Consider the following 55013-nt stretch of genomic DNA (forward strand, 5'->3'; position numbering starts at 1 on the left):
TATTTTTTTGGTGCCCGGGGGGGTGTGGTGGGGGGGGGGGGGGCGGCGGGGGGGGGGGGGGGGGGGCCCCCCCCCCCCCCCGCCGCCCGACTACTGCTCCTGCTGTCCGGCCGCCGTGACCGCTTCGGCGGCCCGGACGATCCACGGGAGTTCGACCGACACGGTCTTGCCGCCCTCACGCGTGGGGCGGATCCTGAGCCTGCCGCCGCATTCCGCGGTCAGCCAGCGGATGATGACCAGCCCGCGGCCGTTGTCCTGCTGGACCGCCGCGGGCAGCCGCTTGGGGAGCCGCGGGTGGCTGTCCGTGACACCGATGTGCACCCGTTCGTCCCGGACCAGTACGACGTCCACGGTGAACGTGGGCGACTGCCCGCACGTGTGCTGCACCGCGTTGGTGGCGAGTTCGGAGACGATCAGCCGGACGGTGTCGCACAGTTCCGCGTCCGCCGGCATACCCCATTCCTCCAGCGTGCCCACCACATGGGCGCGGGCGGCCGCGACCGAGGCGGGATCGCTCGGCAGAGTGACGGATGCTTCCAGATGGTCTGCCATGGCGACGTCGTCCCTTTCCCACGGGACCGCGGTCCGACACGGAGCGGATGGTTCGAGTACGGTCCCGCACTGGTGCTTCACCGCCAGACTGCCATCACCGCACGGCACAGGACGGCGATCCACCAAGATATGCATATATCTGTCGCTCAAAGCGGTGAACTCTGCGACGGGAGACCGTATCCGGGCGACTCGGAAGGAGTAAGGAGAAGCCCATGCAGCACGGCCCCGCGGTGCGCCGCCGGAAACTGGGCGCCGAACTGCGCGCGCTGCGCGCCTCGGCGGGACTCACCAGCGGCGAGGCGGCCCGGCTGGCGGGCTGGCACCAGTCGAAGGTGAGCCGGATCGAGACGGGCACGAGCGGGGTGAAACCGCCCGACGTGCGGTTACTGCTCGACGTCTACGGCGTGGCCGACCCGCAGCTGCGGGAGTTGCTGCTGGTGCTGTCGGGCTCCGGTGACGGCGGCGGACGGCACCACTGGTGGCACGCCTACCGCGGGGTACTTCCGCCGACCTACCGGGACTTCATCAGCCTGGAGTCGCAGGCGAGCGCGATGCGCACCCTGGAGACCACGGTGATCCCGGGGCTGCTGCAGACGCCGGAGTACGCGCGCGCCGTGACGGAGGCGGCCCTGGAGGGCGTGTCGGAGGAGCGCCTGGACACGCTGGTGGAGGTGCGGCTGGCCCGGCAGGACGTGCTGCGGGCGACGCCGCCGCTGGAGCTGAGCGCGGTCCTGGACGAGGCGGTGCTGCGCCGGGAGGTCGGCGGTCCCGGCGTGATGGCCCGTCAGCTGACCCGGCTGGTCGAGGCGGCCCGTCTTCCCCAAGTGCGGTTGCAGGTCCTGCCGTTCGGTGCCGGCGCACATATCGGCATGACCGGCCCCTTCGTAATCTTTTCATTTTTGCGCACTTCTGATCTGGACGTGGTTGTTCTCGACCACTTGACGAGTAGCCTCCATCTGGAGCGGAAAGAAGACCTCCGGGTGTACTCGGAGGCCTTCGAGGCCCTCTCGATCCACGCCCTTTCACCCGAGGACTCGTTGGATTTCATCGCCGGTGCAGCCACCGGCGCGTAAGGAGGCACGATGCCCGCACCGCCTCGGACCATCCCTTCCAGCCTCGCACTGCACGATGTGAGGTGGCTGCGCAGCAGCTACAGCACGGGGGCGAACAACTGCGTGGAGACGGCCCGGCCGGCCGCCGGCCCCCTGGCCGGACTGCTCGCCGTGCGCGACTCCAAGGCCCCGGACGGGCCCGCGCTGCTCTTCTCCCCCGCCGGCTGGACGGAGTTCGTGACCGCGGTCGGCTGACGACCCGACCGGTCAGCCCGTCATCGGGCGACGCACGGCCGTGTCCCGCCGACTCATGGCCGCGTTTCGCCGATCACCCGTACAGCGCATTCGATCTCCGCCCCGGACAGGTCCGCGCGGGCGGTCAGTCTGAGCCGTGAGACGCCGTCGGGCACGGAAGGAGGACGGAAGCAGCCCACGGACAGGCCGGCCGCCCGGCAGTCGGCCGCCCATCGCACGGCCTGCTCCGGGGAAGGGGCACGCACGGAGACGACCGCGGCGTCCGGACGCACCGCTTCCAGACCCGCGGCCGTCAGCCGGGAGTGCAGTTCCCGCGCCACCTCGCCCGCCCGTGCCGCGCGCCCGGGTTCGCGGCGCAGCAGCCGCAGGGCCGCCAGGGCCGCACCCGCCGCCGCCGGGGCGAGCCCCGTGTCGAAGATGAACGTCCGTGCCACGTTGACCAGATGCTCGATCACCCGGGTCGGGCCGAGCACCGCTCCGCCCTGGCTGCCGAGCGACTTGGACAGCGTCACCGTCACGACGACGTCGTCGGCGCCCGCCAGTCCCGCCGCGTGCGGGGCCCCGCGCCCGCCGTCGCCGAGCACACCGAGACCGTGCGCGTCGTCGAGCACCAGACCCGCGCCGTGCTCCCGGCACGCCTCGGCGAGCCCGGTGAGCGGGGCGGCGTCGCCGTCCACCGAGAAGACCGTGTCGGACACCGCGACCGCGGGTCCGTCGTGTCCGTCCAGCGCCTTGCGCACGGCGTCGGGATCGGAGTGCGCCGCGACCTGTGTCGTACCTCGGGCCAGTCGGCAGCCGTCGATCAGCGAGGCGTGGTTGCCCGCGTCGGAGACGATCCTGGAGCCGTGCGGGGCCAGCGCGGTGACGGCGGCGAGGTTGGCCGCGTAGCCGGAGGAGAAGACCAGGGCCGCCTCGAAGCCGCAGAACCCGGCCAGTTCGCGTTCCAGTTCGGTGTGGAGTCCGGTGGTGCCGGTGACGAGCCGGGAGCCGGTCGACCCGCCGCCCCAGGTCCGCGCGGCCCGTGCGGCGCCCTCGGTGACCTCCGGGTGCCGGGCCAGGCCCAGGTAGTCGTTGCTCGCCAGATCGAGCAGGGGCGTGTCGGCGGCCCGGGGGCGCAGGGCGCGTACGAGTCCGGCCCGGCGGCGCAGTTCCGCCTGCTCGTCGATCCAGCCGAACGCCATGGGTCCTCCGGGGTTTTTGTAGGCAGTGCACAGACATTAGCGGGAGGCCGGACGGACCACTGTGTGGCGATACCCACACCTCGAAGTGCCCCTGTTGTACGAACCCTCCTTGGCCCGGACGGGTCGGGTAGGACAGGATCGGCTCTCATGAACCTGCTGAACACGCTGGTGGACAAGGGGCTTCGGCGCGAGACGCCGACCCGCGGGGAAGCCCTGGCCGTCCTCGCGACGTCCGACGACGACCTGCTCGATGTGGTGGCCGCGGCCGGGAAGGTGCGGCGGCACTGGTTCGGCCGACGGGTGAAACTCAACTATCTCGTCAACCTCAAGTCCGGCCTCTGCCCGGAGGACTGCTCCTACTGTTCCCAGCGGCTCGGCTCCAAGGCCGACATCCTGAAGTACACCTGGCTCAAGCCCGACCAGGCGTCGCAGGCGGCCGCCGCCGGTCTCGCGGGCGGCGCCAAGCGGGTGTGCCTGGTGGCCAGCGGCCGGGGTCCCACCGACCGTGACGTGGACCGGGTCTCCGACACCATCAAGGCCATCAAGGAACAGAACGAGGGCGTCGAGGTGTGCGCCTGTCTCGGTCTGCTCTCCGACGGCCAGGCGGAGCGGCTGCGCGAGGCGGGCGCGGACGCCTACAACCACAACCTCAACACGTCCGAGTCGACGTACGGGGACATCACGACCACGCACACGTACGCCGACCGGGTGGACACGGTGCACAAGGCGCACGCGGCGGGGCTGTCGGCCTGCTCCGGTCTGATCGCCGGCATGGGCGAGAGCGACGAGGACCTGGTCGACGTGGTCTTCGCGCTGCGCGAGCTGGACCCGGACTCGGTGCCGGTCAACTTCCTGATCCCGTTCGAGGGGACGCCGCTCGCCGAGGAGTGGAACCTCACCCCGCAGCGGTGTCTGCGCATCCTGGCGATGACGCGGTTCGTCTGCCCGGACGCCGAGGTGCGGATCGCCGGCGGCCGCGAGGTGCACCTGCGCACGATGCAGCCGCTCGCGCTGCACCTGGCCAACTCGATCTTCCTCGGCGACTACCTCACCAGCGAGGGCCAGGCCGGCAAGGCGGACCTGGAGATGATCGCGGACGCCGGGTTCGAGGTGGAGGGCGCCGGCGAGGTGACACTGCCCGAGCACCGCGCGGGCGGCGGCTGCGGCTCCCACGAGGGCGGCAAAGCGTGCGGTTCGGCGGTCTCGGAGTCCTGCGGGAGTGCGGCCGAGGAGCCGCGTCCCGATCTGGTCGCCGTCCGCCGCAGGGGAGCCGGAACGGATCTCGCGCCCAATGCCTGAGCGGTCCGTCACCGAACTGCTGGAGCTGGACCGGCGGCATGTCTGGCACCCCTACGGGCCCATGCCGGGCCGTCAGGAACCGCTCGTCGTGGAGTCGGCGAGCGGGGTGCGGCTGAAGCTCGCCGACGGCTCGGGCGAACTGGTCGACGGGATGTCGTCCTGGTGGTCGGCGATCCACGGCTACAACCACCCGGTGCTCAACGCGGCCGCGCGCGGGCAGCTGGAGCGGATGAGCCATGTGATGTTCGGCGGGCTCACCCACGAGCCCGCCGTGCGGCTGGCGAAGCTCCTTGTCGATATGTCTCCGGAGGGTCTGGAGCATGTGTTCCTCGCCGACTCCGGATCGGTGTCGGTCGAGGTCGCGGTCAAGATGTGCCTGCAGTACTGGCGTTCGCTGGGCCGGCCGGGGAAGCGGCGGCTGCTGACCTGGCGGGGCGGCTACCACGGCGACACCTGGCAGCCGATGTCGGTGTGCGATCCCGAGGGCGGGATGCACGAGCTGTGGTCCGGGGCGCTGCCGCGCCAGGTCTTCGCGGACGCGCCGCCGGCCGGGTACGAGGAGGGGTACGCGCAGCACCTGCGGTCGGTGGTCGAGCGGCACGCCGACGAGCTGGCCGCGGTGATCGTGGAGCCGGTGGTGCAGGGGGCGGGCGGGATGCGGTTCCACTCCCCCGCGTATCTGCGGGTGCTGCGCGAGGCGTGCGACGCGCACGACGTGCTGCTGGTGTTCGACGAGATCGCGACCGGATTCGGGCGCACGGGCGCGTTGTTCGCGGCGGAGCACGCGGCGGTGACGCCGGATGCGATGTGTGTGGGCAAGGCACTGACCGGCGGTTACCTGACCATGGCGGCGACGCTGTGCACCGCGCGGGTGGCCGAGGGCATCTCGCGCGGCGAGGTGCCGGTGCTGGCGCACGGTCCGACGTTCATGGGCAATCCGCTGGCGGCGGCCGTGGCCTGCGCCTCCGTCGAGCTGCTGCTCGGCCAGGACTGGCTCGCGGAGGTCGAGCGGATCGAGGCGGGCCTGCGGGCAGGGCTGGCGCCGGCGGCCGGGCTGCCCGGTGTGCGGGACGTGCGGGTGCTCGGTGCCATCGGGGTCGTCCAGCTCGATCACTCCGTCGACATGCGGGCGGCCACAAGGGCCGCCGTGCGTGAGGGCGTGTGGCTGCGGCCGTTCCGCGATCTGATCTACACCATGCCGCCGTACGTCACGGGTGACGCGGACGTGGCGCGCATCGCCCGCGCGGTCTGCGCGGCGGCGAAGGAGGGATGACATGCCGGTGTTGGTGATCACGGGCACAGGCACCGAGGTCGGCAAGACGGTGGTGACGGCCGCCCTCGCCGCGACGGCGCTGGCGGCGGGCCGGTCGGTGGCCGTGCTGAAGGCGGCGCAGACGGGTGTGCGGCCGGACGAGGCCGGGGACGCCGAGGAGGTCGCGCGGCTCGCCGGTGCGGTGACGACGGCCGAACTGGCCCGGTACCCGGATCCGCTGGCACCGGCCACGGCGGCCCGTCGGGCCGGCCGGGCGCCCGTGCATCCGCACGAGGTCGCGGAGCGGGCCGCCAAGCTGGCCACGGAGCACGATCTGGTGCTGGTGGAGGGCGCGGGCGGGCTGCTCGTACGGTTCGACGCGGCCGGCGGGACGCTGGCGGACGCGGCGGCCCTGCTGTCCGCACCGGTGCTGGTGGTGGCGTCGGCCGGGCTCGGCACCCTGAACGTCACGGAACTGACGGCCCGTGAACTGCGTGGCCGGGGGCTGGACCTGGCGGGTGTGGTGATCGGCAGCTGGCCCGCCGAGCCCGACCTGGCCTCGCGGTGCAATCTGCTGGACCTGCCGGACGTGACCGGTGTCCCGCTGCTGGGCGCCGTACCGGCCGGGGCGGGCGCGCTGCCCCCCGCCGGGTTCCGGGCCTCGGCACCGCACTGGCTGGCGCCCCGGCTGGAGGGAACCTGGGACGCGGAGACGTTCCGGGTGCGCGAGGCGCCCCGACGGTGAGCGGGGGTGCGGATCGCCCGTTCGGGGGAGAATCGGCGTAGGCCCGTCCTGGGGGAGGTCCTCATGCAGCTGTCGTCCGGCCGGTCCGCGAAGGTGGAGCGGGATGCCGTGCACCATCCGCTGTTCGCGCGGTACTACGCCCGGCTCAGTGTCGCCGCCGAGACCCGCGCGGGGATGGCCGAGGTGCGGCGCAGACTGCTCGGCGGGCTGTCCGGCCGGGTGATCGAGGTCGGTGCGGGCAACGGTCTGAACTTCGCGCACTATCCGGGCACCGTGTCGGAGGTCGTCGCCATCGAACCGGAGCGGGGGCTGCGGGCGCTGGCCGTGGAGGCCGCTCTGCACGCCCGGCTGCCGGTGGATGTCGCGCCGGGTGCGGCGGAGGCGCTGCCGGTCAAGAGCGAGGCGTTCGACGCGGCGGTGCTCTCCCTGGTGCTGTGCAGCGTCCGGGACGCGCCGCGGGCGCTCGCGGAGCTGAGGCGGGTGCTGCGGCCGGGCGGCGAGGTGCGGTTCTTCGAGCACGGCCGGGGCGGCGGCCGGGTCATGCGCCTCACCCAGCGGGCGCTGGACCGGACGGTGTGGCCGCTGCTGGCCGGTGGCTGCCACGTGGCGCGTGACCCGGTCGGCGCGCTGCGCGAAGCGGGGTTCGAACTCGGTCCCTACCGGCGGATGCTGATGCCGGAGAAGGGGCCGGCGCTGCCCACCTCGTACTGCGTCATGGGCACCGCGTGGCGGCCGATGGACGACGCGGCGGCCACCGGGAGCTGATCACTCGCTCCAGCGGCGCAGCTCGGCCGCGATGTCGTCCACGGTCGCCTCGCCGGTCTTGACGAGCCGGGCCAGATCGCGCACCTGTTCCGGCGAGGTGACGACCTTCAGACCGCTGGCGACGAGGTAGGCGTACGCGACGGCGGAGGCGAAGAGGGCGTTGGACCGCTCCAGCGCGGGGATGTGGATCAGCAGCTGGAGCAGCGAGGCGGCGCGGGCGTGCGGGCCGTCGTAGACGGGGACGTCGAAGATCTCGGCCTCGTGGCGTGCGACGGCGGCGACGAGGGCGCCCCAGTCGGTGACCTGGGGGTCTCCCGGGGTCTGCCGCTCGGCGAGCATGAGCAGCCACGCGAGGTCGATGCGCAGGTGGTTCAACGGCTCAGCGGCGACCTTCGCGCTCTTTGCCGAACTCCTCGGCGAAGACGCTCTCGTACTGCTTCATGAAGTCGGCGGCGGCCTCGACGAAGGCGCGGCCCGCCTCGCCGGTGTCCTGCCGGACCAGTTCCTCGATGTAGCGGTTCACGCTCATCCCGCGCGCCAGGGCACGGTCCCGCGCCGCGCGGGCGGTGCCCTCGTCCACGCGCACGTTCAGCTGGGTCTTCGCCATACCTCGAAGCTAGCGCCAGGACGCTAGCAGCGGCAAGTGCCGCGGCGGGGTCGAAGAGCGCGAAGAGAGTGCCCCTTACATCGACGTCAGGGGCCAGACCTGGGATGGAGACGGACCCGCACCCACGGGGGATACCCCCTGTGGGCCGGATCACCTTACCCTCGGCGCGACGAGCACGACCTGACGTCCACTCGGAGGAGGCGGCCTTGTCCACACCTGCTGCGGAGCGCGCACCCGGCCTCGCGCCGGCCGACGGGATCGCGGCCCGCGCCCGCGGTCTGACCAAGGCGTACGGCTCGGGCGAGACGACCGTGCTCGCCCTGGACTCGGTGGACGTGGACATCGTGCGCGGACGGTTCACCGCGGTGATGGGCCCGTCGGGGTCCGGGAAATCCACGCTGATGCACTGCCTGGCGGGGCTCGACACCGTGTCCGCCGGGCAGGTGTGGCTGGGAGACACCGGGATAACCGGTCTGAAGGACCGTGAGCTGACCCGGCTGCGGCGGGACCGGGTCGGGTTCATGTTTCAGTCGTTCAACCTCATCCCGACGCTGAACGCGCGGGAGAACATCACCCTGCCCATGGACATCGCGGGCAGGGAGCCCGACGAGAAGTGGCTGGACCGGGTCATCGACACACTGGGGCTGCGGGACCGGCTCGGGCACCGGCCCGCGCAGCTGTCCGGCGGACAGCAGCAGCGGGTGGCCTGTGCCCGGGCGCTGGCCTCGCGGCCCGAGCTGATCTTCGCGGACGAACCGACCGGCAACCTCGACTCCCGCGCGGGTCTCGAAGTGCTCGGCTTTCTGCGTGAGGCCGTGGACGCGCTCGGTCAGACCGTCGTGATGGTCACGCACGACCCGGGCGCCGCCGCCCACTCCGATCTCGTGCTCTTCCTCGCGGACGGCCGGATCGTGGACGAGATGCGGCGGCCCACGGCGGAGTCGGTGCTGGAACGGATGAAGCGCTTCGACGTGCTCCGCGTCCCCGCGGACGACGCCGGCGGCGCGACTCCGGGCGCTGTCCCGGCGGACGAGCAGAGCTCCGGCAAGGACTGACGCCGCACCGGGGGCGACGCTGCGGAACCTCCTCGCGCACGGGGGGAGGCGGCTGCCGCTGTCCGCCGGCCGTCGTCCTGCCGGGGCGTTCGCCGCGGCAGGACGGTCCTCCCTGCGCCGGCCTTCGGGCCCCGGGTGAGAGGCCGGCCGATGCGAGGAAACCCGGGCGGGGTCCGGATCGTGGAATGCCGTGTCGTGCGGAATCCCGCGTGCTGTGATCACCGCATGACCGAACTGCGTATACGGGCCGCGACGCCCGAGGATCTCGACACCGTGCTGGCCTTCTGGAAGGTGGCCGCCGAGGGCACGAGCATCAGTGACGACCGGGACGGCGTGGAGCGGCTGGTCGCCCGCGATCCCGCGGCGCTGATCCTCGCGGAGAGCGGCGGTGAGCTGGCCGGCACGGTGATCGCGGGCTTCGACGGCTGGCGGTGCCACCTGTACCGGCTGGCGGTGCACCCGGACCTCCGCCGCCAGGGCATCGCCTCCGCGCTGCTGACCGCCGCGGAGGAGCGGTTCGTACGGCTCGGCGGGCGCCGCGCGGACGCGATGGTGCTCCAGGACAACGAGACGGCCCACCATGCATGGGGCGCCGCGGGGTACGCGCGGGAGGAACGCCGGCGGCGCTGGGTGAAGCCCCTCACCGGGTGATCCACAGCCCGACGGCGCACCTTTGCCGATCCTTTACCCTTGTGGGGCCACTCGGTCCTCCATGAAAGGTTGTGTGCGTCCGCCCATGGGCGAGCCCTCCGGTCCGCGACATCGCGCATCTGTTCCCGTCCTGTCCGACCATGGGACAGAGGTGACCCGATGACCGAAGCGCTCCTCCTTCTGGCGGCGATCCTGCTGTCGCTCGCCTGCGGCGCCTTCGTCGCGGCCGAGTTCTCCCTCACCACGGTCGAGCGGGCCGAGCTGGAGCGGGCCGCCGAGCGCGGCGAGCGGGGGGCCGCGGGTGCCCTCAAGGCCGTACGGAACCTGACCTTCCAGCTCTCCGGCGCGCAACTCGGCATCACGGTCACCAACCTGGTGGTCGGCATGCTGGCGGAGCCGTCCATCGCCGCGCTGATCGCGGGCCCGCTGGAGGACATCGGCGTCTCCGGTTCGGTGGCACGCTCCCTCGCCCTGGTGATCGGCACGGCCCTGTCGACGGTGTTCCTGATGGTGGTCGGCGAGCTGGTGCCCAAGAACTGGGCGATCTCCTCGCCGCTCGCCGTCGCCAGACGGGTGGGCAACGCGCAACGCTGGTTCAGCGCCGCCTTCCGCCCGTTCATCACGCACCTGAACAACACGGCCAACCGCATAGTGCGCCGTATCGGTGTGGAGCCCGCCGAGGAACTGGAGTCCGCGCGCGGGCCGCAGGAGCTCGCGGCGCTCGCCCGGCACTCCGCCCGGGAAGGCGCCCTGGAGCCGGACACCGCCGAGCTCTTCGTCCGCACGCTGAATCTCGCCGACCTCACCGCCGAGAACGTGATGACACCGCGCGTCCAGGTCATCGCGCTGGAGGTGCGGGCGACCTGTGAGGACGTGGCCAACGTGACCCGGGCGACCGGGCTGTCCCGGTTCCCCGTCTACCGCGACACCCTCGACGCGGTCGTCGGCACCGCGCACGTCAAGGACGTACTGGCGCTGCCCGCGGAGCGCCGCGCCCGGGTGCCCGTGTCGGAGCTGATGCGCGAACCGCTGCTGGTCCCCGGAACACTCACCGTCGACCGTCTCCTCGACCGGCTCTCCGGGCGGCGCACCATGGCCGTGGTGATCGACGAGTACGGCGGCACGGCCGGTGTGGCCACGCTGGAGGACATCGTCGAGGAGGTCGTCGGCGAGGTCCGCGACGAGCACGACCCGCACGAGATCCCCGACCTGGCCCGCGCCGGCACCGATGGGAGCGGGCGCTCCCTGTTCTCCGCCGACGGCTCCGCGCGGGTGGACCAGCTCGCCCGGGTCGGCCTGCGCGCGCCGGAAGGGCCGTACGAGACTCTCGCCGGACTCGTGGCGGCCGAGCTGGGCCGCATCCCGGCCGTCGGCGACACCTTCGAGGTCGCCGGCTGGCGCCTGGACGTGCTGGACGCCACCGGCCGCCGCGCGGCACGCGTCCTGCTGCACGCGCCCCTCGACGACCGGCTCACGACGGACCGGCGGACGGCCGGGACCACGGATGACAGGGGGGCGCGGCGATGACCGCCGTACAGCTGCTGATCGGTCTGGCGACGCTGGTCGTCAACGCCTTCTTCGTCGGCGCCGAGTTCGCGCTGATCTCGGTCCGTCGCAGCCAGATCGAGCCGTACGCCGACCGGGGCGACCGGCGCGCCAAGAGCGTGCTGTGGGGTCTGGAGCACGTGTCCGCGCTGATGGCGGCCGCACAGCTCGGCATCACCCTGTGCACCCTGATCCTCGGTGTCGTCGCCGAGCCGGCCATCGAGCACCTGCTCGAACCGGTGTTCCACGCGGTGGGTGTCCCGGAGGGCGCGGGGCACGCGGTGTCGTTCGTGATCGCGCTGGCGCTCGCGACGTATCTGCACATGCTGCTCGGCGAGATGGTGCCGAAGAACATCGCGCTCGCCGAGCCGGTGCGCAGCGCCCTGGTGCTGGGTCCGCCGCTGGTGGCACTGTCCCGCGCGCTGCGCCCGGTGATCTTCACGATCAACGCGTTCGCCAACGCGCTGCTGAAGCTGATGCGGGTCGAGACACGGAACGAGGTCGTCGCGTCCTTCTCGGACGCCGAGCTGGCCCAGATCGTGAAGGACTCCGGTGAGGCGGGCCTCATCGACGAGCGTGCGCGTGAACGGCTGCACGACGCACTGGAGCTGGGCCGGCGGCCCGTGCGGGACGTGGTGATGCCGCTGGAGCGCGTGGTCTACGCGAGCGTGGGGGTCACCCCGGAGGGGCTGGAGCGGCTGTCGGCGGAGTCCGGGTTCTCCCGCTTCCCCGTGGTGGACGAACAGCGGCGGATCGTCGGCTACCTGCATGTGAAGGACGCCCTCGACGCCTCGCCGCGGGACCTCCCGTTCCGGCTGGGTGACATGCGGTCCATCGCGCGCGTGCGGGAGAGCACGCCGATGGACGACGTCCTCACCGCCATGCGGGGCAGCCGTACGCATCTGGCGGCCGTCCTCGGGACCGACGGGCGGCTGGCCGGGCTGGTGACCATGGAGGACGTGCTGCAGGAGCTGTTCGGGCAGCGGACCTGAGCACGGGCGGGGGCGACCGACCGGCGGGTATGTGCCACGGGATACCATCCGTGTCGCCATGCAGACTGATCCCACTCCCGCCTACAGCAGCCTCGTCGCCCTCGGCGACTCCTTCACCGAGGGCATGTCGGACCTCCTTCCCGACGGCACCTACCGGGGCTGGGCCGACCTCCTCGCCGCGCGGATGGCGGCCACCGGTCCCGGTTTCCGGTACGCCAACCTCGCGGTGCGCGGCAAGCTGATCCAGCAGATCGTCGACGAGCAGGTCGAGGTCGCCGCCGCCATGCGGGCCGACGTCGTCACCCTGGTCGGCGGGCTCAACGACACCCTGCGGCCCAAGTGCGACATGGGGCGGGTGCGGGATCTGCTGACGGAGGCCGTGGAGCGGCTGGCGCCGCACTGCAAGCAACTGGTGCTGATGCGCAGCCCCGGCCGCCAGGGGCCGGTCCTGGAGCGCTTCCGCCCGCGCATGGAGGCGCTGTTCGAGTGCGTCGACGAGCTCGCCGGACGGCACGGCGCGCTGGTCGTCGACCTGTACGGGGCGCCGTCGCTCGCCGACCCCCGGCTGTGGGACGTGGACCGGCTGCATCTGACCGCGGACGGGCACCGCAGGGTCGCGGACGCGGTCTGGCAGACGCTGGGCCACGCGCCGGAGGACCCCGAGTGGCATCTGCCCCCGGAGGCGACCCTCCCGCCGCGCTGGGCGGCGCGGCGGGTCGAGGACGCCCGGTTCGCCCGGCAGCACCTGCTGCCGTGGATCGGCCGCCGGCTCACCGGCCGTTCCTCGGGCGACGGTCTGCCGCCGAAGCGGCCCGAGCTGCTGCCGTACGAGGGCCTGTAGCGCCGCCTTGTGGTTTCCTCCAGGTCACCCGGTGGCGCCGGCCTGCAGGAATCGCCAGTAGACTCCCTGTACGTGACTGCTGCGCCCGCCAAGCCCCGTATCCCGAACGTCCTCGCCGGACGCTACGCCTCCGCCGAGCTCGCCACGCTCTGGTCGCCCGAGCAGAAGGTGAGGCTGGAGCGGCAGCTCTGGCTCGCCGTGCTGCGGGCCCAGAAGGACCTCGGGATCGAGGTGCCCGACGCGGCGATCGCCGACTACGAGCGTGTCCTCGACACCGTCGACCTGGTCTCGATCGCCGAGCGCGAGAAGGTCACCCGACACGATGTGAAGGCGCGGATCGAGGAGTTCAACGACCTCGCCGGGCACGAGCACGTGCACAAGGGAATGACCTCCCGCGACCTCACCGAGAACGTCGAGCAGCTGCAGATCCGGCTCTCGCTGGAGCTGATGCGCGACCGTACGGTGGCCGTGCTGGCGCGCCTCGGCAAGCTGGCCGGTGAGTACGGCGAGCTGGTCATGGCCGGCCGCTCGCACAACGTGGCCGCGCAGGCCACCACCCTGGGCAAGCGGTTCGCCACCGCCGCCGACGAGCTGCTCGTCGCGTACGGCCGGGTGGAGGAACTGCTGGGCCGCTACCCGCTGCGCGGCATCAAGGGCCCGGTCGGCACCGCGCAGGACATGCTGGACCTGCTCGGCGGCGACACGGGCAGGCTCGCGGAGCTGGAGCGGCGGATCGCCGGGCACCTGGGCTTCTCGCAGGCGTTCACGAGCGTCGGTCAGGTCTACCCGCGCTCGCTCGACTACGAGGTCGTCACCGCGCTGGTGCAGCTGGCCGCCGCGCCGTCGTCGCTGGCGAAGACGGTCCGGCTGATGGCCGGGCACGAGCTCGTGACCGAGGGTTTCAAGCCGGGTCAGGTCGGGTCGTCCGCGATGCCCCACAAGATGAACACCCGCTCCTGCGAGCGCGTCAACGGCCTGATGGTGATCCTGCGCGGCTACGCCTCGATGACCGGCGAGCTGGCCGGCGACCAGTGGAACGAGGGCGACGTGTCCTGCTCGGTGGTGCGCCGGGTCGCGCTGCCGGACGCGTTCTTCGCGCTCGACGGCCTGCTGGAGACGTTCCTGACGGTGCTCGACGAGTTCGGCGCCTTCCCGGCGGTCGTGGCCCGGGAGCTGGACCGCTACCTGCCGTTCCTCGCCACCACCAAGGTGCTGATGGGCGCCGTGCGCGCGGGCGTCGGCCGCGAGGTCGCGCACGAGGCGATCAAGGAGAACGCCGTCGCCACCGCCCTCGCCATGCGGGAGCGGGGCGCCGAGCGCAACGACCTCCTCGACAAGCTCGCCGGCGACGAACGCCTGCCGCTCGGCCGGGCCGAGCTGGAGGCGCTGATGGCGGACAAGCTGTCCTTCACCGGTGCCGCGAGCGACCAGGTCGCCACCGTGGTCGGCCGCATCGACGAGATCGTCAAGCAGCGCCCGGAGGCCGCCGGGTACACCCCCGGGGCGATCCTCTGACGCGCTTTACCCAGGCGGAGCTGGAGGCCGCCCGCGACCGGTTGGTTCCGGATGTGGTCGCGGACGGCCTGCGCGTGCTGTTCTGCGGCATCAACCCCGGTCTGATGACGGCCGCGACCGGCCACCACTTCGCCCGCCCCGGCAACCGCTTCTGGCCGGCCCTGCACCGCTCCGGTTTCACGCCCCGGCTGCTGCGGCCGTCGGAGCAGCGGGAGCTGCTGTCGTGCGGGCTCGGGATCACCAATGTCGTGGCGCGGGCGACCGCACGGGCCGACGAGCTCAGCGCCGAGGAGTACCGGGAGGGCGGGCGGCTGCTCACCCTGAAGGTGGCCCGGCTGCGGCCGCGGTGGCTGGCCGTGGTGGGGGTCACCGCGTACCGCGCGGCGTTCGACGACCGGAAGGCGCAGGTCGGACCGCAGGCGCGGACCATCGGCGACACCCGTGTGTGGGTGCTGCCCAATCCGAGCGGGCTGAACGCGCACTGGACGCCGGCGACGCTGGCGGAGGAGTTCGGACGGCTGCGGGAGGCCGCGGCCGGGCAGTGACGGCCGGTGGCCGGTGCGGAGCGGTTCCCGTGACCACCGCCGGCAACCGGAGCGCGCCGCCCGGGTCCCGGTCGGCGACCGCCGCGGCGCCCCGCGCTTCCCGCAGCCGGGCCCCACCGGCGCGGGCGCCGAGCGGGCCCACGGCCCGGGTGTCTCCTCCCGCTCCGTGCCCGGCAGGACCGTCCGCGGGTCCCAGGGACCGACGTCGCCCCAGCGGGAGACCGGCACCTCGTACACGGCGGCGCGGTCCTTCTCGAACCGGTCCGCCGTGACCGCCCGCCGCGCGGAATCCCCGTCCGGGCCGTCACCGGTCTCCGGCACGGCGACATGGTGGCCCGGCTCCTCCGAAACCGACGTCCGGCGGGCCGCGCTCCGCCGGAAAGGGGCGCGAGCGCGGCGCGTCGATGAGGGCGATGTCCATGGGCCCGGTGAGCCCGTCGGCACGGGCGGTCGGCGGGGCGTCGGCCGACTTCCGGTCAGGCGTCCCGGCGGCGCAGGCTCCACGCCCCGGCCCCCAGGGCGGCGGCCGTCCACAGCGCGGTCACCGCGAGTCCCGGCCAGGGACCGAGGGTTCCGTCGTGGGTCTCGTGGATGACGACCTGTCCGGCACGGTCGGGCATGAAGTCGACGGCGGTGCCGGCCGCGTCGCCGATCACGAAGGACACGATCAGGATGAACGGGATCAGCACGGACAGTGTGGCCACTCCGCTGCGCAGCAGGGTCGCGAGGCCGGCGGCGAACAGGGCCATCAGCGTGAGGTAGAGGCCGCAGCCCACGACACCCCGGACCTGCTCGGCCGGGGTGAGTCCGCTCGCCGCCGGGCCGAGCCCCGCCCTCGCCACGAGGAGAGCGGCCAGGGAGGTCAGCAGGCTCACGGCCAGCGTGGGGACGGCGATGGCCGTGGCCTTCGCGGCGAACCAGCGTCCGCGCCGCGGGACCGCGGCCAGGGAGAGCCGCAGGGCGCCGTTGTGGTACTCCGCCGATACGGCCATGGCGCCGAAGGAGATGGCGGCGATCTGGCCCGGAGCGACACCGGACAGGGCCATGAACAGGGGGTCGAACTCGGGGTCCGACGTGTCCGAGACCCCGGCGATCCCGGAGAACGCCGTGGTCACGGCGAACAGCGCGAACAGCGCGAACAGGGCGCCGGGGAGCGAGCGGACGGTGCGGATCTTCAGCCACTCGGCATGGAGCACGGGTGCGAACTGCATGGTCAGGCCTCCTGGGGCTGCGCGGCGAACTCGGTCTCGGCGGCGGTCAGGTCCAGATAGGCCTGTTCCAGCGTGCCCTCGTCCGCCGTGAGTTCGAGGATCGGCACCCCGGCGGCGGAGACGAGGCGGCCGATGTCGTCCACGCGCGCGTCCGGCACGGTCCAGTGGCCGTCCGGGTGTTCCACGACGTCGTGACCGTGCCCGGCGAGAGCGCTCTTGAGGGCGGTGGGGTCAAAGGTGCGGATGCGGACGGCGGGGCGCACGCGCGCGTCGATGAACTCCCGCATCGGGGTGTCGGCGAGGAGACGGCCCCGTCCGAGGACGACGAGGTGGTCGGCGAAGGATGCGGTCTCGTTCATCAGATGGCTGGAGACCAAAACGGTCCGCCCCTCGTCCGCGAGCCGGCGCAGCAGGGTGCGGATCCACACGATGCCTTCCGGATCGAGACCGTTGGAGGGCTCGTCGAGCATGATCACCGCCGGGTCCCCGAGCAGCGCGGCGGCGATGCCCAGCCGCTGGCGCATGCCCAGGGAGTACGTCCGTACCCGGCGGCGCCCGACCGGGCCCAGGCCGGTCTCCTCCAGCACTTCGTCGACCCGGCGGTCCGGGATCCGGTGGCTCGACGCCAGGACCCGCAGATGGTCGCGGCCGGTGCGGGAGCCGTGCGCGGCCTGCGCGTCCAGCAGGGCGCCCACCTGGCGCAGGGGTTCCGGCAGGGTGGCGTACGCGCGGCCGCCGAGGGTGGCGGAGCCGGACGTGGGGTGGTCGAGGCCGAGCACCAGGCGCATGGTGGTGGACTTGCCGGCGCCGTTGGGGCCGAGGAATCCGGTGACGCGGCCGGGCAGGACGCGGAAGCTGAGCTGGTCGACGGCTCGCCGGGTGCCGTACTCCTTGGTGAGGTCCTGGACGTCGATGCTGGTCATGGGTATCAGCCTGGCCGATGAGCGGGGGTCCGGGCCTCCCCCGGCCGGGGAGATCGTCTCCCCCGTGCGGGGGAGGCGGGTTGTCAGTGGACGCTGGCACGATGACGGAATGGTCCGCATGCTGCGCCCGTTCCGGCGGGCGGTGACGTACACACGGTGGCTGCATCTGTTCATGGCCGTCGTGTGGCCGGTCATGTGGTACCTCATCGACAACACCCGGATGTACCTGGCCGCGGTGCTGCTCGCGCTCGCCGGACTGGTGCCGGCGATGCGCACGGCCGAGGGGGTGCAGGCCACCGGGCTGCTCCTCGGGCGGCGGTACGGCGCGCGGGACACGGAGATCGTGCCGGCGCCGTCCGCGACCTGGGCCGACCGGGGGCGGACCGTGGTGTGGCTCCAGTGCCGGCTGTTCCTCGGCGGTGCCGTCTCGTTCCTGACCATCCATCTCCCCATGCTCGCCGTGGACTTGGCGAACACGGCCCGCGGGGGCGGAGCGGACCCCTCGACGTTCGTGCGGGTGCCCGGGCAGCACTGGTGGCACGCGCTGCTGGTTCCGCTCCCGCTGCTCGTCCTCGCCGCGGTGGTCGTCGTGGCGGGCGAACTGATGACCACCCTCGCGCGGCGGCTGCTCGGTCCGTCCCCGGCCGAGCGTCTGGCCGCGCTCGAGGCCCGCACCGACCGGTTGCTGGAACGCAACCGTATCGCCCATGAGTTGCACGACTCGATCGGCCACGCCCTCACCGTCGCGGTGCTGCAGGCCGGTGCCGCGCGGGCGGCGGGCGATCCCGCCTTCACCGACCGGGCGCTGGCCGCCGTCGAGGAGACCGGCCGGGCGGCGCTGGAGGACCTGGAGCGGGTCCTGGGCGTCCTGCGTGAGCCCGAGAAGCCCGCGGGCAGCCGGCCGACGCTGGCGGAGGCCGACCGTCTGCTGGAGTCCGCCCGCACGTCCGGGGCGAAGGTCGACGCCGAAGTGGACGGCCCCTTGGACACCGTGCCGGGTCCGGTGTCCCGCGAGGGTTATCGCATCCTGCAGGAGTCACTGACCAACGCGCTGCGGCACGCGGGGGCGGTTCCCGTCCGGGTCGGGGTGCGCGTCGCCGACGGGACGCTGCTGCTGGAGATCCGCAACCCGCTGACCGGGGCGATACCCGGCCCCGGGCGCGGCAGTGGGCTGCGCGGCATACGTGAGCGCGCCGCGCTGCTGGGCGGGCGGGCGCACACCGGCCCCGACGACGAGGGCGACTGGCGGGTGCGCGTCGAGCTGCCGCTGGGCTGATCTACGCTGGCCGGATGCCGGTCACCGTTCTGCTCGTCGACGACGAGCCCCTCGTACGCGCGGGTCTGCGGGCCGTGCTGGAGGCACAGCCGGACATCGAGGTCGTCGGGGAGGCGGCCGACGGTGCGGCGGTGATTCCGCTGGTGCGGCAGCTGCGGCCGGACGTGGTCGCCATGGACGTGCGCATGCCGCTGCTGGACGGGATCGAGGCCACGCGCGCGCTGCTGCGGACGGTCGACGCGCCGCCGAAGATCCTCGTCGTGACCACGTTCGAGAACGACGAGTACGTGTACGGGGCGCTGCGCGCGGGCGCCGACGGGTTCCTCCTGAAGCGGGCGCGGCCCGCGGAGATCGTGCACGCGGTGCGGCTGGTCGCCGAGGGCGAGTCGCTGCTGTTCCCCGCCTCCGTGCGGCAGTTGGCCGCCGAGTACGGGAACGGGAGCGGAAACCGCGCGGCGCGCGCCGCGCTGGAGCGGGCCCGGCTGACCGAGCGCGAGGCGGAGGTGCTGCGGCTGATGGCGCGGGGCCTGACGAACGCGGAGATAGCGGCGCGGCTGGTGGTGGGGACGGAGACCGTGAAGTCCCATGTGAGCGCCGTGCTGACGAAGCTGGGGGCGCGTGACCGGACCCAGGCGGTGATCGCGGCCTACGAGTCGGGCTTCGTGGCGCCGGGCTGAACCGTGTCCCCGGGGCGGTCGTGCCCGGAGGTCGCCGGGGTCCGCCGCGCCGAGTACGATCCGCCCAACACGCGCACGAGCTGGGAGGACGGACGGTGGGTCGGCTGACCGGCGGGGACCCCTCGCTGCTGCGAAGGATCAATTCCGCGGTGGTGCTGCACGCGTTGCGGGCCACGGACTGCGCGACGCTGACCGAGGTGACCCGGGTGACGGGGCTGTCCCGGCCGACCGTCGAGGGCGTCGTGGAAGGGCTCATCGAGGCGGGCCTCGTCGTGGAGACGGCAGCCGAGGAGGGCGCCGCACGACGGCAGGGGCGGCCGGCGCGACGGTTCCGGTTCCGGGCGGAGGCCGGGCATCTGCTCGGTCTGGAGATCGGGGCGCACCGGGTGGCCGCGCTGCTGGCCGATCTGGACGGCCGGGTGGTCGGCGCGCAGGCGCGGGACGTCGACGAGACCGTCGACGCCGACGAACGGCTGGAGCGGATCAGCACGGCCGTCGTGGAGCTGCTGCGCCGGGCCGGTGTCCCGCGCGGCTCGCTGCGGGCCGTGGGCGTGGGCACGCCGGGGATCGTGGAGGCGGACGGCACGGTGCGGCTGGGCACGGCGCTGCCCGGCTGGACGGGGCTCGGCCTCGGCGAGCGCCTGAGCCGGTCCTTCAAGTGCCCGGTGCTGGTGGAGAACGACGCCAACGCGGCTGTCGTCGCCGAGCACTGGAAGGGCGCCGCCCGGGGGACCGACGACGTGGTGTTCGTGCTGGCCGGGCTGAGCCCGGGCGCCGGCTCGCTGATCGGCGGGCGGCTGCACCGGGGGTACGGCGGGGCGGCCGGCGAGATCGGGGCACTGCATCTGCTGGGCCGGGAAGCGACCCCCGAAACCCTGCTGTCCACCACGGACGAGCCGCTGCACCCGCTCGACGAGCAGGCGGTCGCCGAGGTCTTCGCCCAGGCCCGCGAGGGCGACACCCGGGCCCTCGCGGCCATGGACCGCTTCATCCGCAGGCTCGTCCACGACGTGGCGGCACTGGTGCTGGCCCTTGACCCGGAGCTGGTTGTGATCGGCGGCTGGGCGGCCGGCCTGGACGGCGTCCTGGAGCCGCTGCGCCGCGAACTGGCCCGCTACTGCCTGCGCCCGCCGAAGGTCACCCTGTCCGATCTCGGCGAGGCGGCGGTCGCCACCGGCGCGGTCCGTCTCGCCCTCGACCACGTGGAGGAACAACTCTTCGCGGTGGAGGGCACGGTGACGGCCCGCCGGTAGCGGGCGCGTCCATTCGGCGCCCCCGCGCGCCCCAGCCCCGGGCCCTTGAGGCACCGGGGAGGCACGACTGCCCGCAGCTACGGGGTGCGGCTGCCGTAGCGGCAGGCGCTCCCGCGGGCAGTCGTGCCGCAGCTGCGGCCTGGGTGGGGTCAGGACGCGCGGCGTTCCGGGCCGTGGTGGATCTCGACGCCGCCGGAGTCGCCGAAGGTCAGACGGCAGGTGTCCGCGCGGTAGGTGGCCACGGAGAGCGCGGCGGTGCGGCCGCGGGCGATGAAGCGGGTGGTGACGACGAGGACGGGCGCGCCGGGCAGCCGGTCCAGTTCGCGCGCGTCGTCCGCGCGGGCGGAGCCGAGCTCCACCGCGTTCTCCTGCCGCTCCAGCTCCAGGCGCTGCAGTTCCCGCAGCACCGCACGCGCGCGTGCGGTGCCGGACGGCGCGTCGATGCCGGACAGGTCCGGTACCGAGTCCGCCGGGACGTAGAGGAGTTCGGCGGCGACGGGCTGGCCGTGGGAGACGCGGGAGCGCCGCACCACGTGCACGGACTCGTCGCGGCCGGTCACCAGCGTCTCGGCGACGGCGGCGGGCGGCACCTCGAGCGCGCAGTCGAGGGTCTGCCAGGCGTCGTGCGTCCCACCGGGCCAGGCGTGCTCCGCCGTGCCGACGGACACGCCCATGCGCGGCGGGGCGACCGTCGTGCCCACGCCGCGGCGGCGCTGCAGCCTGCCTTCGAGTTCGAGTTGTTCCAGAGCCTGCCGGAGCGTGGCGCGGGCGACGCCGAAGCGGGCGGCGAGGTCGCGCTCGTTGGGCAGGATCTCGCCCACGGAGAACTCCGAGTCCAGCGCCTCGCTGAGCACGGTCCTGAGGTGCCAGTACTTCGGTTCCGGCACCGTTTCCAGCTGCGTGGTCCCCACCCTGTCCTCCACGATCGCCGTGTCCGGCCGCGTTTTAGCGCCCTTGTTTATTAAAGGTTGTTTCACTTGTCTGCGACCATAAGGCGCCCCTCACCCTTGGTCAATACCAATCGGGCACGACGACGGGTCCCCGTCGCGACGGGGACCCGGTGCGGGGGCTTCTACCGGACCGCGGGGAGCGAACGCAGCTTGTCGGGATTGCGGATGACGTACACCGTCCGGACGCGCCCGTCGGCGACGTCGAGCTGGACGACGAAGTCGGGCTCGTCACCGGACAGGACGAGCACCGCGGGGCCGCCGTTGAGCTCCAGGAAGCGGAAGGAGGGGTCCGGCACGCCCTTGCGGGCGGCGCCGAGGAGGAAGCGCCCCACGTGGTCGGCGCCCTCCAGGACCCGCAGCGGGGCACGCGACTTGCCGCCACCGTCGCCGACCAGACGCGCGTCCGGGGCGAGCAGTTCCAGCAGGCCCGCCAGGTCGCCGCCGGCCGCCGCCGCCAGGAAGCGTTCGGTGAGGTCGCGGCGCTCGGCGGGGTCGGCCGCGTAGCGCGGGCGGCGCTCCTCGACGTGCTTGCGGGCCCGGACGGCGAGTTGGCGTACCGCCGGTTCGCCGCGGTCGAGCATGGCCGCGATGTCGGCGTAGGGACAGCCGAACGCCTCCCGCAGCACGAACACCGCGCGCTCCAGCGGCGACAGGGACTCCATGACGACGAGGACGGCGAGGGAGACGGAGTCGGCGAGGACGGCCCGCTCGGCGGCGTCCGGGACGGTCTCGCCGAAGTCGGTGACGCAGGGCTCGGGCAGCCACGGGCCGACGTACGTCTCCCCGCGCGCCTTGATCTGGCGCAGCCGGTCGACGGCGAGGCGGGTGGTGACGCGCACCAGGTAGCCGCGCGGTTCGCGCACCTCGGTCCGGCCGCCGCCCGACCAGCGCAGCCACGCGTCCTGCACCACGTCCTCCGCGTCGGCCACCCGGCCCAGCATGCGGTAGGCGACCCCCAGGAGGACGGGGCGGTGTTCCTCGAAGACGTCGGTCACGGTGTCGGTGGTCACGGCACCATCCCAACCGACCCGCGCGGTCGTGTCCAGGCGGCGCAGGCCGTCGGCCGGCGGGACACACCGGCCGGAGGGCTACCCGTCGGTAGCAATTGCTGACAAGCTGTCTACGACGCCGGGCGGCGTCCGTTTCCGCGAGTCCCAGACGAGGAGCACCCTCATGTCCGCGACCGTCTCCTTCGAGGTCACCTCTCCCCTCGGCCCGCAGCCCGTGACCCTGTCCTACGCGCGCGTGGGCCGCGGCGAACCGCTGCTCCTGCTGCACGGCATCGGCCATCACCGCCAGGCCTGGGACCCGGTGGTGGACATCCTGGCGACCGAGCGCGAGGTGATCGCCGTGGACCTGCCCGGCTTCGGCGCCTCCCCGTCGCTGCCCGACGGCCTCTCCCACGACCTGCCGACCATGAACGCCGCCCTGGGCGCCCTGTGCGAGGAGCTGGAGCTCGACCGGCCGCATGTCGCGGGCAACTCGCTCGGCGGCCTGCTGGCCCTGGAACTCGGCCGGGGGCGGCTCGTGCGGTCCGTCACCGCCCTGTCCCCGGCGGGCTTCTGGACGCAGGCCGAACGGCGGTACGCCTTCGGCGTGCTGCTCGGCATGCGGCGGATCGCGGAGCGGATGCCGCTTCCGCTGGTCGAGCGCCTCGCCCGCTCCGCGGCCGGCCGGGCGGCGCTGACCAGCACCATCTACGCCCGTCCTGGGCGCCGTTCCCCCGAGGCCGTGGTCGCCGAGACGCTCGCCCTCGCCGGGGCCACCGGTTTCGCCGAGACCCTCCGCGCGGGCACCGCCGTACGGTTCACCGACGACGTGCCCGGCATCCCGGTGACCGTCGCCTGGGGCACCCGGGACCGGCTGCTGATCCCCCGGCAGGGCGTGCGCGCCAAGCGGATCATTCCCCGGGCCCGGCTGGTCCGGCTGCCCGGCTGCGGTCACGTCCCGATGAACGACGACCCGGCGCTGGTCGCGCGCGTCATCCTCGACGGCAGCCGCTGAGGGCGGGCGCACGGCGGCACCCCCGGTCCAAGAACGCCTAGTGTGGCCCTGTCATGACGTCACCGCACACCGGCCCCGAGGGGCCCGCCGCCTCCTCCGCCTGGGAGTTGCTGCTGCCCGCCGCCTCCGCACCGGCACGCGCGCGCGGCCGTTCGCTGCAGGCCGCGCTGCGCGAGGCGGTGCGGTCGGGACGGCTCGCACCGGGGACCCGGCTGCCGTCGAGCCGTGACCTGGCCGCCGACCTCGGTGTGTCGCGGGGGCTGATCACGGAGGCGTACGAGCAGTTGACGGCGGAGGGGTACCTGCGTTCCGGCCGGGGCTCCGGGACGTGGGTGGGAGCGGCGGTACGGGCCGCCCGCCCGCCCGCCCGCGACCTCGCCCCGCGCGCCCCCGGCGCCCGCGCGGACTTCGTCCCCGGCACACCCGATCTGTCGCTGTTCCCCCGCGCGGCATGGGCGGCGGCGCAGCGCGGTGTGCTCGCGGACCTTCCGCACCAGGAGCTGGGCTACCCCGATCCGCGCGGGCTGCCCCGGCTGCGTACGGCACTGGCCGGACTGCTCGCGCGGCGCCGGGGTGTGGTGGCCGATCCCGAGCGGATCGTGGTGGTCTCCGGGGTGGCGCAGGCGACGGCGCTGCTCGGATCCGCCCTCCACGCGCGCGGGTTGCGCGCCGTCGCCGTGGAGGACCCCGGCAGTCCGCAGCACGAGTCCCTGTACGCCGCCGCCGGGGTCACCGCCGTACCCGTACCGGTGGACGGCGAGGGGCTCGCCATGGAGCCGCTGCGGGCCTCGGAGGTGCGGGCGGCCGTCGTGACACCGGCACACCAGTTCCCCACCGGCATCGCGTACTCCGCGCGGCGCCGGGCCGAACTGCTCGACTGGGCGCGGTCCGTGGACGGGATCGTCCTGGAGGACGACTACGACGGCGACTTCCGCTACGACCGCGCACCCGTCGGCGCCCTTCAGGGACTCGACCCCGAGCACGTGGCCTACACCGGCTCGGTCAGCAAGTCCCTCGCCCCGGGGCTGCGGCTCGGCTGGCTGCTGGTGCCGCAGGGATGGGCCGAGGAGGTGGTGGAGCGCAAGCGCACCATGGATCTCGGCCATCCCACCCTGGACCAGGCACTGTTCGCCCGGTTCCTGGAGCGCGGCGACTACGACCGTCAGCTGCGGCGCTGCCAGCGCGCCTACCGCGAGCGGCGCGACGCCCTGGTCGCCGCCCTCGGGGAGCACTTCCCGGGCGCCGGGGTGTCCGGGATCGCGGCGGGGCTGCACGTCATCGTCTCGCTGCCCGGACGCTACGGACCGCGGGAACGTTTCCTCGCGCGCATGGCGGAGGCCGGTGTGGCGGTGCGCCCGCTCACGGACTACGCGCACGACAAAGCACCGGAGGAGGGCGTACGGCTCGTGCTGGGCTACGCGCACGTGGCGCCCGCGCGGATCCACGAGGGCGTGCGTCTGATGGCACAGGCCGCTGCCCGGTAGGTGCCCGCTCCCCCGCCCGTGCGAGTTGTTCACCCGGTGTTCGCGTGCGGGCCGCGCCGTCCGAGTAGGTGTGGTCGCGCACACTGGCCGGATCCCGTCCCTGGAGGCGCATCCATGTCACACCGTCCGCTCCCCGGCCGTCGCGCCGTGCTGCGCGGCTCGCTCGCGGCCTCGGCGGCCCTGACCCTGCCCACCGCGCTCGGCGCGGCGCCCGCCTTCGCCCTCTCCGGGCGCCCGCGGGCCGAATGGGGCGTGCAGACCGGTGACGTCACCCGTGACTCGGGGCTGGTGTGGGTGCGCTCCGACCGTCCGGCGCGGATGATCGTCGAGACGTCGGCGACCGAGTCGTTCCGCCGCCCGCGCAGGTGGCACGGTCCGCTGCTCGGCGCGGGCACCGACTTCACCGGCACGACCCGGCTGCGCGGGCTGCCGTCCGGCGAGCAGATCCACTACCGGGTGCTGCTCGCCGACCCCGACGACCCGCGCCGCACCGGTGAGCCGGTCACCGGCACGTTCCGCACGGTCGCCGCCCGGCGCCAAGACGGCGTGCGGTTCCTGTGGTCGGGTGACCTGGCGGGACAGGGCTGGGGCATCAATCCCGACTTCGGCGGCTACCGTATCTTCGACGCGATGGCGCGCCTGAACCCCGACTTCTTCCTGTTCAGCGGTGACACCGTCTACGCCGACGGCCCCATCTCCGCGACCGCCGCCCTGCCGGACGGCGGCGTCTGGCGGAACGTCACCACCGAGGAGAAGGCCAAGGTCGCCGAGACCCTGGCCGAGTTCCGGGGCAACTTCCGTTACAACCTGCTCGACGAGAACCTGCGCCGGTTCAACGCCCAGGTGCCGTCCATCGTGCAGTGGGACGACCACGAGGTGCGCAACAACTGGTATCCGGGCCAGCGGATCGCGGAGACGGACGCCCGGTACACGGAGAAGAGCGTCGACGTGCTGGCGGCCCGGGCGCGGCGGGCGTTCGGCGAGTACTTCCCGATGTCCACGCTGCGGCCGGGCGACCAGGAGGGCCGGGTGTACCGGGTGCTGCGGCAGGGGCCGCTGCTCGACGTGTTCGTGCTGGACATGCGGACGTACCGCAATGCCAACTCCTCCGGTGACCAGACCGTGGACCCGCAGGGCATCCTCGGGCGGGAGCAACTGGAGTGGCTCAAGCGGGAGCTGTCGCGGTCGCGTGCGGTGTGGAAGGTGATCGCCGCCGACATGCCGATCGGTCTCGTCGTGTCCGACACGAGTGAGGGCAGGCAGCACGTCGAGGCGGTGGCCCAGGGCGACCCGGGGGCGCCACTGGGACGGGAGCTGCAGATCGCGGAGCTGCTGCGGTTCGTCAAGCACCGGCGGATCACCGGCACGGTGTGGCTGACGGCCGACGTGCACCACACCTCGGCGCAGCACTACCAGCCCTCGCGGGCCGCGTTCGGCGACTTCGAGCCGTTCTGGGAGTTCGTCTCCGGTCCGCTGAACGCGGGCGCCTTCCCTGCCAGTGCGCTCGACGGCACCTTCGGCCCGGAGCGGGTGTGGGTGAAGGCGCCGAGCGCCTCGAACGTCTCGCCCGCCGGCGGCTACCAGTTCTTCGGCGAGGTCGACATCGACGGCGACAGCGGTGAGTTGACGGTGCGGATGCGGGAGCAGGACGGCACCGTGCTGTTCACGAAGACGCTACGGCCGGGCCTGGTCGGTCAGTAACTCAACAAAGCGGACAGAAGCATGCTTTACCCGTCAGTCACAGTACGTTCGTGATCACGAAACACGATTCCTTCACAGTGGCTGTATGAGTCGAGACATGTCCGAAGTGACGAACACCCGGCACGGCGGCCCCGCACACCGCCGGTGGAACCCCGTCGAACTCGCCGCGCTGTGCACGGCCGCCTTCCACGCGTGGTGGGCACGGCGCCACGGTCACGCACCGCCGGCACGCGATACCGGCGGTGCCCGGCCGCCCTCCGCCGTGGCCGGGGGCGGCGTGCTGTGGCGTATGCGGACGACGGTGAAGGACGAACCGGGCGCGCTGGCCACGCTCTGCACGGCGCTGGCCGAGCGGCGGGTCGACATCCTGAGCCTGCAGACGCACCCGCTGGGCGAGAGCACCGTCGACGAGTTCCTGCTGCGGGCACCGGAGGGAACGGACCTCGTCGCCGCCGTGTCGCTCGCCGGGGGTACGGACACCTGGACCGAGCGGGCCGACGCCCACGATCTGGTGGACGCGCCGACCCGGGTCCTCGGGCTGGCCGCCCGCACCGCGCAGGACGCGGCCGAACTGCCGCTCGCACTGCGCCAGTTGCTGGGCCGGTGCACGATCCGCTCCCGGCCCGCCACATCCCTGGGCGGCCGGCGGGTGCACGGGACCGTGCCCGAGGAGGGCTCCCTGGAGGACACCGTGATCCGGCTGCGCGCCCCGGAGGGCGGGGTGATCACCGTGGAACGGCCGTATCTGCCGTTCACGCCCACCGAGTTCGCCCGCGCCCGCGCGCTGGTGGAGCTGGACGCCCGGCTCGGTCCGCGGATCCCGCGCGGCCGTGACGTCCTCACGCTGCCGGAGGGCAGCGACATCTCCGTGCGCCGCGCGGACACCGGCGATCTGGCGGCCGCGCGGGCGATGCACGAGCGGTGCTCCACCGAGACCCTGCGCATGCGGTACCACGGGCCGGTCGGCGACGCGGACCGCTATCTGAACCACCTGCTCAGCCCGCGCTTCGGCCGCACGCTCGCCGCGCAGACCGCCTCGGGCCGCATCGTCGGCCTCGGTCATCTGCTGTGGGACGGTGACGAGACCGAGGTCGCGCTGGTCGTGGAGGACGCCTGGCAGCGCCGGGGCATCGGCGCCGAGCTGCTCACCCGGCTGGTGGCGATGGCGGCCGAGGACGGCTGCGCCCAGGTGTACGCCGTGACGCAGGCGTCCAACACCGGCATGGTCGCCGCGATGCGCGGCCTGGGACTGCCGCTCGACTACCAGATCGAGGAGGGCACGCTGGTCATCACGGCCCGTCTGGACGCCGTGGCGGACCGCCGCGTACCCGAGGAGCGGGAGCACGGCGAGCGGATCGGCCGACCGTAGCCCGTCACGCGCGGACACGCGGCGCCGCCGCGCCCGGGTACAAGGCCATGACCACCACGCGGCCACGGGGCAACGGCCACCACGCGCCGGCCGGCGCACGGCGGGCACGCGAACACGGGGTTCCGGCCGCCGCGCGGGCATCCGGGGAACGGCCCGGCGGGTCGCGCCGCCGGGCCGTTGCCCGTGTGCTCGGCCTCAGCCCTGGGCCGGCGCCTCCGGGCGTTCGGGCGTCCCGGCCCGCTCCCCCAGGGCCGCGTCCAGATCGGCCCACAGGTCCTCGACGTCCTCCAGACCGACCGAGAGCCTCAGCAGCCGGTCGCTCACCCCGGCGTCCCTGCGGTCGTCGGCGTCGACGATGCGGTGGCTGATGGAGGCCGGGTGCTGGATGAGGGAGTCCACGCTGCCCAGACTGACCGCCGGGGTGATCAGGCGTACGCCGGCGATCACCTCGTGCGGGTCCCCGTGCACCTCGAAGGAGACCATCGCCCCGCCGATGCTCGGGTAGTGCACCCGGGACACGCGCGGATCGGCGGCGAGCCGGGCGGCGAGTTCGGCGGCGCCCGCGGACGCGGCCCGCACCCGTACCGGCAGGGTCGACAGGCCGCGCAGCAGCAGATAGCCGGCCAGCGGGTGCAGCACGCCGCCCGTCGCGAACCGCACCTGGCGCAGCCGCCCGGCGAACTCCTCGTCGCAGGCCACCACGCCCGCCAGCACGTCCCCGTGCCCGCCGAGGTACTTGGTGGCGCTGTGCAGCACCAGCCGCGCGCCCTGCTCGGCCGGGCGCTGGAGGACCGGAGTGGCGAAGGTGTTGTCCACGAGCAGCGGCACGGAGCCGCAGGCGTGGGCGACGGCCCGCAGGTCGATCTCGGCGAGCGTGGGGTTGGCCGGGGTCTCCACCAGCACCAGGCCGGTGTCGGGGCGCAGCGCGTCGGCGACCCCCGCCGGATCGGTCCAGGTCACCTCGGAACCGAGCAGTCCGGCGGTCAGCAGATGATCGCTGCACCCGTACAGGGGACGCACGGCGACGACGTGCCGCAGCCCCATCGAGCCGCGGACCAGCAGGACGGCGCTGAGCGCGGCCATGCCACTGGCGAACGCGACCGCCGCCCCGGTGCCCTCGAGCCGGGCCAGGGCGGTCTCGAAGCGGGCGACGGTCGGGTTGCCGAGCCGTCCGTAGACGGGCGGTCCCTCCGGCTCGGCGCCGGTGGTGGCGAAGGCGTCGATGCGGGCCGCCTCGGCGCGGCTGTCGTACGAAGGGTAGGTGGTCGACAGGTCGATCGGCGGGGCGTGCAGTCCCAGTCCGGCGAGGTCGTCACGGCCTGCGTGCACGGCGTCGGTGGCGAGTGCTCGTGTGATGCGTCGCGTGTCCATGCCCAAGTCCATGGACGGAAGGGTGAACACCGAACGGGCCAGGAGCGCCGAAGCCCGTGCTACGTTCGGCCGATGACCGAATCCGTCGCACTGGATCCGGTGGACCTCCATCTGCTGCGGCTGCTGCAGAACGACGCCCGGACGACGTACCGGGATCTCGCCGCGCAGGTCGGGGTCGCGCCGTCGACCTGTCTGGACCGGGTGACCCGGCTGCGCCGCTGTGGCGTGATCCTCGGGCACCGGCTGAAGCTGGACCCCGCCAAGCTGGGGCGCGGCCTCCAGGCGCTGCTGTCGGTGCAGGTCAGACCGCACCGGCGGGAGCTGGTGGGGCCGTTCGTGGAGCGGATCCGGGCGCTGCCGGAATCGCTGACCGTGTTCCATCTGACCGGCCCGGACGACTATCTGGTGCATGTCGCGGTCGCGGACATGACGGACCTGCAACGGCTGGTGCTCGACGAGTTCACGTCCCGGCGGGAGGTGGCCCGGGTGGAGACCCGGCTGATCTTCCAGCAGTGGGACTGCGGCCCGATGCTGCCGTCTTCGCCCACAGCTCAAACGGGATGACGGGCAACGGGCCGCGTACCAGGATGGTCCGCATGTCTCAGACCAACAGCGCGCTCCCCCGTCAGGTCGCCGACACCTACGTCGACGAGCTCATCGCCCTCGACCCGGTCACCGGAACGTTCCTCGGAGTGAAGGAGAGCTCCTCCCGTCTGCCCGACCTCTCGCCCGCCGGACAGGAGGCGCTCGCCGAGCTCCAGCGGGCCACCCTCGCACGGCTCGACGAGGCCGAGCGGCGACCGGGCGCGGACAGCGGCATCGAGCGCCGCTGCGCCCGTCTGCTGCGCGAGCGGCTCACCGCCGAGCTGGCCGTGCACGAGGCCGACGAGGGTCTGCGCGCGGTCGGCAACCTGGGCACGGTCGCGCACTCGGTGCGCGAGGTGTTCACCGTGACGCCGGCGGAGACGGAGGAGGACTGGGCGGCGATCGCCGAGCGGCTGCGCGCGGTCCCGGCCGCGCTGGCGGGCTACCGGGAGTCCCTCGCGCTGGGCCTGGAGCGCAAGCTGTACGCGGCTCCGCGCCCGACGGAGACGTTCACCGGGCAGCTCACCGAGTGGGCGGACACCGGCGGGGGCCGCGGCTGGTTCGAGGACTTCGCCGCCGCGGGACCGGACGCGCTGCGCACGGAACTGGACGAGGGCGCCCGCGCGGCGACCGCGGCCGTCGTGGAGCTGCGGGACTGGATGCGCGACGTGTACGCGCCGGCCGTCGAGGGCGCGCCGAACACGGTGGGCCGGGAGCGCTACGCCCGCTGGGCCCGCTACTACAACGGCACCGATCTCGACCTGGACGAGGCGTACGCGTACGGCTGGTCCGAGTACCACCGGCTGCTCGGCGAGATGAAGCAGGAGGCCGAGAAGATCCTGCCCGGTGCCGGGACGCCGTGGGTGGCGTTGGCGCACCTGGACGAGCACGGCCGGCACATCGAGGGCGTCGACGAGGTCCGCGAGTGGCTCCAGGGCGTGATGGACCGGGCGATCGAGTCCCTGGACGGCACGCACTTCGACCTCGCCGAGCGGGTACGGAAGGTGGAGTCGCGGATCGCCCCGGCGGGCAGCGCGGCGGCGCCGTACTACACGCCCCCGTCGGAGGACTTCTCCCGGCCGGGCTGCACCTGGCTGCCCACGATGGGCCTGACCCGCTTCCCGGTGTACGACCTGGTGTCGACCTGGTACCACGAGGGCGTGCCGGGCCATCACCTCCAGCTCGCGCAGTGGGTGCACGTGTCCGAGACCCTCTCCCGCTACCAGGCCTCCGTCGGCATGGTCAGCGCCAACGCCGAGGGCTGGGCGCTGTACGCGGAGCGGCTGATGGACGAACTCGGTTTCCTCGCGGACGCGGAGGAGCGACTGGGCTACCTGGACGCGCAGATGATGCGGGCGGCCCGGGTCATCGTCGACATCGGCATGCACCTGGGGCTTCGGATTCCGGCGGACTCGCCGTTCCACCCGGGTGAGCGCTGGACGCCGGAGCTGGCCGAGGAGTTCTTCGGGGCGCACAGCAGCCGCCCGGCGGACTTCGTGGAGAGCGAGCTGACCCGCTATCTGACGATCCCGGGCCAGGCGATCGGTTACAAGCTCGGCGAGCGGGCGTGGCTGCTGGGCCGGGAGAACGCCCGCGCGCGGCACGGCGACGCCTTCGATCTCAAGGCGTGGCACATGGCCGCGCTGTCCCAGGGCTCGCTGGGCCTGGACGACCTGGTGGACGAGCTGTCCGCGCTGTGAGCCGGGCCGGCGCCGTCAGCGCCGGAAGCCGCCCTCGGAGTCGATGACCTGACCGGTGATCCAGTCCGCCTCGTCCGTGGCCAGCCACGCGATGAGGCGGGCGGGGTCGTCGGGCATGCCCCAGCGGCCGGCGGGGAAGAGCGCGGCGACGGCGTCGTAGGTGTCACCGGTCAGGTAGTCCGTGTCCACCGGACCCGGGTTGACGGTGTTCACGGTGACCGCGTGCTCGGCCAGGGTGGTCGCCAGGGAGCGGGTGATCGAGGCGAGCGCGCCCTTCTGGAGGGCGTAGGCGATCTCGCCCGGCATACCGCCGGCGATGTCCTGCCCGGAGGTCATCATCACCACGCGCCCGCCCGGGGTGCGCGGGGACAGCGCGGCGCGGTGCCGGGCGTGGGCCTGGACGAGCAGCAGCACCGAGCGGGCGTCGACGGCCCAGTGCGCGTCGAGCATGGCGGCGTCGACGGTGCCGAGGTCGCCGTCGGAGCCGCTGAGGGCGTGGTTGGCGACGAGGACGTCGAGCCGTCCGCCGAGCGCCTCGGCCGCGCGGGCGTGCAGCTCGGCGGAGGCCGCGGGGTCGGCGAGGTCGCCGGGACCGGCGACCACCTGGGCATCGGGGTCGCCGAGGGCGTCGCGCACGGAGGCGGTCACGTCCTCGATCCGGTCCGCGCCCCAGGGCATGGCGGCGTCGTGCGGGACGTGATGGTGCAGGTACACGCTCGCTCCGTAGGCGGCGAGACGCCGGGCCACGGCATGACCGATGCCGCCGCGCCGGCTGGCCCCGGTGACCAGCGCGGTCCGGCCCCGCAGGGGCAGAGGGTCACGGCGGAGTGCTTCGGGTGCGGGGTGCGGGAGCTTGGGCATGATCACCCATGATGCGGGGCCGGGTGGGCCGGCGCACGCGGATATCCCCGGTGGCTCAGTGCGTCGCCCGGATCTGAACGAGGGTCAGCCAGGTTTCCGGGCCCGGCTGGACCTGAGCCGCGCGGACCGCGTAACGGCCCGGGACGAGGGTGAGGCGCACGTGGTCGGTGCCCGTGGAGTCGGTGCCGGGCCAGGCCGCGTCGAACAGGACGACCGTGCCGGGCACCTTCCAGTGCACCTCGGGCTGCCACCGCGCGGTGTGCAGCGCCGCCGGGACGCTCGCCAGGAGTTCCGCCTCGGAGTCGCCGGCGATCCAGCGGACGAGGGTGCCGTGCTCGGGCAGGAAGGCGGTCGCGGCGGGCTCGTCGCCCAGGACCAGGGCCGCCGCGTCGCCGACCGGGAGGAGCCCGACGAGTCCGTCCACCTCGCAGGCCCGGTCGTAGTCCGAGGCCGTCTCGTCGCCGTCGGCGCCCGTCCAGAACGGCAGCACCGTCTCCGGCACCGCGACGAGCGGCCCGCCGCCCGACTCCACCCACTCGACCGTGCCCGGCTCCGCGTATCGCACCATGCGCAGAACCTACCGGGTCGGCTCCCTTACCGGAGGCGGGGGTTCAGCATCCGCAGTCGTCGGCACCCACCGGCGTCGTCAGCGGGTCGGGGGTACGGCGTTCGCGGCCCTGCCAGGTGTCGAACTCGAGGCCCGCACGCACCCAGTACTCGAATCCGCCGAGCATCTCCTTGACCCGGTAGCCGAGTTCGGCGAGGGCGAGCGCGGCGCGGGCGGCGCCGTCGCAGCCGGGGCCCCAGCAGTACGTCACGACCGGAACCGACGGGTCCAGAAGCTCCGCGGCCCGCTCGGGGACGAGCGCGGTGGGAAGGTGCACCGCGCCGGGGACACGCCCCTGGTCCCAGGCCTCGGTGGAACGGGAGTCCACCAGGACGAACCCGGGACCGCCGTCGGCCGCGAGCGCGGCGGCCACGTCAGAGACGTCGGTGTGGAAGGCGAGGCTCGCGCGGAAGTGGGCGGCGGCCTCGGCCGGGGAGGCGGGGGCGACGCGCAGGACGGGGTTCACGGTGGTGGTGGTCATGGGAGAGAAACTACGGCCGCGGGATCCGGGCCTGAAGCGGAGAACCCCGGCCTTCATCTTGATCGTCCGGGGATTCACCTGCTACTTCTCGGGAATGACCGCGTATTCCCCGGACGCCACCGACTGGCGCATCCTCGACGTCCTCCAGCGGGAGGGACGGGCCGGTTTCGCCGAACTCGCCCGTGCCGTCTCGATGTCCGCGAGCGCGGTCACCGAACGAGTGCGCCGCATGGAGGAGGCCGGGGTCATCCAGGGCTACACGGCGGTGGTGGACCCGGAGCGGATCGGACTGCCGATCCTGGCCTTCGTACGGCTGCGCTATCCGACCGGGAACTACAAGCCCTTCCACGACCTCGTCGCCGCGATGCCCGAGATCCTGGAGGCACACCATGTGACGGGCGAGGACTGTTTCGTCATCAAGGTCGCCGCCCGTTCGATGCGGCATCTGGAGGAGGTGGCGGGCCGGATCGGTACGCTCGGCTCGGTGACCACCAGCGTGGTCTACTCCTCGCCGCTGCCGCGCCGCCCGCTGGGGCGGTGAGCCGGCCTCAGCGGGTCCCGCGCAGGCGCAGTTCCGAACCGGAGCGTCCCTTCACGACCTCCAGCTGGGCGTGTATCCGCCGTCGCAGATCGGCGACGTGACTGACGATGCCCACACTGCGGTCGCGTTCGCGCAGGGAGTCCAGGACGTCCAGGACCTCGTCGAGGGTCTGGTCGTCGAGGCTGCCGAAGCCCTCGTCGATGAAGAGGGTGTCCAGCCGGACCCCGCCCGCCTCGTCGGTGACGACGTCCGCGAGACCGAGCGCCAGGGCGAGCGAGGCGAAGAAGGTCTCGCCGCCCGAGAGGGTCGCGGTGTCGCGCTCCCGTCCGGTCCAGGCGTCGACGACGTGCAGTCCGAGTCCGCTGCGGCCGCGGCCGGTGCGGTCGTCGGAGTGGACGAGGGTGTAGCGGCCGGACGACATGCGGTGCAGTCGTACGGTCGCGGCGGCGGCGACCTGTTCCAGGCGGGCGGCGAGGACGTACGACTCCAGGCGCATCTTCCGCTCGTTGTCCGCCGAGGTGCCCGCGGTGAGTCCGGCCATGCGGGCCACCCGGTCGTACTCCTCGCGCAGGGGGCCCAGCCGGCGCACCGAGGCGGTGGCCCGCGCGGAGAGCCGGTCGAGTTCGGCGCAGCGCCGGTCGGCGGCGTCCCGCGCGGAGGCCGCCTCGCGCACCCTGCGGTCCGCGTCCTCGGCGGCCCGCTGCGCGGAGCCGAGGTCGGCGGGCGGCTGCTGTGCGGCGGCCGCGGTCTCCGGTTCGGCGAGGACGGCCCGGACGGCGGCCTCCTCGTGCTGCCAGGCGTTCAGACGCTGCTGGAGTTCGCGGTGGGCGGTGTCGTCGAGGAGGACTTCGGCGGCGGCCCACGGGGTGTCGAAGCCCGCGCGGAAGGCCGCGTCGGCGAGCCGGGCGTCGGCCTCCTTGAGCCGCTGGGCCGCGTCCTCGGCGGCACGGGCGGCGTCGGCGGCGTCCGTGAGGTGTGCGACGCCGCGCTCCAGCTGCGCGGCGCGCGCGGCCACGCTGGTGGCGTCCCCCCGTGCCTGGGCCAACTCCTGCTCCAGCGCCGCGTGTTCCCGGTCCAGCCGCTCGCGGTGGCCCACGCGTGAGGCGGCCCGGACGGCCGCCTCACGCTGGGCGGTGATCCGCAGCTCGTGCTCCCGCTCCGCTCGGCGCAGCCGCTCCTGCTCGGCGTGCAGTACGGAGGCTGCGTCCCGGGCCTGGGTGTACTGCCGCTCCAACTCCTCCGCTTCACGAACGAGTTGTCCGGTGGCGGTGTCCCCGGCCTCCGCTCTCGCGGCGGCCAGCTCCTCCCGGACGGCGCCGAGCCGCCGCTCGGCCTCGGCACGGTGGTCGTCGGCGCGCTGGTGGTCGGCGAGGGCGCGTTCCTCCGTCGCGCGGTCGACGTGCCCGTCGACCTTGCGGGCGGGAGCGGGGTGTTCGGTGGCGCCGCAGACCGCGCAGGGTTCGCCGTCGGTGAGACCGTCGGCCAGTTCGGCGGCGATGCCGTTCAGGCGCTGTTCCTTGAGGTCGAGCCAGTGCTGCTTCGCCGCGAGCGCCTGTTCCCGGGCGACGCGGGCCTGCTCCTCGGCCGTCTTCGTGTCCCCGGTCAGCCGGTCGCGCAGCCGCGCGGCGTTCAGCCGCTGCCGCGCCGGGTCGCGCCGCACGGCGAGTTCACCGGCCCGTGTCTCGGCCTGCCGTGCGGACTCGATGCGGTCCTGCAGAGCGGTCCGGGTCTCCTCCCAGTGCGCGAGCCAGGTCTCCGCGTCCTCCCGCACCTCCTCGTCGGCGCGCTCCTGGCGGTCCAGGTCGGCGCGCTCGCCGAGGAGTTCCGTCAGCCGCCGCTCGGCGCGGCGGGCCGACTCCAGCCCGCCCAGTTCCTCGGCGGCCCGGCGGGCGGCGGCCGCGAGCCCAGCCGCTCCCGCGTCCGCGAGGGACGCCGGGAGCAGGGCACGCGCGCGCAGTTCGGCACCGGCCGCCCGTCCGTGTTCGGCCTCGGCGGAGTCCCGCAGGTCCAGGGCCGGGGCGACGGTCTCGGCCTTACGGGCCCGCTCCATGCGGGCCTGCGCCTCGTGGTGGGCGCCGGACCGCTCCTGAAGCCGGGCCGCCCGCTCCCGCGCCTCGGCGAAGCGCCGTTGCAGCCGGTCCCGTTCGCGTACGACGTCCAGGACGCGGTCGGCGTCGGCGAGGGCTGACTCGGCGGTGGCGAGACGGCAGCGGGCGGCCGTGAGCTGTTCCCGCGCGGTGCTGCGGGCGACGGCCGCCGCGTCCAGCACGGCCTCGGCCAGTCCCGGTTCGCCGGGCGTCAGCCCGGGCAGCTCCATGGAGTCGCCCGCGGCCTGCTGCATCCGGTGCGCGTCGGCGAGCAGGTCGGCGTCGCCCTCGCGCACCCGGGACTCTGCGGCCCGCCGGCGTTCGGCGAGGCGCTTCTCCACGTCGGCGAAGCGGCGGGTGTCGAAGAGGCGGCCCAGCAGCTTGCCGCGGGCTTCGGCGTCGGCGCGCAGGAAACGCGCGAAGTCGCCCTGGGGCAGCAGCACGACCTGGCAGAACTGCTCCCGGCTCATGCCGAGGAGCTGGGTGATCTCCTCGCCGATCTCCTGGTGCGAGCGGCTGAGGTCCTTCCAGGTGCCCGACGCGGCGTCTCGTTCGCGCAGCCAGGTCTGGGCCTTGTCCACCGTGGTGCCCGCACGGCGGCCCTTCTTGGGACGCTCCCAGGGCGGCTGCCGGGTGATCTCCAGCCGGCGTCCGGCGACGGTGAGTTCGAGGGTGACCTCGGTGCGTACGCCCGGGGCGGCGTGGTCGCTGCGCAGGGTCATGCCCTGGCCGCTCTGCCGGGCCCCGGGAACGGAGCCGTACAGCGCGTAGCAGACGGCGTCCAGTACGGAGGTCTTGCCGGCGCCGGTGGGGCCGTGCAGCAGGAAGAGCCCCGCGGCGGACAGCTCGCCGAAGTCGACGCTCTGGGTGCTCCCGAAGGGCCCGAAGGCGGTGATGTCCAGCCGGTGCAGCCTCACCGCGCCACCTCCCGTACCGCGTCGTCCGCGCGGACCGCGTCGAAGGCGTCCCGCAGGACGTTCCGCTCGTGCGCGTCGGGTCCTGCGCCGCGCACGTGGGCGACGAAGTCCTCGGCGATCTGCTGGTCGTCGCGGCCGGCGAGGCGGCGGGCGTAGGAGACCGCGGGGTCGTCCGCCGCCCGGTCCGGGTCGAAGACGAGGCTGAGGGTGTGCGGGAAGCGCTCGGTGAGCCGGGCCATGGGGTCGGCCGGGCGGACCGGGTCGGTGAGCGTCGCCTCGACCCACGCCTCCGCGTGCGGTGCCAGCGCGGGATCGGCGAGCAGCTCCTCCAGGGTGCCGCGGATCCGGGCCAGCGGGCGCGGCACCGGGCAGTCGACGCGCTCGGCGGTGACGGCCCCGTCGGCGGCCAGGTCGATGAGCCACATGCTCTTGCGGTGGCCGGCCTCGGAGAAGGAGTACGGCAGCGGGGAGCCGGAGTAGCGCACGCGTTCGGTGAGGGTCTGGCAGCCGTGCAGATGCCCCAGCGCCACGTAGTCGACGCCGTCGAACACCCCGGCGGGCACGGCGGCCACCCCGCCGACGGTGATGTCCCGCTCGCTGTCGCTGGGTTCGCCGCCGGTGACGAAGGCGTGTGCGAGGACGACCGAGCGGGTGCCGGGCGCGCGGGCGGCGAGGTCCGCGCGGACGCGGTCCATGGCGGCGGCGAGCACCGTCGCGTGACCGGCCTTCTCCACCCCGAAGGTGTCCTTCACCAGGGCGGGTTCGAGGTACGGCAGCCCGTAGAAGGCGACGTCCCCGTGCCCGTCGGACAGCACCACGGGCGTGCCGCACGCGGACGGTTCGGTCCGCAGGTGGATGCCGGCGCGCCCCATGAGCCCGGCGCCGACGCCGAGGCGGCGGGCCGAGTCGTGATTGCCGGAGATCATCACCGTCGGCACGCCGAGGCCGGCGAGACGGTGCAGGGCGTCGTCGAACAGCTCGACCGCGGAGAGCGGCGGCACCGCGCGGTCGTACACGTCTCCCGACACGACCACCGCGTCCACCTCGCGCTCGCGCACGGTGCCGACGAGGTGAGCGATGAACTCGGCCTGCGCGCCGAGCATGCCGACCCGGTGGAAGGACCGGCCGAGGTGCCAGTCGGAAGTGTGCAGCAGTCTCATGATCCCCGCAGCGTAACCGGAGGGCCCGACAGCACGGGTGGTTACTCCCGTATCGCCCGTCATGAGAGATCCCACGACCGCCGGTTATGCCGGATTGACCGCAGATTGCCGCTCTGTCGGAGGTCTTCCTTTCAGGGCAAGATGGGCCGTGTGAGCGGGGACACACACGGCGGGGACCGGATCGACTTCCGCAACGGGACGTTCCGGGGCGAGGCGATCGGGAAGAAGGTGGAGCACCATCACCACTACGGTCCCATGCCGCACGTAGAGGACGCGCTTCCGCCGGTTGCCGCCGAGTTCACCGGGCGCGCCGAGGAACTCGACGCGCTGCTGGCGGCACTGGCCCCTGCCCCCGGCGGCCACGCCCCGGTCCCGGTGACCGCGGTGGCCGGGCTGGGCGGCGTGGGCAAGACCGCGCTGGCCGTGCGAGCCGCCCACACGGCACGGGAACGCGGCTGGTTCCCCGGCGGCGCGCTGTTCGTCGACTGCCACGGCTACGACGAGACGCCCGCCGGAGCCGAACAGCTCGTGGAGGCCCTGCTGCGCGCCCTGGGCGTGGCGGCCGCCCATGTGCCGACGGCGCTGGACGAACGAGCCGGCCTCTACCGCTCGGTCCTGGCCGGACGGGCCCGCACGAGCGGTGCGGTGCTGATCGTGGTGGACAACGCCTCGCATCCCGGGCAGGTCAGACCCCTGCTGCCCGGCCACGGCGCGCACCGCGTCCTCGTCACCTCCCGCGACATCATGCCGCAGCTCGGTGCCCACCTCCTCCGTCTCGACGTCCTCCGGCCCGAGGTGGCCCGCGACGTGCTGGGCGTGGCCCTGCGCACGGCCGCCCCCGCCGACCCGCGCGTCCTGGACGCCCCCGAGGCGACCGGGAACCTGTGCGCCCTGTGCGGGTATCTGCCCCTGGCGCTGCAGATCGCCGCCGCCCTGCTCATCGCCGATCCGGGCAAACCGGTGGCGGAACTGGTCGCGGAGCTGGCCGGTTCCGCGACGGTCATCGATCACCTGGACGACGGCGAACGCGGCGTGCGGGCCGCGTTCGACCTCTCCTACCGCCGCCTCGGTCCGGGCCCCTCCCGCCTGTTCCGGCTCCTGGCGCTCGCCCCGGGACCGGAGACGAGCGATGAAGCGATCACCATGCTGTACGGGACCGACGCGCTGCCGCGGCCGGAGCTGAACGTGCTGGTCCGCGCCCATCTGGTCGGGCCCGGCAGCGTGCGCGGGTACTGGACCATGCACGACCTGGTCCGCGCCTACGCGCTGGACCGCGTGACCCGCGAGGAGTCACTGCGTGCCGAGGGCACGCGGGCACGGGCCCGGCTCCTCGCCCACTACCGGTGGCGCGCCGAGGCGGCCGACCGGCACGTGCAGTCCCGTCCCGGCCCCTCCTCTTCCCCCTCCACCGGGTTCAGCGGCCGAAAGGACGCGCTGAGCTGGCTCGACCACGAGCGCACCGGCCTCATCTCCGCCGCGCTGTGGGCGTCCGACCCCGTCCACGCACGGGCCGGACTGGCACTGGCGCTGAGCCTTTACGGTTATCTCAGCTGGCGGCGGTACTTCGACGACGCCGTGTCCGTCTACCGGTGCGCGGCCGAGGCGGCACGCGTCCTGGGCGACGACCTCGGAGCGGGCCGGGCGTGGAACGCTCTCGGGCTGGCTCTGCGCTACAGCCGCAGAATCGAGGAGGCCGTCGCGGCGCACACGCGGGCCCGCGAGATCCACGCGTCGCGCGGGGACCGGCTCGAAGAAGGAAAGTCCTGGGACATGCTGGGAGTCTCCTTGACCGAAGCGCGCAGATTCGACGAGTCGATCGAGGCCCACGAACGCGCCCGCGAACTGGTGCGCGCGACCGGCGACCGACAGGTTGAGGCGTCGACCTGGAACAACGTCGGCCGTGCCCTGTTCAAGCTGGGCCGCTGCGACGAGTCGGTCGTCGCGCTCACCCGGGCCCGCGAGATGTTCCGCACGGTCGGCGACCGGTTCCACGAGGCCACCGCGACGAACAATCTGGGGCGCTCCTTCCGGGAGACCGGGCGCCTCGAGGAAGCCCTGGCGGCGCACACCACCGCTCGCGCGGTCTTCCGGGAGCTGGGCGCCCGGGAACGTACCGCCACGGCGTGGAACGACCTCGGTGTCGCCCTGGCCGCGCTGGGCCGCCTCGACGAGGCCGTCGACGCCCACCTGCTCGCCGTACGGGAACAGGAGGAGGTGGGCCATCGGCACGGCCAGGCGATCGCCGCCAACGACCTCGGGGCCGCACTGCGGCGCGCGGGCCGCCGCGACGAGGCCGTCGCGGCCCACCTCAAGGCGCTGCGCCTCTACCGGGAGGTCGCCGACCGTTACGGCGAGGGCGAGACGCTGAAGCTCCTCACCGCCGCCGGGCACGGGGAGGAAGAACCGCTCGGGGAGGCGGGGAGCCGATGACGCGGCCGTCGCCACCGGCCCGTGCCGCCCCGGCGGCACGACTGGCGAGGACCAGCTCCCGTGTCCTGCTCCAGCCGACGCCGCTGTGCAACCTCGACTGCCGCTACTGCTACCTGCCCTCCCGCGGGCTCGCCCGCGTGATGTCCGACGAGGTCGCCGACGCCGTCGCGGGGACCGTCGACTCCTGGTCGGAACACCATCCGGTCACCGTGCTGTGGCACGGCGGCGAGCCGCTCGCCACGGGAGTGTCCCGTCTGCGGGAGCTGTTCGACCGGTTCCCTCCGGGCCGTGGGCACCCGGTACGGCACGCCGTGCAGACCAATGCCTCGCTCATCGACGAGGCGTGGTGCCGGCTGTTCACGGAACGACGGATCGAGGTCTCCGTCAGTGTCGACGGTCCCGGCCCCGGCACCGACCGGGTGGACCGCGCCGGCCGGGAGGCGACGGACCGCGTGCTGCGCGGCATCGGGCTGCTCAGGAAGCACGGCATCGCGTTCGGGGCCATCGCCGTCGTGTCCGACCCGTCCGCGCGCAAGGCGGCCGAACTGCATCAGTGGTTCGCCGCTCTCGGCTGCCGCGTTCTGGGGGTGAACCTGGTGGAACGCAAGGGCGTGCACGCCGGGATCCTCCACGACGACGAGAACATCGCGGAGTTCTGGGCCGCGCTGGCCGCTCGTGGGCGCGCCGACCGGCATATGGCGCTGCGGGACCTGGAGCACGCCTGGCGGTACGTCAGGGCGGAGCTGGCCGGTGCGGCCGGGCGGTGGGCCGGCCTGCCGGTCGATCCGCTTCCCATGGTCACCTGGGACGGACAGGTGGTGCCGCTCAGCCCGGACCTCGCCGGCTTCTCCTCTGCGCGCCACGGCCGGTTCACCGTCGGCGACGTGCGGGAACTGGGGCTGGCCGGCTGCCTGGCCCGCGCCGGGGAGGCCCCCTGGGTCGCCGAGGCCCTGGCCGGGGTCGACGCCTGTCACGCCGTGTGCGACCTGTTCGCCTACTGCCGTGGCGGGCAGGCCGCCAACAAGTACTTCGAGACGGGCCGACTGGACGCGACCGAGACCCTCTTCTGCCGCAACGGCAGAAAACTTCTGATGGAAGGACTGATGCGCGATGCGGAACGAGTCACCGGAGGAGCCCACGGTTGAGGCCCGCATACGGTCCCTCGGTGCGGAGCTGTTCCCCCTGCCGGACGCCGAAGCCTGCGAGGACTGCGGCGACGCCCCGTGCACGCACGCCGTGACCCTCTATTCGGGCGCCTCCAACCCCAACCCGCTGCACGAGCCCGCCCCGTGAGCCCCGTCAGGCGTCCCCGTACGCCTCCCCGCCCAGCTCGAACCCCGCCGACCCGGCGGTGACGTCGGCGAGCCAGGCGCGGAAGGCGTCCACGTCGGCGTCCGGGAGGCCGATCTCGATGGTGACCTGCTCGGCGTAGCGCACGTCACGGACCTCGCGGCCGGTGGAACGCAGGTCGTTCTGGACCTTGCCGGCGCGATGGTGGTCGACGGTGACCGTGGCCAGGCGGAAACGGCGGCGGGTGATCGTGCCGAGGTTGTCGATGGCCTCTCCGACCGATCCGCCGTACGCGCGGATGAGGCCGCCGGCGCCGAGCTTGACGCCGCCGTAGTAGCGGGTGACGACGGCGACGACGTACCGCATGTCGCGGCGGAGCAGCATCTGGAGCATGGGGACGCCGGCGGTGCCGCCGGGCTCGCCGTCGTCACTGGCCCTCTGGGCGGAGGCGTCGGCGCCGATGACGTACGCCCAGCAGTTGTGGGTGGCGTCGGCGTGCTCCTTGCGGACGGCGGCGACGAAGTCCTGCGCCTCCTGCTCGGTGGCCGCCGGGGCGAGGGCGCACAGGAAGCGGGAGCGGTTGACCTCGGTCTCGTGCACGCCCGCGCGGGCGACGGTGCGGTACTCGTCCTGCATCCGGCCAGCCTAATCCGTAGTTAAGGACGTTCCGACGGGGCGGATGCTTCGCGGGATGTTCGAGTACGGGGCTGCGATGCCTAATCCGTAGTTAAGGACGTTCCGACGGGGCGGATACTTCGCGGGATGTTCGAGTACGGGGCTGCGATGCCTAATCCGTAGTTAAGGACGTTCCGACGGGGCGGATGCTTTGCGGGATGTTCGAGTACGGGGCTGCGATGCCTCCGGCCAGCCGGGGCTCATGAGACCTCCGCATAGAGCGGCGCGTGGTCCCTGTGCTCATGGTGGTGGTCGCGTGGGTGCCGGACGGATGCCTGTGCTGCTCCTGGTCGCGATGCCTAGCGTGAGATCGCGCAACGTTCGGTTCTCTCGTGACTGCCACCACTCAGTAGGTGGGTGTTGACGTTCGTCGGTGCCGGGCGGACATCTGAAGCCAGCACGGTCAAGCAGGCCTCGGCTGAGACCGGGTGCCGTCCGACACCGTCATGCGTCAACACCTGTCGCTTGATCACTCGTTGGTGTTGGTGGTGCGAGCCCGCCGCACGGCGACCTCTTGTTACGCCCGAGCCGTTCGAGCTCCCGCGCAGACCGGGGCCCGTGGGGTGCGCTGGTGCCACGAACGGCTAGTGAGGTGTCGGCCCGGCCCTCTTGCGGTCGAGGCCTGGGATTAGGTCGCTCGCGTGGCCCGCATGCGCTCGTGACCAGCGCAAACACCCGGCTCGTAGGGGAGGGAACACTTTGATCTACTGCGGAATCGACTGGGCAGAACGCACCCACGATGTCGCCCTGGTCGACGACACCGGCACGTTAGTGGCCAAGCGGCACATCACCGACGACGCCGCCGGCTACCAGGTCCTGCTGGAGCTGCTTGCCGAGTACGGCGACACCGAGGAGAACCCGATCCCGGTGGCGATCGAGACATCCCGCGGGCTGCTCGTTGCCGTGCTGCGGACCGGAACGCGGAAGGTGTTCGCGATCAACCCGATGGCGGCGGCCCGCTACCGCGACCGCCACTCCGTCTCGCGCAAGAAATCCGACCCCGGCGACGCCCTGGTCCTGGCGAACATCCTGCGCACCGACATGCACGCCCACCGGCCCCTGCCGGGCGACAGCGACCTCGGTCGTGCCATCGCCGTCCTGACCCGCGCCCAGCAGGACGCTCTGTGGAACCGGCAGCAGATCGCCAACCAGCTCCGCTCCCTGTTGCGCGAGTACTACCCGGCCGCCCTGGAAGCCTTCGCCGTCTGGGCCAACGGCCTGTGCCGGCCCGAGGCCCGTGAACTCCTCAAGGCCGCCCCGACCCCTTCACGAGCCGCACGGCTGACCCGGACGCAGCTCCAGGCCGCTCTCAAGCGGGCTGGCCGCAAGCGGGGTATCGACGCGGAGGCCGACCGTCTCCGTGACGTCTTCCGTGCCGCGTGGGCCCACCAGCCGCCGCTGGTCGAGGACGCGCTCGGCAAGCAGATGCTCGCCCTCCTCATCCAGCTGGAAGCCGCCTGCACCGCTGCGGACCAGCTCGCCGAGGCGGTGGAAGAGGCGTTCCCTCAGCACCCGGACGCCGAGATCCTGCTGAGCTTCCCCGGGCTCGGCATCCAGCTCGCCGCCCGGATCCTCGCTGGGATCGGGGACGACCGCGCCCGCTTCGCTGACGCCCGTGGCCTCAAGGCCTACGCGGGCTCCTCGCCCATCACCAGGGCCTCCGGCAAGAAGTCGTCCATCACCCGTCGGTGGGTGAAGAACGACCGCCTCAATCACGCGGGATATCTGTGGGCATTCTCAGCACTCCGGCACTCGCCTGGAGCTGGCGCCCACTACCGGCGGCGCCGCGAGGTCGGCGACTGGCACGCGGCCGCGCAGCGCAACCTCTTCAATCGCATGATCGGCCAGCTCTACCACTGCCTCCAGCACCGCAAGCGCTACGACGAGTCCCTCGCCTTCGGGACCCCTCCCCCCGAGGCCGTTGTCAGCGCGGCTTGAGCCGGTCAGCGGGGCGCGAGGCAGGCTTCGAGGGCGGCTCGCTGTTGTGGGGGTAGGTGGTCGCCGAGAGGGACTTTACGAGGGCTGTGATCGCCCTCGCAGAGCCAGCTCTGCTCGTCGTCGTCGAACCACCAGTCCTCGGCGCCCCACATGGGGTTTCCCTCAAGCAGGCGTCTGGCCAACGCCTCGCTCGCCTCCGGCGCGCCCTGAGCGACCAGAGCCTCGACCACCGCCGTCACGGCCTCCCCCGGGACCGCCGTGTCGCCGAGAACAGGCAGAAGAAGGAGGAGACGGGCGTGAGAGTCGGTGACCCCTGCCGCACCCGGTGGTGCCTCCAGCAGGGCGGCGAGCTCGGGCCAGCACAGCCCGGGGCCGATGCGGTCCTGATCGTCGCTGGCCAGGACGAGGTCCTGGCTCCAGTCGGGATGCGTGAGGAAGTAGTCCGTGGTCGTGAACTCCTCGCCACTGTTGTAGTGCAGGACGATCGTGAAGCCGCCGACCAGCGGCACCGTGAACATGGGCCACGCCGACGGATCGTGGAGTCGGTCCAGCATGGTGGCGGCGTCGCCCGCATCGGAGCCGAAGGCATCTGGCGGGTGCCCCTCGGACAAGTCCGCCAAGTGCGCCGGCCAGAAGCCCGGCTCATCCAAGAGCGGGTGCCCGTCCACGACGGGCGACGAGGAGTACCAGTGCCGTGCCATCACCATGCCGACATTCTCTCCAAGCCCGGTCAGAACTGTTCGATGACCCCGGTCCTCTCGGCCGACCGGCTTGACGGCCTAGCAACGTGAGGTGTCTATGCGCCCCCGCGCGGGAGGGCCGTCCCGGCTACCCCCGCCCGCCCCGGGGCACCGTCACCGACGTCAGCAGGGCGGCGCCGGGGGCGAGGTCCCGCCATGCGGCGCCGCGCCAGGACAGTACGGCGATCGCGGAGGTGGGGAACTTGGCGCGGACGCGGTCCAGGGTGTCGTCCAGGCCGTCGCCGGCCAGGGTCAGGACGAGGTCCTCAAGGCCCGGGTTGTGTCCGATCAGCAGCAGCGTCTCGACCTCGGCCGGTGTCTCGCGCACCACGTCCAGCAGTTCGGGGACGTCGGCGTGGTACAGGCGGGGGTCGTGGCGGGCCGGTGGTGGTGTGCCCCACTGCGCGGCGGCCAGTTCCCAGGTGCGGCGGGCCCGGACGGCGGTGGAGCACAGCGCGAGGCCCGGCAGGCAGTCGGCCTCTGCGAGCGCGCGTCCGGCGGCGGGGGCGTCCCGGCGGCCGCGCGGGGCGAGGGGACGCTCGTGGTCGGTGACGCCTTCCGGCCGGGCGGACTTGGCGTGGCGCAGGACGACCAGGCGGCGCAGCGGTCCCGGCCCGGCGCGCTCGATCACGCCGGGGATCCCAGGTCTCGGGTGAGGTCGAGGCCGAGCAGCCGGTCGGCGTAGGCGTACGTTTCGAAGCGGGCGCCGTCCGCCAGGTCCGGGTCCGTCTCCACCGCGCGGAGGACGCCCAGCACTCCGGCCGTGTCGAGATCGTCCTCCCACGCGGTGCGCAGATCGGCGCGCACCGCGTCGGGGACCGGCCGCGAAGGCCGTCGCGCCCAGTCGGCGACCGCGCGGCGCCAGCGGCCGAGGGTCCCGGCGGCGTCGTCCAGGGCGGTCGGGCCGACCGTCACGGGCTCGCTTCTGGGACGGGCGAGCAGGGTCAGCCGCAGGGCGGCGGGGTCGGCGCCGTCCGCCGGGCCGGGTGCCTCCCCGTGCACGGGGGCCACGGCGACGCGCACTCCGTCGGGTGTCGCGCCGCCCTCGCTCATCACGTGCAGCACCTGGGCCTCGCCCAGGCCGGTGCCGGCGTCCCCGCCGTCCTCGAAGGGCCGGACCCCGAGGGCCGTGCCCGCCGCACGCAGTTCCGCCTGCCGCCGATCGCCGGTGAGCAGCGCCCAGACCGGCGTGCCGCCGAGCTCCAGGGCACGTACGAGCAGGTCGGCGACGAGCAGCACACGCAGGTTCGTCGGGTCGGCCCCCTGTGTGTGGGCCTCGACCCGGGTCAGGCCCCGCCGGGCGGGGGCGGCGTCCACGGGTTCGCCGGTTCGGGCGTCGGTGATGCGCAGCACGAGGCGAGCGTAGGCGCGTGAGCGGGCATACGCAGGTATCCGGGCCGCTTTTCGGGTCGCCGTGTGCGGTTCCCGGCGCCGGGCGGCCCGGTGACCGGTACAGTCCACCGCTTCCCCGGGGCGAGCGGCCCCCTGCCGGGAATCATCACGCGCCCCGCTTCGTTGTGCGGTGCGACAGCTCTTTCACGACCCCCGGGAGGCCGACGGTGTACGGCGACGAGGCGACGGTCCGCAAGATCCTCACCGGACTCGGTGACACCTGGGCCGTGGTGGGCCTGTCGTCCAACCCGCAGCGCGCGGCGTACGGCGTGGCCCGGGTGCTCCAGCGGTTCGGCAAGCGCGTGGTGCCGGTACACCCGAAGGCCGAGACCGTGCACGGCGAGCAGGGCTACGCCTCCCTCGCGGACATCCCCTTCGAGGTGGACGTCGTGGACGTGTTCGTCAACAGCGACCTGGCCGGGGCCGTCGCGGACGAGGCGGTGGCCAAGGGCGCCGAGGCGGTGTGGTTCCAGCTCGGCGTCGTCGACGAGGCGGCCTACGAACGGACCCGCGCGGCGGGCCTGGAGATGGTGATGGACCGCTGCCCGGCGATCGAGATACCCCGGCTCGGCTAGGGCCTGTCACAGCGCGGCACTCCTGGTCGCGCCGATCGCCGCCAAGGGCATGAACCTCGCCCTGCACGACGCGTTCCTGCTCGGCGGCGCGCCGGTCGCCCGTCTCACCGGGGACGACGACAGCGGACTGGCCGGGTACTTCCGGGCCCGTCCGCGGCGCGTGCGGGAGTGCCGGGGGTTCTCGCAGTGGCTGTCCGAGCTGTGCCACGGCACCGCGACGGGGGACCCGTTCCGCGCGGGCACCACGCTCGCGCGGCTGCGCCGTCTCTTCTCCTCCCCCACCGCCGCTGCCGCCTTCGCGGAGCAGTACCTCGGCACGGCGGTCCGGTCCTGAGGCCGCGGCCCCGTCAGTCGTGCGGCGGCCGGTCACCGATCCGGTGGTCGGCCACGTTCAGCGCCTCGTCCACCAGTCGCCGCAGATGGCCGTCGCGCAGGGAGTAGACCACCCGGCGCCCCTCCTTGCGGGTGTCCACCAGTCCCGCGAGCCGCAGTCGCGCCAGGTGCTGGCTGACCGCGGGCCGCGCCGCGCCGCAGGCTTCGGTGAGCGTGGTGACATCGGCCTCACCGCCGGTCAGGGCGTGCAGCAGGGTCAGCCGGGTGCGATCGCCGAGCAGGGCGAGCAACTCCGCCGCGAGCGCGTAGTGCTCCTCGCCGGGGGTGCGTGGGTGCGCATCGTGCGCAGGTGACAGGTGCATGCGTGCGCTCATACGCACATAATGGCGGTACGGGCGCCGCCGCGTCCACCTCGCGCACCGGAAGGGGACGCCCGTGAGCGACCGCCACCACGACCATGAACATGCGCACGACCACGACCACGACCACGACCCCGAGCACGACCACCACAGGGCTTCACCGCTGCGCCGCCTCGCTCACCTCCTCGCCCCGCACTCCCACGAGACGGCCGACAAGCTCGACTCCGCGCTGGAGTCCTCGGCCCGGGGCATGCGCGCACTGTGGGTCTCGCTGGCGGTGCTGGGCGTGACGGCGCTGGCGCAGGCGGTCGTGGTGGCCGTGTCGGGCTCGGTGGCGCTGCTCGGGGACACGGTGCACAACGCAGCGGACGCGCTGACCGCCGTACCGCTGGGCATCGCCTTCGTCCTGGGTCGGCGCGCCGCCACCCGCCGCTTCACCTACGGCTACGGGCGCGCGGAGGATCTGGCGGGCATCGCGATCGTGCTGACGATCGCCGCGTCCGCGGCCTTCGCCGGCTGGACGGCGCTCGACCGGCTGCTGGACCCGCGCCCGGTCGCGCACGTCCCGGTGGTCGCCGTCGCGGCGCTGGTCGGGTTCGCGGGCAACGAGTGGGTGGCCCGGTACCGCATCCGGACCGGAAGGTCCATCGGTTCGGCCGCGCTGGTCGCCGACGGGCTGCACGCACGTACGGACGGGTTCACCTCACTGGCGGTGCTGCTGGGCGCCGGCGGCGCGGCCCTGGGGTGGCGGTACGCGGACCCGGTGGTGGGGCTGGCGATCACGGCGGCGATCGTCCTGGTGCTGCGGGACGCCGCGCGGGAGGTGTTCCGGCGGGTGATGGACGCCGTCGATCCGGCACTGGTGGACCGGGCCGAGCGGGCGCTGACGCGGGTTCCGGGTGTACGCGGGGTGGGTGAGCTGCGGCTGCGCTGGATCGGCCATCGGCTGCGTGCCGAGGTGGCGGTCGTGGTGGACGGCGAGGCGACGGTGCGTGCGGCCCATCGTGTCGCCGTCGAGGCCGAGCACGCGCTGCTGCACGCCGTCCCCCGGTTGACCTCGGCCCTGGTCCACGCCGACCCGGAGCCCGCGCCGGGCGAGGCGGATCCGCATCTCGCACTGGTCCATCACGCGGCACACCGAACGCCCTGACCCCGGCGCCGGCGGAGAGAAGACCCGGCCGCTCCTGCGCCGGTCTCCGGGGGGAAGCGTGACGGCCCGGGCGTCGGCCGGCGGCGCCGCAGGGCCGGACCAGGGCTTCAGGCGGCCTGGAGCACCTCGTGCTTCCAGAAGCCCGAGAAGGTGATCCTCTCCTTCGGCAGGCCGGCCCGGTGCAGGTGCCTGCGCCCCTCGGTGGCCAGCGTCGACTCGCCGACGACGAAGGCGTATCCCGCCGGGTCGGCGGGGTGGTGCCGCAGGAGCTCGCCGAGTGCGGCACGGCCCGGCACGGACGTGTCACCGTCGCGGAGCACCCAGGTGACGGTCATTCCGGGCGGAGCGTCGAGTTCGCGCCGGTCGCCCGCGGTGGGCACCTCCTGGATGACCCGGCCCCTCGTCCCGCGCGGCAGGGACCGCATGATGCCCGAGGTGGCGGGCAGTCCCGTCTCGTCGGCCACGACCAGCACCTCCGAGGCGTCCGGCGGGCAGTCGAACAGGACCCCCTGGTCGAGGACGGCGAGCGCGTCACCGGGCCGGGCGCCGCAGGCCCAGACCGCCGCCCGGCCCTCGAGTTCGCCCGTGGGGCCGCGATGCACGACGAAGTCGATGTCCATCTCCGCCGCGTCGGGACGGAAGTCGGCCACGGTGTAGTTCGCACAGTGCGGACGCTCGTCCTCCGGTATGGCCAGATACGGCTGCCACCAGCGGGATCCGGTGAAGTCCGGCAGTCGCAGCCGTCGCTGATGGGGCAACTGGAGGAACAGGCGGAACCAGTGGTCGTAGCCCTGCCAGGGGAACTCGGCGAGGTCCGGTCCCGTGACGCGCACGCGATGCAGGGAAGGGGAGACACGCTCGGTGCGCACGACTTCGGCGCGGAACATCCTGGGGTTCGTCGGCATCAGCCGGGGGATCTTCGACACGAACAAAGGCTAGCCTAAGCTAACTTCCCGTGCACGGGGCGGATCGGCTCCGACGCACGGCCGGTGCCGGTCAGGCCGCTCCCAGCCCTTCCAGCACGACCGCTCCGGGCAGTTCCGCGAACGCCTTGCCCGGCACCAGCAGCTTGCCGCGCCGCCGGCCGCTGCCGACGAGCACGTACGGCAGGTCCACGACGGCCGCGTCCACCAGCACCGGCCAGTCATCGGGCAGTCCGACCGGGGTGATGCCGCCGTACTCCATACCGGTCTCCCCCGTGGCCGTGTCCATCGGGGCGAAGGATGCCTTGCGGGCGCCGAGGTGACGCCGTACGACGCCGTTGACGTCGAGCCGGGTGGTGGACAGGACGACGCACGCGGCGAGCGTGGTCCCGCCGCCCCGCTTGCCCGCCACCACCACGCAGTTCGCCGACCGCTCCAGCAGGTCCCGGCCGTAGTGCTCGACGAAGACGGCGGTGTCCGCCCAGCGCGGGTCGGTGTCGACGTAGAGCAACTGGTCCGCGGGGACGCTGCCGCTCCAGCAGCGGACGGCGGCCGCGACCGGGGCGGTCAGTTCGTCGAGGCAGTCGGGGGCGGGGGTGACGTGGCCGAAGTCTCCGATGGGTGCGCGCATGGCCGCACCGTAACAGGGGTGCCTCAGTGCACGGGCGGCACCGAGACGGTCATGATCATCTCCATCGGGACATCGCCCTGATTGCCGTACGTGTGCGGCGTGTTGGCCTCGAAGGAGGCACTGGCGCCGGCCGGCACCCGGTGCTCCGCTCCGTCGACGGTGAGGGTCAGTTCCCCGGACGTGACGTGGACGAGTTCGACCGTGCCGGCGGGGTGCGGGTCGGAGTCGCTGCTCTCGCCCGGCATGAGCCGCCAGTCCCACATCTCCAGCGGGCCGGGCGCCTCGGTGCCGGCGAGCAGCCGGCTGTAGCTGCCGCCCTCGGTGTGCCAGAGCCGCACGGCCTGGTCGGCGGGGACGATCCGGACCTTCGGGCCTCGTTCGTAGTCGAGCAGGGTGGGAACGCTGACGCCGAGCGCGTCGCCGATCTTGACGACCGTGCCGATGCTCGGGTTGGTGCGGGCCTGTTCGATCTGGATGAGCATGCCGCGGCTGACACCGGCCCGCGCCGCGAGCGTGTCCAGCGTGAAGCCGCGCTCGGTGCGCCAGCGTTTGACGTTGCGCGCCAGGGACTGGGTCAGCAGGTCGAGGTCCGACACGTTCCGTCCGTTCCGTCCAGCGTGTTGGGCGGCGGCCGGCTCCCCTGCGTCCGGCTGCCGTGGGGTGAACCCGATCGTCCATCGCACTGTACTGCGGCCGGAATCGGCGCCGCTCACGGCCGGGTGAGGGCGGCTCAGCCCTCGGGCTCCAGCTCGGCGATCCGGGCCACGCCCTCCTCGTCCAGCTCCGCGAGCCGCGCGGCGCTCTCCTCGTCCAGCTCCGACAGCGCCCGCAGTTGCTCCGGGGTGATGCCCTCCGGGATCGGTACGGGCGCCGGGGTGCGCAGCGGCGGCTGCCAGCCGTCGGCGGGGGTCCAGCGGCGTACGACACGGGCCGGGGCGCCCGCGACCACGGCGTGGTCGGGCACCGCGCCCCGGACCACCGCGCCCGCGGCCACCACCACGTTCCGCCCGATGCGCGCCCCCGGCAGGATCACCGCGCCGGTGCCGATCCAGCAGCCGGGGCCGATCTCCACCGGCTCCATCCGCGGCCACTGCTTGCCGATGGGCTCGTGCGGATCGTCGTAGGAGTGATTGGTGGAGGTGACGTAGACGTACGGCCCGAAGTAGCAGTCGCTGCCGATGGTGACCGTCGTGTCGGCGATGACATGGCTGCCGCGGCCCAGCACGACCCCGTCGCCGATGCTCAGGATCGGCTCGGGACCGAGGTCGAGACCGGGCATCAGGCCGGCGGTGAGGGTGACCTGCTCGCCGACGATGCAGTGGGCGCCGATCCGGATCCAGGGCTCGCCGAAGACCGTGCCGAGCGGGAAGGCGAGCCTGGTACCTGTTCCCATCGCCCCGAAGCGGAAGCGGCCGGGGTGCTCGGCGGTCACCGAGCCCGTGCGCTGCGCCCAGGCCCAGCCCGCGTGGACCGCGCGCTGAGCGAGACGGCGCGACCAGGACGAGAACGTGTTCTTGCGCTTCGGCACCCGCTCACCGTAGTCGGCGGGCGGCTCGCCGGCGGACCGGCGCCCCTGTGATCTTCACCCCACCGGGCCGGCGTACGGTGCGTGGTGTCCACGATGTCGGCGGAGGAGAGGGCCATGACGCACCGCGCGCTGATCACGGGTATCGGAGGCAGGGAGCCGAAGGTGGACGGGGACGCCTTCGTGGCGCCCACGGCCTCGGTGATCGGGGACGTGACGCTGCACGCGGGCGCGAGCGTCTGGTACGGGGCGGTGCTGCGCGGCGACGTGGAGCGGATCTCCGTCGGAGCGAGCAGCAACGTGCAGGACAACTGCACGTTGCACGCCGATCCGGGGTTTCCGGTCGGCGTGGGCGAGCGGGTGTCGATCGGGCACAACGCCGTGGTGCACGGGGCCACCGTCGAGGACGACTGCCTGATCGGCATGGGGGCGACCGTGCTCAATGGCGCCGTGATCGGCGCCGGGTCTCTTGTCGCAGCGCAGGCGTTGGTGCCGCAGGGGATGCGGGTGCCGCCCGGGTCGCTGGTCGCGGGGGTGCCGGCGAAGGTCCGGCGGGAGCTGACCCCGGAGGAGCGGGAGGGGCTCACTCTCAACGGCACGATGTACGCGGAGCTGGCGAAGGCCCATCGGGAAGAGCACGGGAGGTAGACGTCGCACGCGGTCCGCGGGCCGGCAGCGGCCGTCCGCCCTCGCGGCCGACGGCGCGGCCGATCGAGTCGCCGATGACCGCGCCGGCGGTGGCGCAGGTGCCGGGGACCACCTCCCGGTCCGCCGCCGTTCGTGCGCCCGGACCCGGCGCACGAACGGGAAGCCCACCGGGCCCCGCCGGGAGTGCCGGTGGTCAGCCGCCCGGGCGCAGGGTCCAGACGACGGTCATCTCGCCGGTGACGGCGCCGTCCTCGCGGCGGATGGCGATCGAGACCGGGAACTCGGGGCGCATGCCCTCGTCGAGTTCGGCGACGACCTCGGCGGCCGGGCGGCCGAGGGTCGCGGTGGCGGTGACCGGGCCCATCGCCAGCTTCTTGTAGGCGATCTCCGCGCGGACGGCCAGCGGCACGGCGCGCGCGAGCTGGTCCCCGAACGCGGCGAGCACGATCGCGCCGCTCGCCGACTCACCGAGGGTGAACATCGCACCGGCGTGCGGCCCGCCCACGTGGTTGTGGTAGTCGGCCTGGTCCGGCAGGGCCACCACGGCCCGCTCGGGCGTGGTCTCCAGGAACTGGAGGTCGAGGGTCCGGGCCATGGGCACCGTGGCGGCGAGCATCTCGCCGATGGTCATCTGGTCTGCGCTCATGAGCAGAAGGTTACCCACGAGTAGCCTCAAGTCGCCATGCCGTGCGGCATCCGGTTTGCTACGTCCCTGTCAAAGGGCGGTGACCTCATCGTGTCCCTGGCACGGCTAGGGTTGCTGTCCATGTGGCCAGGACAGCAGCCGCCCGGGGGCGAGCAGAACCCGCAGTCGAACAATCCGTACCAGCAGCCGGGGTACCAACAGCCGAATCCGTACCAGCAGCCCGGCTATCAGCAGCCGAACCCGTACCAGCAGCAGTCGGGATGGGGGGCACCGACCGTGGCGGGCGGACCGCAGCCACCGCAGGGCGGGGGCGGCGGGAACCGGACGAAGCTGGTGGCGATCGTGGCGGCGACGGCCGTGGTCGTGGCCGCCGGTGTCACCGGTTTCCTGGTGCTCGGCGGCGACACGGGCGACGAGGCCGACGGCAAGAAGGACGCCAAGCCGACCGCGACCACGTCCAAGGACACCTCCGCGGAACCGAGCGTCTCCGCCTCGGACGACAACCCGCGCGGCGGCGAGGGGGAGAAGGCGACCGTTCCGGGCTGGCAGGTAGTCGTCAACACGCGCTTCGGCACCAAGTTCGACGTCCCGGCCGACTGGGAGATCGAGACGCCCGGCACCAGCGTGGGCTTCGAGTGGGAGGAGAAGGACGGTGAGCTGGGCAGCACCACCGTCACCGCCCCCGCGTATCTGAAGTCCAAGTGGTGCACGAGCGACGAGAACAAGGACGGCCGCGAGGAGGACACCGCCCTCGCCACCGCCGGTACCCGCGGTGAGAACGGCGCCAAGGACACGGACATGGCGGCCGAGACCCGGGTGCCGTGGTGGATCTACGGCGGGTACACGCAGCCCGACAAGAAGAGCCTCAAGTACGAGAAGCCGAAGGCGTACACCACGGCGTCCGGTCTCGAGGGCAGCGTGGCCACGGCGCGCTCGGAGAACACGCCGCAGAACGGCAAGTGCGACAGCGACGGCAAGGCGATCACGTTCGCCTTCAAGAACGGCGCCGGGGACTTCGTCACCTGGAACCTGTACGGCGCCAAGGGCGTCAAGGACGAGATCCCGGAGGCGACCGTGCAGAAGATCCTCAGCACGGTGCGCCTGACGGAGGACGCTCCGACGGAGTCGTAGCAGGTCGGGAGGGAGGCGGCCCATTTGGCAAGTCGGTCCCGGCCCGGCGATAGTCACGGGGTGCCGACCACCGCATCCCGCCGCCCCACCCGGGCCGGCCGCAACTACTCCCTGCTGACCGCCGCCGCCGTGGTGACCAACCTGGGCAGTCACGGCGCGCTGATCGCCGCCGCGTTCGCCGTGCTGGGCGCGGGCGGCGACGGCGGCGACGTGGGTCTGGTGGCCGCCGCCCGCACCCTGCCGCTGGTGCTGTTCCTGCTGATCGGCGGTGCCGTCGCGGACCGGCTGCCGCGCCACCGGGTGATGGTCGCGGCCAACACCCTGAACTGTGTCTCGCAGGCCGCTTTCGCGGCACTGGTCCTGGCGGGCGAGCCGGAGCTGTGGCAGATGATGCTGCTCAGCGCGCTCGGGGGCACCGGTCACGCGTTCTTCAGCCCGGCCGCCGAGGGCATGCTGCTGTCCTCGGTCGAGGGCGAGCAGGCCGGCCGGGCGTTCGCGGTGTTCCGGATGGCGATGCACGGAGCGACGCTCGGCGGGGCCGCGCTGGGCGGGGCCATGGTCGCCGCGATCGGGCCGGGCTGGGTACTGGCGGCGGACGCGGCGGCCTTCGCGGTCGC

Annotated in this window: 56 protein-coding genes and 2 pseudogenes (1 of these 58 running past the window's edge); 33 read left to right on the forward strand and 25 right to left on the reverse strand. The window is 73.4% G+C overall.

Annotated features, from left to right (window positions below; all coding sequences use genetic code 11):
• Positions 1-90: 90 nt before the first annotated feature.
• Complete coding sequence (locus ACFXAE_RS23115) at positions 91-552, reverse strand: ATP-binding protein (RefSeq protein WP_384717948.1); 462 nt, start codon at positions 550-552, stop codon at positions 91-93.
• Positions 553-764: 212 nt separating this feature from the next.
• Between ACFXAE_RS23115 and ACFXAE_RS23120 the strand changes: the two genes are divergently transcribed.
• Both ACFXAE_RS23120 and ACFXAE_RS23125 read left to right on the forward strand, forming a co-directional pair.
• Entirely contained in the window at positions 765-1625 is an 861-nt protein-coding gene (locus ACFXAE_RS23120) for a helix-turn-helix domain-containing protein (protein ID WP_384717950.1), read from the forward strand.
• 9 nt (positions 1626-1634) lie between these two features.
• Positions 1635-1859, forward strand: coding sequence for a DUF397 domain-containing protein (locus tag ACFXAE_RS23125; RefSeq protein ID WP_384717952.1), 225 nt, complete (start codon positions 1635-1637; stop codon positions 1857-1859).
• A gap of 53 nt (positions 1860-1912) precedes the next feature.
• Here ACFXAE_RS23125 and ACFXAE_RS23130 read toward each other — a convergent pair whose 3' ends face one another.
• Positions 1913-3040: an 8-amino-7-oxononanoate synthase gene (locus ACFXAE_RS23130; protein WP_384717954.1), complete on the reverse strand. Its 1128-nt coding sequence runs from the start codon at positions 3038-3040 to the stop codon at positions 1913-1915.
• A gap of 147 nt (positions 3041-3187) precedes the next feature.
• Here ACFXAE_RS23130 and bioB point away from each other — a divergent pair, with 147 nt between their 5' ends.
• The 4 genes from bioB to ACFXAE_RS23150 all read left to right on the forward strand — a co-directional run bounded on the left by bioB (position 3188) and on the right by ACFXAE_RS23150 (position 7101).
• A complete protein-coding gene (bioB, locus tag ACFXAE_RS23135) occupies positions 3188-4339 on the forward strand; it encodes a biotin synthase BioB (RefSeq protein WP_384717956.1) in 1152 nt (383 codons plus the stop codon).
• Complete coding sequence (locus tag ACFXAE_RS23140) at positions 4332-5612, forward strand: adenosylmethionine--8-amino-7-oxononanoate transaminase (protein WP_384717958.1); 1281 nt, start codon at positions 4332-4334, stop codon at positions 5610-5612. Before bioB ends, ACFXAE_RS23140 begins: the two co-directional genes overlap by 8 nt.
• 1 nt (position 5613) lies before the next feature.
• Positions 5614-6336, forward strand: a complete 723-nt coding sequence (gene bioD, locus ACFXAE_RS23145; RefSeq protein WP_384717960.1) for a dethiobiotin synthase — start codon at positions 5614-5616, stop codon at positions 6334-6336.
• 63 nt (positions 6337-6399) lie between these two features.
• Complete coding sequence (locus ACFXAE_RS23150) at positions 6400-7101, forward strand: class I SAM-dependent methyltransferase (RefSeq protein WP_384717962.1); 702 nt, start codon at positions 6400-6402, stop codon at positions 7099-7101.
• Here the strand turns inward: ACFXAE_RS23150 and ACFXAE_RS23155 are convergent, their stop codons facing one another.
• Together ACFXAE_RS23155 and ACFXAE_RS23160 are read right to left on the reverse strand one after the other, a co-directional pair.
• Positions 7102-7476 carry a fic family toxin-antitoxin system, toxin component gene (locus tag ACFXAE_RS23155; protein WP_384717964.1) on the reverse strand — a complete coding sequence of 125 codons (375 nt, stop codon included), beginning with the start codon at positions 7474-7476 and terminating at the stop codon, positions 7102-7104.
• Positions 7477-7480: 4 nt separating this feature from the next.
• Positions 7481-7708, reverse strand: coding sequence for an antitoxin (locus tag ACFXAE_RS23160; RefSeq protein ID WP_384717966.1), 228 nt, complete (start codon positions 7706-7708; stop codon positions 7481-7483).
• A gap of 206 nt (positions 7709-7914) precedes the next feature.
• Here ACFXAE_RS23160 and ACFXAE_RS23165 point away from each other — a divergent pair, with 206 nt between their 5' ends.
• The 7 genes from ACFXAE_RS23165 (at position 7915) to mug (ending at position 14852) form a co-directional block, all read left to right on the forward strand.
• Complete coding sequence (locus ACFXAE_RS23165; RefSeq protein WP_384717968.1) at positions 7915-8763, forward strand: ABC transporter ATP-binding protein; 849 nt, start codon at positions 7915-7917, stop codon at positions 8761-8763.
• Positions 8764-8988: 225 nt separating this feature from the next.
• Positions 8989-9414, forward strand: a complete 426-nt coding sequence (locus ACFXAE_RS23170) for a GNAT family N-acetyltransferase (RefSeq protein WP_384717970.1) — start codon at positions 8989-8991, stop codon at positions 9412-9414.
• 159 nt (positions 9415-9573) lie between these two features.
• Positions 9574-10941 carry a hemolysin family protein gene (locus ACFXAE_RS23175; protein ID WP_384717972.1) on the forward strand — a complete coding sequence of 456 codons (1368 nt, stop codon included), beginning with the start codon at positions 9574-9576 and terminating at the stop codon, positions 10939-10941.
• A complete protein-coding gene (locus tag ACFXAE_RS23180; protein WP_384717974.1) occupies positions 10938-11951 on the forward strand; it encodes a hemolysin family protein in 1014 nt (337 codons plus the stop codon). Before ACFXAE_RS23175 ends, ACFXAE_RS23180 begins: the two co-directional genes overlap by 4 nt.
• A 58-nt stretch (positions 11952-12009) precedes the next feature.
• Complete coding sequence (locus ACFXAE_RS23185; RefSeq protein WP_384717976.1) at positions 12010-12792, forward strand: SGNH/GDSL hydrolase family protein; 783 nt, start codon at positions 12010-12012, stop codon at positions 12790-12792.
• A 72-nt stretch (positions 12793-12864) separates the two neighbouring features.
• The gene (purB, locus tag ACFXAE_RS23190; RefSeq protein ID WP_384717978.1) at positions 12865-14307 is read left to right on the forward strand and encodes an adenylosuccinate lyase; all 1443 of its coding nucleotides are present in this window, start codon (positions 12865-12867) and stop codon (positions 14305-14307) included.
• On the forward strand, positions 14304-14852 hold the full coding sequence (gene mug, locus ACFXAE_RS23195) for a G/U mismatch-specific DNA glycosylase (RefSeq protein WP_384718074.1): 549 nt from the start codon (positions 14304-14306) through the stop codon (positions 14850-14852). Before purB ends, mug begins: the two co-directional genes overlap by 4 nt.
• Positions 14853-15328: 476 nt before the next feature.
• Here mug and ACFXAE_RS23200 read toward each other — a convergent pair whose 3' ends face one another.
• Both ACFXAE_RS23200 and ACFXAE_RS23205 read right to left on the reverse strand, forming a co-directional pair.
• Positions 15329-16063 (reverse strand): ABC transporter permease, encoded by a 735-nt coding sequence (locus ACFXAE_RS23200; protein WP_384717980.1) that lies wholly within the window; start codon positions 16061-16063, stop codon positions 15329-15331.
• A 2-nt stretch (positions 16064-16065) separates the two neighbouring features.
• Complete coding sequence (locus ACFXAE_RS23205; protein ID WP_384717982.1) at positions 16066-16986, reverse strand: ABC transporter ATP-binding protein; 921 nt, start codon at positions 16984-16986, stop codon at positions 16066-16068.
• Between the two features lie 109 nt (positions 16987-17095).
• On the opposite strand from ACFXAE_RS23205, the gene ACFXAE_RS23210 reads away from it, so the two are divergent.
• The 3 genes from ACFXAE_RS23210 to ACFXAE_RS23220 all read left to right on the forward strand — a co-directional run bounded on the left by ACFXAE_RS23210 (position 17096) and on the right by ACFXAE_RS23220 (position 20192).
• Complete coding sequence (locus ACFXAE_RS23210) at positions 17096-18262, forward strand: sensor histidine kinase (protein ID WP_384717984.1); 1167 nt, start codon at positions 17096-17098, stop codon at positions 18260-18262.
• A gap of 14 nt (positions 18263-18276) precedes the next feature.
• The gene (locus tag ACFXAE_RS23215; RefSeq protein WP_384717986.1) at positions 18277-18939 is read left to right on the forward strand and encodes a response regulator; all 663 of its coding nucleotides are present in this window, start codon (positions 18277-18279) and stop codon (positions 18937-18939) included.
• A gap of 95 nt (positions 18940-19034) precedes the next feature.
• Positions 19035-20192 carry an ROK family transcriptional regulator gene (locus ACFXAE_RS23220; protein WP_384717987.1) on the forward strand — a complete coding sequence of 386 codons (1158 nt, stop codon included), beginning with the start codon at positions 19035-19037 and terminating at the stop codon, positions 20190-20192.
• A gap of 149 nt (positions 20193-20341) precedes the next feature.
• On the opposite strand, the gene ACFXAE_RS23225 is transcribed toward ACFXAE_RS23220, so the two are convergent.
• Both ACFXAE_RS23225 and ACFXAE_RS23230 read right to left on the reverse strand, forming a co-directional pair.
• Positions 20342-21103, reverse strand: a complete 762-nt coding sequence (locus tag ACFXAE_RS23225) for a GntR family transcriptional regulator (RefSeq protein ID WP_384717989.1) — start codon at positions 21101-21103, stop codon at positions 20342-20344.
• Between the two features lie 161 nt (positions 21104-21264).
• Complete coding sequence (locus ACFXAE_RS23230; RefSeq protein ID WP_384717991.1) at positions 21265-22152, reverse strand: RNA polymerase sigma-70 factor; 888 nt, start codon at positions 22150-22152, stop codon at positions 21265-21267.
• A 163-nt stretch (positions 22153-22315) separates the two neighbouring features.
• On the opposite strand from ACFXAE_RS23230, the gene ACFXAE_RS23235 reads away from it, so the two are divergent.
• The 4 genes from ACFXAE_RS23235 to ACFXAE_RS23250 all read left to right on the forward strand — a co-directional run bounded on the left by ACFXAE_RS23235 (position 22316) and on the right by ACFXAE_RS23250 (position 27700).
• Positions 22316-23146 (forward strand): alpha/beta fold hydrolase, encoded by an 831-nt coding sequence (locus tag ACFXAE_RS23235; protein WP_384717993.1) that lies wholly within the window; start codon positions 22316-22318, stop codon positions 23144-23146.
• A 53-nt stretch (positions 23147-23199) separates the two neighbouring features.
• Positions 23200-24630 (forward strand): PLP-dependent aminotransferase family protein, encoded by a 1431-nt coding sequence (locus tag ACFXAE_RS23240; RefSeq protein ID WP_384717995.1) that lies wholly within the window; start codon positions 23200-23202, stop codon positions 24628-24630.
• Positions 24631-24744: 114 nt separating this feature from the next.
• Entirely contained in the window at positions 24745-26331 is a 1587-nt protein-coding gene (locus ACFXAE_RS23245) for an alkaline phosphatase D family protein (protein WP_384717997.1), read from the forward strand.
• Between the two features lie 97 nt (positions 26332-26428).
• Complete coding sequence (locus ACFXAE_RS23250; RefSeq protein ID WP_384717999.1) at positions 26429-27700, forward strand: GNAT family N-acetyltransferase; 1272 nt, start codon at positions 26429-26431, stop codon at positions 27698-27700.
• Positions 27701-27895: 195 nt separating this feature from the next.
• On the opposite strand, the gene ACFXAE_RS23255 is transcribed toward ACFXAE_RS23250, so the two are convergent.
• Positions 27896-29071: a trans-sulfuration enzyme family protein gene (locus tag ACFXAE_RS23255; protein WP_384718001.1), complete on the reverse strand. Its 1176-nt coding sequence runs from the start codon at positions 29069-29071 to the stop codon at positions 27896-27898.
• A gap of 72 nt (positions 29072-29143) precedes the next feature.
• Here ACFXAE_RS23255 and ACFXAE_RS23260 point away from each other — a divergent pair, with 72 nt between their 5' ends.
• A complete protein-coding gene (locus ACFXAE_RS23260) occupies positions 29144-29635 on the forward strand; it encodes an Lrp/AsnC family transcriptional regulator (protein WP_384718003.1) in 492 nt (163 codons plus the stop codon).
• A 32-nt stretch (positions 29636-29667) separates the two neighbouring features.
• A complete protein-coding gene (locus ACFXAE_RS23265) occupies positions 29668-31356 on the forward strand; it encodes a DUF885 domain-containing protein (RefSeq protein ID WP_384718005.1) in 1689 nt (562 codons plus the stop codon).
• A 15-nt stretch (positions 31357-31371) separates the two neighbouring features.
• Here the strand turns inward: ACFXAE_RS23265 and ACFXAE_RS23270 are convergent, their stop codons facing one another.
• The 3 genes from ACFXAE_RS23270 to ACFXAE_RS23280 are packed head-to-tail and all read right to left on the reverse strand — an operon-like array spanning position 31372 to position 33305.
• Positions 31372-32217, reverse strand: a complete 846-nt coding sequence (locus tag ACFXAE_RS23270; protein WP_384718007.1) for an SDR family oxidoreductase — start codon at positions 32215-32217, stop codon at positions 31372-31374.
• 55 nt (positions 32218-32272) lie between these two features.
• On the reverse strand, positions 32273-32785 hold the full coding sequence (locus ACFXAE_RS23275; protein WP_384718009.1) for an immunity 21 family protein: 513 nt from the start codon (positions 32783-32785) through the stop codon (positions 32273-32275).
• Positions 32786-32828: 43 nt separating this feature from the next.
• Complete coding sequence (locus ACFXAE_RS23280) at positions 32829-33305, reverse strand: rhodanese-like domain-containing protein (RefSeq protein ID WP_384718011.1); 477 nt, start codon at positions 33303-33305, stop codon at positions 32829-32831.
• 94 nt (positions 33306-33399) lie between these two features.
• On the opposite strand from ACFXAE_RS23280, the gene ACFXAE_RS23285 reads away from it, so the two are divergent.
• Positions 33400-33846, forward strand: coding sequence for an Lrp/AsnC family transcriptional regulator (locus tag ACFXAE_RS23285; protein ID WP_384718013.1), 447 nt, complete (start codon positions 33400-33402; stop codon positions 33844-33846).
• Between the two features lie 7 nt (positions 33847-33853).
• Here the strand turns inward: ACFXAE_RS23285 and ACFXAE_RS23290 are convergent, their stop codons facing one another.
• Together ACFXAE_RS23290 and ACFXAE_RS23295 are read right to left on the reverse strand one after the other, a co-directional pair.
• Positions 33854-36850 carry an AAA family ATPase gene (locus tag ACFXAE_RS23290; protein WP_384718015.1) on the reverse strand — a complete coding sequence of 999 codons (2997 nt, stop codon included), beginning with the start codon at positions 36848-36850 and terminating at the stop codon, positions 33854-33856.
• Positions 36847-38010, reverse strand: coding sequence for an exonuclease SbcCD subunit D (locus ACFXAE_RS23295; protein ID WP_384718017.1), 1164 nt, complete (start codon positions 38008-38010; stop codon positions 36847-36849). The genes ACFXAE_RS23290 and ACFXAE_RS23295 overlap by 4 nt, the downstream gene beginning before the upstream one ends.
• Positions 38011-38160: 150 nt before the next feature.
• On the opposite strand from ACFXAE_RS23295, the gene ACFXAE_RS23300 reads away from it, so the two are divergent.
• From ACFXAE_RS23300 to ACFXAE_RS23310, 3 genes are read left to right on the forward strand one after another with little or no spacing between them, the layout of a single operon-like run.
• Positions 38161-40440 (forward strand): tetratricopeptide repeat protein, encoded by a 2280-nt coding sequence (locus tag ACFXAE_RS23300; protein WP_384718019.1) that lies wholly within the window; start codon positions 38161-38163, stop codon positions 40438-40440.
• On the forward strand, positions 40437-41585 hold the full coding sequence (gene amcB / locus ACFXAE_RS23305; protein ID WP_384718020.1) for a cyclophane-forming radical SAM peptide maturase AmcB: 1149 nt from the start codon (positions 40437-40439) through the stop codon (positions 41583-41585). Before ACFXAE_RS23300 ends, amcB begins: the two co-directional genes overlap by 4 nt.
• Positions 41551-41733 carry a hypothetical protein gene (locus ACFXAE_RS23310; protein WP_384718022.1) on the forward strand — a complete coding sequence of 61 codons (183 nt, stop codon included), beginning with the start codon at positions 41551-41553 and terminating at the stop codon, positions 41731-41733. The genes amcB and ACFXAE_RS23310 overlap by 35 nt, the downstream gene beginning before the upstream one ends.
• 6 nt (positions 41734-41739) lie before the next feature.
• Here the strand turns inward: ACFXAE_RS23310 and ACFXAE_RS23315 are convergent, their stop codons facing one another.
• The gene (locus tag ACFXAE_RS23315) at positions 41740-42366 is read right to left on the reverse strand and encodes a YigZ family protein (protein ID WP_384718024.1); all 627 of its coding nucleotides are present in this window, start codon (positions 42364-42366) and stop codon (positions 41740-41742) included.
• A 738-nt stretch (positions 42367-43104) separates the two neighbouring features.
• Between ACFXAE_RS23315 and ACFXAE_RS23320 the strand changes: the two genes are divergently transcribed.
• Complete coding sequence (locus ACFXAE_RS23320) at positions 43105-44343, forward strand: IS110 family transposase (RefSeq protein ID WP_384718025.1); 1239 nt, start codon at positions 43105-43107, stop codon at positions 44341-44343.
• 5 nt (positions 44344-44348) lie between these two features.
• On the opposite strand, the gene ACFXAE_RS23325 is transcribed toward ACFXAE_RS23320, so the two are convergent.
• The 3 genes from ACFXAE_RS23325 to ACFXAE_RS23335 form a co-directional block, all read right to left on the reverse strand.
• Positions 44349-45050 (reverse strand): hypothetical protein, encoded by a 702-nt coding sequence (locus ACFXAE_RS23325; RefSeq protein WP_384718027.1) that lies wholly within the window; start codon positions 45048-45050, stop codon positions 44349-44351.
• 121 nt (positions 45051-45171) lie between these two features.
• Positions 45172-45714, reverse strand: a complete 543-nt coding sequence (locus ACFXAE_RS23330; protein ID WP_384718029.1) for a SixA phosphatase family protein — start codon at positions 45712-45714, stop codon at positions 45172-45174.
• A complete protein-coding gene (locus ACFXAE_RS23335) occupies positions 45711-46475 on the reverse strand; it encodes a hypothetical protein (RefSeq protein ID WP_384718076.1) in 765 nt (254 codons plus the stop codon). The genes ACFXAE_RS23330 and ACFXAE_RS23335 overlap by 4 nt, the downstream gene beginning before the upstream one ends.
• Positions 46476-46642: 167 nt before the next feature.
• On the opposite strand from ACFXAE_RS23335, the gene ACFXAE_RS23340 reads away from it, so the two are divergent.
• Together ACFXAE_RS23340 and ACFXAE_RS23345 are read left to right on the forward strand one after the other, a co-directional pair.
• Positions 46643-47050, forward strand: coding sequence for a CoA-binding protein (locus tag ACFXAE_RS23340; protein ID WP_384718031.1), 408 nt, complete (start codon positions 46643-46645; stop codon positions 47048-47050).
• Between the two features lie 13 nt (positions 47051-47063).
• Positions 47064-47384, forward strand: a pseudogene (locus ACFXAE_RS23345) (4-hydroxybenzoate 3-monooxygenase); the annotation flags it as partial.
• Positions 47385-47397: 13 nt separating this feature from the next.
• Here ACFXAE_RS23345 and ACFXAE_RS23350 read toward each other — a convergent pair.
• The gene (locus ACFXAE_RS23350; protein ID WP_384718033.1) at positions 47398-47757 is read right to left on the reverse strand and encodes an ArsR/SmtB family transcription factor; all 360 of its coding nucleotides are present in this window, start codon (positions 47755-47757) and stop codon (positions 47398-47400) included.
• A gap of 61 nt (positions 47758-47818) precedes the next feature.
• On the opposite strand from ACFXAE_RS23350, the gene ACFXAE_RS23355 reads away from it, so the two are divergent.
• Positions 47819-48892, forward strand: a complete 1074-nt coding sequence (locus ACFXAE_RS23355) for a cation diffusion facilitator family transporter (protein WP_384718034.1) — start codon at positions 47819-47821, stop codon at positions 48890-48892.
• 107 nt (positions 48893-48999) lie between these two features.
• Here the strand turns inward: ACFXAE_RS23355 and ACFXAE_RS23360 are convergent, their stop codons facing one another.
• The 4 genes from ACFXAE_RS23360 to ACFXAE_RS23375 form a co-directional block, all read right to left on the reverse strand.
• On the reverse strand, positions 49000-49818 hold the full coding sequence (locus ACFXAE_RS23360; protein WP_384718036.1) for a siderophore-interacting protein: 819 nt from the start codon (positions 49816-49818) through the stop codon (positions 49000-49002).
• Positions 49819-49888: 70 nt separating this feature from the next.
• Positions 49889-50446 (reverse strand): YbaK/EbsC family protein, encoded by a 558-nt coding sequence (locus ACFXAE_RS23365; protein ID WP_384718038.1) that lies wholly within the window; start codon positions 50444-50446, stop codon positions 49889-49891.
• A 23-nt stretch (positions 50447-50469) separates the two neighbouring features.
• Complete coding sequence (locus ACFXAE_RS23370) at positions 50470-51042, reverse strand: helix-turn-helix domain-containing protein (protein ID WP_384718040.1); 573 nt, start codon at positions 51040-51042, stop codon at positions 50470-50472.
• A 134-nt stretch (positions 51043-51176) separates the two neighbouring features.
• Complete coding sequence (locus tag ACFXAE_RS23375; RefSeq protein ID WP_384718042.1) at positions 51177-51974, reverse strand: acyltransferase; 798 nt, start codon at positions 51972-51974, stop codon at positions 51177-51179.
• 114 nt (positions 51975-52088) lie between these two features.
• Between ACFXAE_RS23375 and ACFXAE_RS23380 the strand changes: the two genes are divergently transcribed.
• Positions 52089-52619 carry a gamma carbonic anhydrase family protein gene (locus ACFXAE_RS23380; protein ID WP_384718044.1) on the forward strand — a complete coding sequence of 177 codons (531 nt, stop codon included), beginning with the start codon at positions 52089-52091 and terminating at the stop codon, positions 52617-52619.
• A gap of 19 nt (positions 52620-52638) precedes the next feature.
• Here the strand turns inward: ACFXAE_RS23380 and ACFXAE_RS23385 are convergent.
• Together ACFXAE_RS23385 and ACFXAE_RS23390 are read right to left on the reverse strand one after the other, a co-directional pair.
• Positions 52639-52731, reverse strand: a pseudogene (locus ACFXAE_RS23385) (DedA family protein); the annotation flags it as partial.
• Positions 52732-52812: 81 nt separating this feature from the next.
• Entirely contained in the window at positions 52813-53265 is a 453-nt protein-coding gene (locus tag ACFXAE_RS23390; protein WP_384718046.1) for a DUF4442 domain-containing protein, read from the reverse strand.
• A 120-nt stretch (positions 53266-53385) separates the two neighbouring features.
• Between ACFXAE_RS23390 and ACFXAE_RS23395 the strand changes: the two genes are divergently transcribed.
• Together ACFXAE_RS23395 and ACFXAE_RS23400 are read left to right on the forward strand one after the other, a co-directional pair.
• Complete coding sequence (locus ACFXAE_RS23395) at positions 53386-54396, forward strand: hypothetical protein (RefSeq protein WP_384718048.1); 1011 nt, start codon at positions 53386-53388, stop codon at positions 54394-54396.
• Positions 54397-54456: 60 nt separating this feature from the next.
• On the forward strand, positions 54457-55013 hold the start of the coding sequence (locus ACFXAE_RS23400; RefSeq protein WP_384718050.1) for an MFS transporter. It continues 742 nt past the right edge of the window; the window shows 557 of its 1299 coding nt (coding positions 1-557); its start codon is at positions 54457-54459; its stop codon lies off the right edge, out of view.

The sequence above is a fragment of the Streptomyces sp. NPDC059454 genome (assembly GCF_042749965.1).
Classification (GTDB): domain Bacteria; phylum Actinomycetota; class Actinomycetes; order Streptomycetales; family Streptomycetaceae; genus Streptomyces.

Coding starts and splice junctions, on each gene's coding strand:
- ACFXAE_RS23115 (WP_384717948.1), bottom strand. CDS start 552: ATGGCAGACCATCTGGAAGCATCCGTCACTCTGCCGAGCGATCCCGCC.
- ACFXAE_RS23120 (WP_384717950.1), top strand. CDS start 765: ATGCAGCACGGCCCCGCGGTGCGCCGCCGGAAACTGGGCGCCGAACTG.
- ACFXAE_RS23125 (WP_384717952.1), top strand. CDS start 1,635: ATGCCCGCACCGCCTCGGACCATCCCTTCCAGCCTCGCACTGCACGAT.
- ACFXAE_RS23130 (WP_384717954.1), bottom strand. CDS start 3,040: ATGGCGTTCGGCTGGATCGACGAGCAGGCGGAACTGCGCCGCCGGGCC.
- bioB (WP_384717956.1), top strand. CDS start 3,188: ATGAACCTGCTGAACACGCTGGTGGACAAGGGGCTTCGGCGCGAGACG.
- ACFXAE_RS23140 (WP_384717958.1), top strand. CDS start 4,332: ATGCCTGAGCGGTCCGTCACCGAACTGCTGGAGCTGGACCGGCGGCAT.
- bioD (WP_384717960.1), top strand. CDS start 5,614: ATGCCGGTGTTGGTGATCACGGGCACAGGCACCGAGGTCGGCAAGACG.
- ACFXAE_RS23150 (WP_384717962.1), top strand. CDS start 6,400: ATGCAGCTGTCGTCCGGCCGGTCCGCGAAGGTGGAGCGGGATGCCGTG.
- ACFXAE_RS23160 (WP_384717966.1), bottom strand. CDS start 7,708: ATGGCGAAGACCCAGCTGAACGTGCGCGTGGACGAGGGCACCGCCCGC.
- ACFXAE_RS23170 (WP_384717970.1), top strand. CDS start 8,989: ATGACCGAACTGCGTATACGGGCCGCGACGCCCGAGGATCTCGACACC.
- ACFXAE_RS23175 (WP_384717972.1), top strand. CDS start 9,574: ATGACCGAAGCGCTCCTCCTTCTGGCGGCGATCCTGCTGTCGCTCGCC.
- ACFXAE_RS23180 (WP_384717974.1), top strand. CDS start 10,938: ATGACCGCCGTACAGCTGCTGATCGGTCTGGCGACGCTGGTCGTCAAC.
- ACFXAE_RS23185 (WP_384717976.1), top strand. CDS start 12,010: ATGCAGACTGATCCCACTCCCGCCTACAGCAGCCTCGTCGCCCTCGGC.
- ACFXAE_RS23200 (WP_384717980.1), bottom strand. CDS start 16,063: ATGCAGTTCGCACCCGTGCTCCATGCCGAGTGGCTGAAGATCCGCACC.
- ACFXAE_RS23205 (WP_384717982.1), bottom strand. CDS start 16,986: ATGACCAGCATCGACGTCCAGGACCTCACCAAGGAGTACGGCACCCGG.
- ACFXAE_RS23210 (WP_384717984.1), top strand. CDS start 17,096: ATGGTCCGCATGCTGCGCCCGTTCCGGCGGGCGGTGACGTACACACGG.
- ACFXAE_RS23215 (WP_384717986.1), top strand. CDS start 18,277: ATGCCGGTCACCGTTCTGCTCGTCGACGACGAGCCCCTCGTACGCGCG.
- ACFXAE_RS23235 (WP_384717993.1), top strand. CDS start 22,316: ATGTCCGCGACCGTCTCCTTCGAGGTCACCTCTCCCCTCGGCCCGCAG.
- ACFXAE_RS23240 (WP_384717995.1), top strand. CDS start 23,200: ATGACGTCACCGCACACCGGCCCCGAGGGGCCCGCCGCCTCCTCCGCC.
- ACFXAE_RS23245 (WP_384717997.1), top strand. CDS start 24,745: ATGTCACACCGTCCGCTCCCCGGCCGTCGCGCCGTGCTGCGCGGCTCG.
- ACFXAE_RS23250 (WP_384717999.1), top strand. CDS start 26,429: ATGTCCGAAGTGACGAACACCCGGCACGGCGGCCCCGCACACCGCCGG.
- ACFXAE_RS23255 (WP_384718001.1), bottom strand. CDS start 29,071: ATGGACACGCGACGCATCACACGAGCACTCGCCACCGACGCCGTGCAC.
- ACFXAE_RS23260 (WP_384718003.1), top strand. CDS start 29,144: ATGACCGAATCCGTCGCACTGGATCCGGTGGACCTCCATCTGCTGCGG.
- ACFXAE_RS23265 (WP_384718005.1), top strand. CDS start 29,668: ATGTCTCAGACCAACAGCGCGCTCCCCCGTCAGGTCGCCGACACCTAC.
- ACFXAE_RS23270 (WP_384718007.1), bottom strand. CDS start 32,217: ATGCCCAAGCTCCCGCACCCCGCACCCGAAGCACTCCGCCGTGACCCT.
- ACFXAE_RS23275 (WP_384718009.1), bottom strand. CDS start 32,785: ATGGTGCGATACGCGGAGCCGGGCACGGTCGAGTGGGTGGAGTCGGGC.
- ACFXAE_RS23280 (WP_384718011.1), bottom strand. CDS start 33,305: ATGACCACCACCACCGTGAACCCCGTCCTGCGCGTCGCCCCCGCCTCC.
- ACFXAE_RS23285 (WP_384718013.1), top strand. CDS start 33,400: ATGACCGCGTATTCCCCGGACGCCACCGACTGGCGCATCCTCGACGTC.
- ACFXAE_RS23295 (WP_384718017.1), bottom strand. CDS start 38,010: ATGAGACTGCTGCACACTTCCGACTGGCACCTCGGCCGGTCCTTCCAC.
- amcB (WP_384718020.1), top strand. CDS start 40,437: ATGACGCGGCCGTCGCCACCGGCCCGTGCCGCCCCGGCGGCACGACTG.
- ACFXAE_RS23310 (WP_384718022.1), top strand. CDS start 41,551: ATGCGGAACGAGTCACCGGAGGAGCCCACGGTTGAGGCCCGCATACGG.
- ACFXAE_RS23315 (WP_384718024.1), bottom strand. CDS start 42,366: ATGCAGGACGAGTACCGCACCGTCGCCCGCGCGGGCGTGCACGAGACC.
- ACFXAE_RS23325 (WP_384718027.1), bottom strand. CDS start 45,050: ATGGTGATGGCACGGCACTGGTACTCCTCGTCGCCCGTCGTGGACGGG.
- ACFXAE_RS23350 (WP_384718033.1), bottom strand. CDS start 47,757: ATGAGCGCACGCATGCACCTGTCACCTGCGCACGATGCGCACCCACGC.
- ACFXAE_RS23365 (WP_384718038.1), bottom strand. CDS start 50,446: ATGCGCGCACCCATCGGAGACTTCGGCCACGTCACCCCCGCCCCCGAC.
- ACFXAE_RS23380 (WP_384718044.1), top strand. CDS start 52,089: ATGACGCACCGCGCGCTGATCACGGGTATCGGAGGCAGGGAGCCGAAG.
- ACFXAE_RS23390 (WP_384718046.1), bottom strand. CDS start 53,265: ATGAGCGCAGACCAGATGACCATCGGCGAGATGCTCGCCGCCACGGTG.
- ACFXAE_RS23395 (WP_384718048.1), top strand. CDS start 53,386: ATGTGGCCAGGACAGCAGCCGCCCGGGGGCGAGCAGAACCCGCAGTCG.